A 56,112-nucleotide genomic window follows, 5' to 3' on the forward strand; every position below is an offset into this window, starting at 1 on the left:
CAGAATTCATCCCGTTCGTGCAAGAAGCCGCGCATTCGCGCTTCCCCGTCTACGAGGGCAGCCGCGACAACATCATCGGCATCCTGCTCGCCAAGGACCTGCTGCGCTTCTACACCGACGAACGCTTCGACGTGCGCGACATGCTGCGCCCGGCCGTGTTCATCCCCGAATCCAAGCGACTGAACGTGCTGTTGCGCGACTTCCGCGTCAACCGCAACCACATCGCCATCGTCGTTGACGAATACGGCGGGGTGGCCGGCCTCATCACCATCGAAGATGTGCTCGAACAGATCGTCGGCGACATCGAGGACGAATACGACTTCGACCAGGAAGAAGACAACATCCTGCCGACCGCCGACGGCCACATGCGCGTGCGCGGGCTGACCGAAATCAGCCAGTTCAACGAAGCCTTCGGCACGCATTTTTCCGACGAAGACGTCGATACCGTGGGCGGGCTGCTGTCCAACCACCTGGGCCGCGTGCCGCACCGTGGCGAGAAGATCGTCATGGGCACGCTGCAGTTCGACGTGCTGCGCGCCGATGCGCGCCAGGTGCAGGTGCTGCTCGTGCGCCGCCTCACCACGCCGGCCGGCGGCAATGCCACGGCCGACACTTCTGGTTCCCACCCCGCCTGATCTTTCCGTGCCCGCTCAGTTCTCTTCCCCTGCCGCACCGTCCCGTCGGCAGGACGCCCAAGCTGTGCCGCTCGCGCGGCTGCGCTTTGCAATGCCTGTGGCAGCGCTGCTTGGCGTCATGCATACGCTGTCGTTCGCGCCGAACCACTGGTGGTGGCTGCAGATCCTTTCGTTGACGGGGCTGGCCGCGCTCGTGCAGCGCGCGCCGCGCTTGCGTGATGCGGCATGGGTTGGCTATGCCTTCGGACTCGGCTGGTTCCTCTCGGGCGTCTGGTGGCTCTATATCAGCATGCACGTCTACGGCGACATGCCGGCATGGATGGCGGCGCTGGCCGTGCTGCTGTTCGCCGGCTATCTGGCGCTGCATCCAGCGCTGGCGGTGTGGGCATGGCAGTGGCTAACGCGACGCGGACGGTGGTCCGGTACCGCATCCGCGCTGGTATTTGGCGCGGCATGGGCCGTCACGGAGTGGCTGCGCGGCACGGTCTGGACGGGCTTTCCCTGGATCAACGGCGGCTACGCTCACACCGATGGCCCGCTGGCCGGCTACGCGCCGCTGGTGGGCGTATACGGAATCGTGCTGATCGCAGCCGTGCTGGCTGGTCTGCTGTGCGTCGCGGCCGAGCGACGCCTGCACTGGCTGGCGGGCATCGCCGGTGCGCTCGTGCTGGTGGCCGGCTGGCCGCTGCACGGCATTGCGTGGACGCAACCGGTGGGCAAGCCCATTTCCGTACGCCTCTTGCAGGGCAATGTGCCGCAGGACGTGAAGTTCCAGCAGACCGGCATCGAGCGCTCGCTGGAGCTGTACACCAAGATGGTCACCGAGAAGCCCGCGCAACTCGTGGTCACGCCCGAGACGGCCTTCCCGATCATGATTCAGGAGATGCCGCAGGAGATCGCGCTGGCCATCCGTACCTACGTGGATACCACCGGCTCCAGCGTGCTCTTTGGCGCCGCCAGCGAGGACTCGCGTGTCGACTACACCAACAGCGTGTTCGGCGTCGGCCCGCAACTCCAGGGCGTGTACCGCTACAACAAGCACCACCTCGTGCCCTTCGGCGAGTTCATCCCCTTCGGCTTCCACTGGTTCGTCAACATGATGAACATGCCGCTGGGCGACTTCCGGCGCGGCCTGCCCGTGCAGCCGCCCATGGCGGTGGCCGACCAACGCGTCGCACCCAACATCTGCTACGAGGATTTGTTTGGCGAGGAAATTGCCGCATCGCTGCGACATGCGGATCAGCCCGCCACGATGCTCGCCAACGTGACGAACCTTGCGTGGTTTGGCGACACGATCGCGTTGGACCAGCACCTGCAGATCTCGCGCATGCGCGCACTGGAAACGGGCCGTCCGATGCTGCGCGCCACCAACACGGGAGCGACCGCCGTGGTGCGGCCGGACGGCAGCGTACAGGCCCGCCTGCCCGTCTTCACGCTTGGCACGCTGCAGACTGACGTGCAGGGCATGCAAGGCTTGACGCCATTCGTGCGTGCCGGCAACGCGCCTGCACTGGCCCTGGGCGCGCTGGTTCTGCTGGTGGCATTCGTGCGCCGCCGCCGGGCATCGGCAGATTGATCGTTCAGCGTCCGGAGGGCTTTCGAGCCACTTTCCGGAGTCGCTGACAAAAAACGCTAAAATTCAACGTTTTACGGCGGGCACGGAGCCAGGCGCTTCTCGTGCCCGCCGCTGCATTCCACCGTCGCGCGGCGCAACGCACGTTCCGTGCCGCCGCGGACCAACGGGTACCACCATGCTCACCTTCCAGCAACTCATTCTCAAGCTGCAGTCGTACTGGGACGCCCAGGGCTGCGCCCTGCTGCAGCCGATCGACCTCGAAGTCGGCGCCGGCACGTCGCACGTGCACACCTTCCTGCGCGCGATCGGCCCTGAGCCGTGGCGTGCCGCCTACGTGCAACCGTCGCGCCGCCCCAAGGACGGCCGCTACGGCGAGAATCCGAACCGCCTGCAGCATTACTACCAGTACCAAGTGGTGCTCAAGCCTGCACCGGAAAACATCCTCGATCTGTACCTCGGTTCGCTGGAAGCGCTGGGCCTGGACCTGAAGCAGAACGACGTGCGCTTTGTCGAAGACGACTGGGAAAACCCCACGCTCGGCGCCTGGGGCCTGGGCTGGGAGGTGTGGCTCAACGGCATGGAAGTCACGCAATTCACGTACTTCCAGCAAGTCGGCGGCCTCGACTGCAAGCCTGTGACCGGTGAGATCACCTACGGCATCGAACGTCTGGCGATGTACCTGCAGCAGGTCGAGAACATCTACGACCTGGTCTGGACGGAGTGGGAAGAGCCGGGCCCGAATGGCCCCGTGAAGCGCCGCCTGACCTACGGCGACGTCTATCACCAGAACGAAGTCGAGCAATCGACGTACAACTTCGAGCAGGCCGACACGACTGTGCTGTTCCGCCGCTTTGCCGAGCACGAAGCCGAAGCCAAGCGCCTGATGGGCGTGCGCGCAGAAGGTGACGCCGCCGCCGAGGGCGACGCACCTGTCGTGCAACTGGCCCTGCCCGCCTACGAGCAAGTGCTCAAGGCCGGCCACACCTTCAACCTGCTGGACGCACGCGGCGCGATTTCGGTGACGGAGCGCGCAGCCTACATCGGCCGTATTCGCAACCTGTCGCGTCTGGTCGCGCAGGCCTACTACGACTCGCGCGAGCGCCTGGGCTTCCCGATGTGCGGCACGGCCGCTGCCGCCGCCAAGACCACGGAGGCCGCATGACGGCCAACCGAGCACGGCGTGGCCTGGCGCTGCTGACGGCAGCGTCCATCGCCGCGCTGGCGCTACCGGCGAGCGTCGCGCAAGCGGCGCGGCATCGCACGTCCAAGGCGGCATCGACAGAGAAGGTTTTTGTCGTGCCCAGCACCCTGACGCAGCTTTGCGTGGCCGATTCCAAGCCGCTTCAGCAAGCGCTGAGCACGGCGTGGACGCCGCCGCCGCCGTCGATCGATCAATGGACGAGCTTGGTGCGCACGATGGCCTGCGACCTGTCCGGCGCGCGTGACCTCGGCTGGCATCGCGTGCCGTTGCGCACGTATGCGACGGCCCTGCGCTTCCCGCTCACGTGGGTGGAGTGGCAAGGCACCGGCGCAAAGGCACAGCGCCGTGCGCGCGTGTTCCGTTCGGCGGGGCAACTGCCGAGCCGTCTGGAATTCAACGTGTCCGGCACGCTGCAAGAGGTGCGTTACGACGCGCGACGCGGCTTGCTGTCGGCCCGCTTCCTGCGCCGCGATGCGGCTGCGCCCGGCACCACCCCTGCGCCGATTGCGCCGCCTCCGCCGCCGAGCCAGTGCGCCGGCACGCAATTGCAGTTCCAGCAGCAGAACGGCGTGTGGCTGCTGTCGGGCGTGGAGCCCGTGCCCGGCTCGCCCTGCTGATCACTGAACCGAACAACACAACGTACCGCCGCAACTGATCTGAACACCAAGCGGCGCAGAACAACGACGTCACCGATTCAAACGCTATGTCCACCCTCCTGATCGAACTGCTGACCGAAGAACTGCCGCCCAAGGCGCTGGCCCGCCTGGGCGAGGCGTTTGCGCGCGGCCTGTTTGACGGTCTGTCGGCGCAAGGCCTGCTCGAAGAGGGCGCCGCCGTGGAAGGTTTTGCCACGCCGCGTCGCCTGGCTGCATCGATCACCGGCGTGCGCCGCACCGCGCCCGATCGCGAGCTGCGCGAGAAGGTGCTGCCCGTGACCATCGCCTTCGATGCCGAGGGCAAGCCTGCCGCGCCGCTCGTCAAGAAGCTGGCTGCGCTGGCCAAGACCGTGGGCGTGGGCGCCATCGCGCCCGAATCGCTCGAACGCGCGCCCGACGGCAAGGCCGAAGCGCTGTTCTATCGCTATACCGCGCGCGGCGCCGTGCTGGCCGACGGCCTGCAGACTGCACTGTCGCAGACCATCGCCAACCTTCCGATCCCGAAGGTGATGACGTATCAGCGCCCGAACGGCGAGAACGTTCAGTTCGTGCGCCCCGCACACAAGCTGATCGCACTGTTCGACAGCGAAATCATCCCTGTCAGCGCATTTGGCCTGCAAGCGGGCAACGTGACGCTGGGCCACCGTTTCCTGTCGGCCGGCGAAATCGTCATCAAAGACGCTACATCGTATGCGAGCGCGCTGGAGTCGCAGGGCAAGGTCATCGCCAGCTATGGCAAGCGCAAGGAAGCCATCCGCGCCGAACTGCTCAAGACGGCCGGCGCCGATACGGTGGTCATGCCCGAAGCGCTGCTCGATGAGGTGAACGCGCTGGTCGAATGGCCTGTGGTCTACCCTTGCCATTTCGAGGAAGCCTTCCTCGCCGTGCCGCAGGAGTGCCTGATCCTGACCATGCAGACCAACCAGAAGTACTTTGCACTGACCGATGCACAAGGGCACCTGCGCAACCGCTTCCTGATCGTCTCGAACATCGCCACGGGCACGCCCGAGGCCATCATTCAAGGCAACGAACGCGTGGTCCGCCCGCGCCTGGCCGACGCCCGCTTCTTCTTCGAGCAGGACAAGAAAAAGCCGCTGGCCGATCGTGTGCCGTTGCTTTCGCGCGTGGTCTATCACAACAAGATCGGCACGCAGCTTGAGCGTGTGTCGCGCCTGCAGGCCATCGCCGGCCAACTGGCCGAGAAGCTCGGCGCGGATGTGGCACACGCCTCGCGCGGCGCGTTGCTGGCCAAGGCCGATCTGCTGACCGACATGGTGGGCGAGTTCCCCGAGCTGCAGGGCACGATGGGCACTTACTACGCCCGCCACGATGGCGAGCCCGACGACGTGGCGCTGGCCTGCTCCGAGCATTACCAGCCGCGCTTTGCCGGCGATGCGCTGCCCAGCACCGCCACCGGTACCGTGGTGGCACTGGCCGACAAGCTGGAAACGCTGGTCGGTATCTGGGGCATCGGCCTGCAACCCACGGGGGAGAAAGACCCGTTCGCGCTGCGCCGCCACGCCCTGGGCATCCTGCGCATGCTGATCGAAAAGCCGCTCGCGCTCACGATCGACGATGCCCTGCAGATTGCCGCTGCCAGCTTCGACGGCATCGCCGCTGTCAAACCGGACCTGGCCGCCATCTCCGACTTCCTGTACGACCGCCTGCGCGGCTACCTGAAGGACAAGGGCTACAGCACCAACGAGGTGGAAGCCGTGGTGAGCCAGCGGCCGCAGCGGCTGGACGACATCGTCGCGCGCCTCGAAGCCGTGCGCGCCTTTGCTGCCCTGCCTCAGGCAGAAGCGCTGGCCGCCGCCAACAAGCGCATCACCAACATCCTGAAGAAGACCGACGTGGCCATTGGTGCCGTGCAGCCGCAACTGCTCAAGGAAGACGCCGAGCGTGCGCTGCACCAGGCCGTGGCTTTGTCGGAGCCACAAGTGCACGATGCCTTCGCACGCGGCGATTTCACCACCGCGCTCAAGACGCTGGCTGGTCTGCGCGAAGCGGTCGACACTTTCTTCGACGGCGTGATGGTGATGGCCGACGACACCGCGCTGCGCGACAACCGCCTCGCTCTGCTGGGTGAACTGCACGGCTTGATGAACCGCGTCGCGGACATCTCCAAGCTGGCCGCCTGATCGGCACCCCAAGCACCGTTCGGAGCCCACCATGCCCCATGTTCCCAAACTGGTGATTCTCGACCGCGATGGCGTCATCAACCGCGACAGCGACCAGTTCATCAAGTCGCCAGACGAGTGGATCGCCCTCGACGGCAGCCTGGAAGCCATTGCAGAGCTGAACCAGGCCGGCTACCAGGTGGTGGTGGCAACCAACCAGTCGGGCATCGGACGCGGCCTGTTCGAGGCCGCCGCGCTCAACGCCATGCACGAGAAGATGTACAAGGCGCTGGCCACCTACGGCGGGCGCGTCGATGCCGTCTTCTTCTGCCCGCACACCGCCGCCGATGCGTGCGAGTGCCGCAAGCCCAAGTCCGGCATGCTCCGCGAGATTGCACGCCGCTTCGACATGGACCTGACGGGCGTGCCGGTCGTGGGTGACTCGCTGCGCGACCTGCAAGCCGGCGTCGAAGTCGGCGCCGTTCCGCACCTCGTACTGACCGGCAAGGGCGCCAAGACCCGCGATGCCGGCGACCTGCCCCCAGGCACCCAGATTCATGAGGACCTGCGTGCGTTTGCGCGTGCGCTGCTATCCCCTGCGCCCCAGGGCACGCCCACGCGCGCCCCTTGAATTCGCCCCCAATGACTTTTATCCGTTCGCTGCTGTACCTGGTTTTCTTGATCTTCTGGACACCGATTTATGCGGTGGCCTGCTTCATCGTCTTTCCGTTCATGAACCCGCACCGCCGCTTCTGGATGGTGTCCGGCTGGACGAAGTCTGCCATCTGGATGGCGCGCTGGCTGCTCGGCATCCGCTGGCAATACCAGGGCTGGGAGAACATCGAGGAAGCCGTCGCCACCAACAAGCAGGTGGTGCTGCTTTCCAAGCATCAGTCGGCGTGGGAAACCATGGCCTATGTTGCGACCATGCCGCGCCCGCTGTGCTACGTGTTCAAGCGCGAGCTGCTGTATGTACCGTTCTTCGGATGGGCGCTCGGCATGCTCAAGATGGTGCACATCAACCGCAAGGACGGCGCCAATGCGTTCACCTCGGTCGCGCGCCAGGGCAAAGAGCGCCTTGCAGACGGCGCATGGGTGATCATGTTTCCGGAAGGCACGCGCACGCGCTCGGGCGACCCGAAGCCGCGCTACAAGAGCGGCGGTGCGCGCTTTGCCGTGGATACCGGCGCATGGGTCATTCCCATCGCGCACAACTCCGGCCGGGTGTGGCCGCGCAATTCGTTCCTGAAGCATCCGGGCTTGATCACGCTTTCGGTCGGGCCAGCCATTTCGAGCGCCGGCAAGACCAGCGACGAACTCAACCGCGAAGTCGAAGCGTGGATCGAAGCAGAAATGCGTAGAATCGACGCCGATAGCTACCGCGAGCACGCATGAAACTGCTGCGCCCACCGACTTCACCCACCACCGCCGACAGCGTCCAGCTTGAGCTGCCGCTGCTCGCGCCCGAAGCCCCGTCGCCTTCGCAGCCGCCTGACGCGTCCCTCCTCGCCCCGCCCGCACTCGACTTTTCCACCGCACCGCTCGGCCCCAACCAGCGCCGTCTGACGCTGGGCGAGCGCGCGCTCATCTATAACCTCAAGCGTTCGTCGCGGCGCACCATCGGCTTTGTCATCGACGACCGCGGCCTGTCGATCACGGCACCGCGCTGGGTCACACTCGCCGAGATCGAGCACGCCATCGCCGAAAAGCAGAAGTGGATCTTCGCCAAGCTGGCCGAATGGCGCGCGAACGCCGCACGCCGCATGCTGCCGCCCATGGAGTGGCAGGACGGCGCCGCGCTGCCGTTCCTCGGCAAAACGATCACGCTTAAGCTGGAATCGCCCATCGGCGCGTTGATGTTCGATGCCGACGCCAGCATGCTGCACCTGGGCCTGCCGCCCAGCACCACCGAGCAGCAGATCAAGGACCGCGTACAAGGCTGGCTGCAGACGCAGGCGCGACGCCTCTTCGGCGAACGCCTTGAGGTGTATGCCGAGCGCCTGGGCGTGCGGCACAGCGCGTATGCGCTGTCCTCAGCGGCCACGCGGTGGGGAAGCTGCACCGCCGACGGCAAAATCCGTCTGAACTGGCGCCTCGTGCATTTCCCGCTGAGTCTGATCGACTACGTGGTTGCGCATGAGCTCGCGCATCTCAAGGAAATGAACCACAGCCCGCGTTTTTGGGACACGGTGGAGTCGATCTTTCCGGAGTTTCGTGAGGCGCGCGAACAACTGCGCTCGCATCCGCCGGAATACTTGCCGGCATTCTGATTCGCCTCGCCCCCGCCGCAACGGCGTAAGAGGGATGCGGCTGCAGCAAAAACCCCTCGCCTGCACGCTCCGCCACACCCTCCTACAATATGGCCTTCCGCAGTCCCCCAGGAAGGAAATCCCATGCGAATGCTCCACACCATGCTGCGCGTCGGCGACATGCAGCGATCGATCGACTTCTACACCAAGGTGCTCGGCATGCAGCTGCTGCGCACCAGTGATAACCCGGAATACAAATACTCCCTCGCGTTCGTCGGCTACGGCCCGGAGGCCGGCAACACCGTCATTGAGCTGACCTACAACTACGGCGTGAGCGAATACGACCTCGGCTCAGCGTTCGGCCACCTTGCCATCGAGGTCGACAATGCCGCGCAAGCCTGCGACCAGATTCGCAACGCGGGCGGCAAGGTCACGCGCGAAGCCGGCCCGGTCAAGGGCGGCAGCACCATCATTGCGTTTGTGGAAGATCCGGACGGCTACAAGATCGAGCTGATCCAGGCGCGCTCGATGCCCGATGGCAACCGCCACTGACGCCATCCGCCGGCCGCTGGACGGCACCGCCATCGGCCTGATGGTGGTGCTGTGCATGTGCTGGGGCTTTCAGCAGGTCGCCATCAAGGTGGCCGCGCACGACGTGGGCCCCGTCATGCAGGCTGGCGTGCGTTCGGCAATTGCGTCAGTCCTGGTGTTCGCATTTGCGCTCTGGCGCGGCACGTGCCTCTCGTTGCGCGACGGCACGCTGGCCGGCGGCCTGATAGCCGGCGTGCTGTTCGGCGTCGAGTTCCTGTGCATCTTCATCGGCCTTGGCTACACGACCGCTTCGCGCATGGCGGTGTTCCTCTACACCGCCCCCATCTTCACCGCGCTCGGCCTGCATTTCTTTGTGCCGGGCGAGCACCTGCGCCCGCGCCAGTGGGCGGGCATCGGCATTGCGTTTGCGGGGATCGTGCTGGCGTTTGCCGACGGTGTCCTGCACCCGGCGGCCGGGCCGTCGACCTCGTTGGGCGACGCGCTGGGCGTGGTGGCAGGCGCGCTGTGGGGCGCGACGACCATCGTCGTGCGGGCAAGCAAGCTCTCCGAAGCACCGGCGGCGAAGACGCTGCTGTACCAATTGGCCGTCTCGGCCGTGCTGCTGCTGTTGATGGCCGCCGGCACCGGCCAGGTCTTTACCGCGAACCTCACGCCCACGGCGCTGGCCAGCCTTGCTTACCAATCCGTGCTGATTGCATTCGCCAGTTACCTGACGTGGTTCTGGCTGCTGCGCCGCTACCTGGCGTCGCGGTTGTCGGTGTTCTCGTTCCTGACGCCGCTGTTTGGCGTGGCGTTTGGCGTGCTGCTGTTGCACGAGCCGGTGGGCCTGCGGTTTGCGCTGGCGGCGGTGCTCGTGCTGTCGGGCATCCTGCTGGTCAATCTTCGCTAAGAGCGGAAACGCTGCCGGCGATGCGGTTGGCCGGCAGCGCATTCGCCACCGCCACGAATTCTTCTACCGGCACTTCTTCTGCGCGGCGGCCCAGATCAAAGCCAAGCGCTTCGAAATCGATCACGTCGCGCAGCGCCCCCAGCGTGTTGCGCAGCACCTTGCGCCGCTGCGAAAACGCCATCGTCACCACCGTGCCCAGAGCGCGCATGTCGACCGGCGCATACGGCGATTTATCGGCCGGCCAGGGAATCATCCGCACCACCGCTGAATCCACCTTGGGCGGCGGGTTGAACGAGCCCGGCGGCACCTCCAGCACCAGCTCCATGTAGTAGCGCACCTGCAGCATCACCGACAACCGGCTGAACGCCTTGCTACCCGGCGCGGCCACCATGCGCTCAACCACCTCTTTCTGCAGCATGAAATGCTGATCGCGCACACGATCGGCGAACGTAGCCAGATGGAACAGCAGCGGGCTCGAGATGTTGTATGGCAGGTTGCCGACGATGCGCAGCGGCCGGTCTGCCTCCACCAGCGAACCGAAATCAAACGCGAGTGCATCACCTGCATGCACGATCAGCCGATCGCCGAAACGCTTCTGCAAGCGCGCGACGAGGTCACGGTCCAGCTCGACCACTTGCAGCGTGCGCACGCGCTCCATGAGCGGCACGGTGAGCGCGCCCAGCCCCGGGCCGATCTCGACGAGCACATCGTCGGGCTTCGGATCAATGGCGGCAACAATGGCGTGGATCACGCCGTCATCGACCAGGAAGTTCTGGCCGAAGCGCTTGCGGGCCTGGTGCCCCTGGTGAACGCCGGTCGTGGATCGTGCCATTGCGAACTCGAAATCGAAAAGGTGAAGAAACTCAGGAACGTACCGTGTGCCGCGCCATGGCGATGGCGGTATCGATCGCCTCGATCATGCTGCCGAACTCGGCGCGACCCGTGCCCGCCAGGTCCAGCGCCGTACCGTGGTCCACCGACGTGCGCACGAACGGCAGGCCCAGCGTGATGTTCACGCCATGCCCAAAGGTGCCGTACTTGAGCGGCGCCAAGCCTTGGTCGTGGTACATCGCCAGCACGCAATCGGCGTCTGCCAGAAGGCGCGGCTGGAACAGCGTATCGGCTGGATACGGACCGCGCGCATCGATTCCACGCGCACGCGCACGCGCGATGGCCGGCTCGATCACCTCGAGCTCTTCGCGGCCGAGGTGACCTGATTCACCCGCATGCGGATTCAACCCCGTCACGAGGATGCGCGGTGCGGTCAAGCCGAAGCGTGTGCGCAAATCACGTTGCACGATGTCGAGCGTTTCGTCGAGCACTGCTGGCGTGATGGCGTCCGGCACCTCGCGCAGCGGCAAATGCGTCGTCGCCAGCGCGACGCGCAGCATGGCGTTGTCGTGCGCCGGCTGCGGGCCAGCGAGCATCATCACCACGCGCGGCGTGCGGCTGCGCTCCGCCAGGTATTCGGTGTGGCCGGTAAACGGCACGCCTGCGTCGTTGATCGTGCTCTTCTGCACCGGCGCCGTGACCATCGCGTCGTAACGGACGCCGTCCGCCGTGCCAACCTGGCAGCCGTCGATGGCTGCATCGAGCAGGTCCAGCACATAGGGACCGTTGGCGGCATCAAGCACGCCAGCGCGCACCGGCGCACCCAGCGGGCGCTCCACAATAGTCAGCGCCGTGGAGGCAACGCGCCAGAAATCGCCCTGCCCGATCGCATCAGCGCGCGCCTGCAGCAATGCCGCGTCGCCAATCACGTGCCACTGCACATCGGCGTAGCGCGGCGACGCCTGCCGCGCCAAATGCAGCAACGCGGCCACGGTGATGTCGGGGCCGATACCGGCAGGTTCTCCGGTGGTGATGGCAATGTTCAGCATGCAGCGCTTTCCTGCAATGATTTCCGATCGGTCTAGAAACGCCACGGCCGCCCGCAGGCGGCCGTGAGCGATGCGGATCTCCGTAGCTTACTGCTGACGGTTCACACGGTATTCCACGTGTGCCGAGTCGCGCAGCTCACGCAGCCAATCTTCATAGGCGGCCTGCACCTTCTGCTCGCGAATCACAGAGCGTGCGTAGTCGCGCTGGCGATCTCCCGACACCTCGGCCTCGCGGCGGCCCTCCACTTGGATCAGATGCACTCCGAACTGGCTCTGCACCGGCTGCGATACATCGCCCGGCTTGAGCTGGTTCATCGCCTGCTCGAATTCCGGCACGAGCTGACCCGGGGACACCCAGCCCAGCTCGCCACCCGCACCGGCCGAACCGTCCTGCGAATACCGGCGTGCCGCATCGCCAAAGTCATAGCCGTGGACGATCCGATCACGTAGGCCCACCAACTGGCGGCGCGCGTCGTCCGCGGACATCGTCGGACCGGTCTTGATCAGGATGTGGCGCACTTGCGTCTGCTGCACCTTGGCGGCAATCGCCGTGCTCGGTGCGCGCTTCTCCAACAGCTTGATCACGTGATAGCCGGCCGGGCTTTCTACCACTTGGCTCGCTACTTGGCCGGCCTTCATGTCGACCACGGCGTTGGCAAACACAGCCGGCAAGCGACCGATCGGACGCAGCCCAAGTTCGCCGCCTTGCGAGGCATCCGGCGCGCCAGAATTGTCACGGGCCAGCTTGGCGAAATCCGCACCGCCCTGTGCCTGTTTGAGCAGAGCCTCGGCCTTGCTGCGCGCTGCGGCCTTCTCGGCATCCGTGGCGCCTTCGGCGACCGGCACGAGAATCTGCGCGACGTTGTATTGCTGCTCGCCAGCCGGGGCCGTTCTGCCGCCCTGCTGCGCCAGATAGTTGTCGATCTCGCCGTCGTAGACCTGCACCTTGGAGTCGACCTCACGCTCACGCAGGCGAGCCAGCAGGATTTCCTGACGCAGGTCGTCGCGGTACTTGTCGTACGTCATGCCGGCGTCCTTCAGCTTGCTCTTGAGCTGCGGCACGGACAGGTTGTTGCGCTGGGCCACGCTTTCCACGGCACGATCCACATCGGCGTCGGACACGCGGATGCCGCTTTCCTTGGCGGTCTGCGCCTGCACACGCTCCAGGATCAGTTGCTCAAGCACTTCACCGAGCATATCTGCGCGCGGCGGCAGCGGACGATTCTGCGCGCGGAACGTACGCTCAACCAGATCCGCGCGGTTGAGCAGTTCGCGGCGGGTGATGACGTCGGTGTTGACCACGGCCACCACCTCGTCGACCAACTGGCTGCGCGGCGCACCCGGAGCCGTCGGCTCGGGCAGCGTGCCCTGCAGCAGCGGCTGGCTCGGCGACGAACCCGGGTTGGCGAAGATGCCGCGCACGGGTGCGCTCTTCTTTGCCGATTGCGCCTGCTGCGCGTGGACGGCTGGCGACAGCGTGGTCCCCGCCATCAGCGCGACCAGCACGCCGGTGGCAACACGCAAGCGGCCCAGAGGAGCCACACGCGTGGCGAAAGCGGTTGATTGGAAAGCCATGATGTCGTTATTCATATTGATCCAGCACGGACGGCGTGATCGGCTGTGCGGTCACCGGCTGGTAGCCGGGCACGTTCAGACGAATCACGTCGATCGGATTGTTCCCCACCTTCGACAAACCCTTGAATTCGATCTGGGCAAAGATATGCGTCGTATAGCCCGAAACCGCATTGCTGTAGCGCTGTACCGCCAGTCGGCCGACCCAGCAGTCCGCCACATATTCAAGGCCAAGCAGCATATCCGATGGCTTGCGCGCATCCAGGTCGTAGCCGATGCGGCCCAGACCGTAGAGGCGCCGTGTAATCGGCCACTGCGTTGAGATATCGGCCTGTTCCAGCGGCAGCTGACCGGTATTGGCGTCTTGCCGGTAATAGCGGTAGCCGAGGTTGATCACCTTGTTGGCTTCCGGCTTCCAGCTGAATGCGACGGTCGAGCGCATGATGCGGTCGATGTCCTGATTGTACTGAAGGTTCGTATCGAAAAAGATGCCGCGGAACATCTGGATCGTAGTCGCGCCCAGAAGGTCCGAATAGCGGCGCACCGACGTCGGTGCCGCACCGGCCAGCGTCACGCGCTGGCCTTCGAAATCGATACGCTGCGCGATCGTGGCACGCAAACGCTCAATGCCCGATTCCGCTTCAATAAAGCGCGTAGTCACGCCCGCCGTCAGTTTGTTGTTATCGGCAATGCGGTCGTAACCCGTGTATGGGTTCTCGGTAAAGATCTGGCCGAGGTTGTAGTCCGACTGCGCAGTATCGAACAGCGGGATCTGCGACTGGTCGCGATACGGCGTGTACACGTAGAACACGCGCGGCTCCAGCGTCTGGATGTAGCTCACGCCAAACAACTTGGTGACCAGTGGCGCATCGCGCTCGAAGGTCATGCCCGAATCGAGCGAGAACGTCGGCAGCGTGCGATTGATCTGCGTGTCCTGCGTATCACCTGCAGGACGGTCCAGTCGATACGATGTGGCGTTCAGGATGAACTTCGGTGTCACAAACCAGCCCGGCCGGATGATCGGATAGCTGATCGTCGGCTGCATGAACAGACGTTCGCCCTGGACGGTGTTGGCCGTCGGGATCGAAAACCGCGTGTAGTCGGTTTGGAAGTTAATGTCGAAGCCACCCGCGTCGTATCGCGTGTACGACAGGTTCAACTGTGGTGTCCGCTCGTATGGCGCTGCCAGCGGCGTAGTAGTGGTTGACAGTGTCTGGAACTTCTGCACGCGCGCCTGAGCCACCCAGTCGCCGACGGAATAGGTGACGCCGCCTTCCTGCGTGTACTGGCGCTGCGTCGCCGTGACGATGCTGCGGCCAAGGTCATCCGGATAGGTGTTATCGGAGACCTTGTTGTAGTTGATGTAGCCAGTCAGGCCAGGCGCCAGGCGCTGCGTGTGTACTGCCGAAATCGACCAGCGGTTGCGGCCTGCTTCGCGGTCATCGGGCAGGAATTCGCCGCGCAGGACGCCGCTGTACGACGTATCAAGATAGCGGTATTCGGCACCAAGCTGCAGACCACGCTGACTCAGCAGACGCGGGTACAACGTCAGATCGCGATTCGGCGCGATGTTGAAGTAGTACGGCAGCGTGACGTCCGTCCCGCTGCGGCTGTTGTAGCCGAAGACCGGTGCCAGGAAACCGCTGCGGCGGTCGTCATTGAGCGGAAAATCCATGATCGGCGCGGCAAACACCGGCACGCCGAAGAAATGCAGCACGCCGTTGCGGCCAGTACCGACCTGGCGATCGCTGTCGATGTCGATGCGGCTCGCGCTGAAGTACCAGTCGACATTGTCGGGCGAGCACGTGGTGTACGTACCGCGCGTGATGCGGCTGTTGTCCTTGTCGATGAAGTCGATGCGGTCTGCGGTACCGTGCCCGCCCGTAGTGTGGAACTCGTAGGTCGGCGTGCTGATGGTGCCTTCGTTGGCGGTGACCTTGAGCTTGGCATCCGGGCCGGTGACAAGCGTGCCGCCCTTGAACAGCCGCACGTTGCCGGTGGCGGTCGCAACGTCGGTGTCCTGGTTGTAGTCGAGGGTGTCGCCCTTGAGCACCGACCCATTGCGGCGCAATTCGCCATTGCCGCGCAGATGAATGTCTTCGTTGGTGCGGCCGTCCATCTTGTCGGCCGCGGTAAAGGTGGGGACAGCGTTGTCCGGTCGCTGGACGGGCTCGGCCATCTTGGGCACCAGCGGACTGCCGCCGGGCGTGGTCGGGCCGGACGTGGCCAGCGCTGTCACCGACGAGGCCGGGGTGACAGCAGGCGCCGTCGCTTGCGTGGTGTCCGCGCTCTGCGCCGCGGACGTCGCCGTCCAGACACCGGCCACCGCGAACACCAGCGGGCGCAATGCCAGCGTGCCGCGCCGGATGGCGGGCCGCTGATCGGGCGCGGCAACAGCAGCGCGCTGCCGGTTTTTCCTGGCTCGGTTCGGTTCGGTCATGCAGATCGGGAACAGGGCCGCACGCGCAACGGCACGCACAGGCACAAAATCAGTCAGTACTGCGGTCAATCCCGCCGCCGGACGCGGCCTGGACAGGGCCGGCGCTCGCTCGCGGCGAAACTCGGTCGGGTATTATACGGGGCTTCCTTCCAGCCACATTCCAGCATTCTCTCAGCATGGCTTCGACCCCTGGCGCCGCAGCAGGCGCAACCGACGCACGTCTCAGTCAACTGCGCGACTGGCTCGGCACATTGCCCGCCGCCCACGGCCTGCGCATCGACACGCTGCAGCCCGCTTCGGCCGATGCCAGCTTCCGCCGTTATTTCCGCCTGGACAGCGCCAACGGCACGCTGGTGGTCATGGACGCCCCGCCGCCGCAGGAAGACTGCCGCCCGTTCGTTCATGTGGCGGGCCTGCTGAATGGCGCCGGCGTGCATGCACCTCAGGTGCTGGAGCAGGATCTCGCGCAGGGCTTCCTCCTGCTGACCGACCTGGGCCCGCAAACGTATTTGCAATCGCTGCGCGAACGCGATTTCGACCTCGCCTACGCCGACGCGCTGTTCCGCCCCGCCATCCATACCCTGGTGCGCTGGCAGTTGGCCTCGCGCGAAGGCGAGTTGCCGTCGTACGACGAAGCGCTGCTGCGCCGCGAGCTGTCGCTGTTTCCCGACTGGTATGTCGATCGCCATCTGCAACGCCCGTTGGACACCGCCCAGCGCGAATCGCTCGACAAAGTGTTCAAGCTGCTGGTCGACAGCGCCCTGGCCCAGCCCCGCGTGTACGTCCACCGGGACTACATGCCGCGCAACCTGATGATCAACGCGGCCGACCCATCGCAGCCGGGCGTGCTGGACTTCCAGGATGCTGTCTACGGCCCGATCACCTACGACGCCGCCTCGCTGCTGCGCGATGCATTCCTGTCGTGGGATGAAGAGCAGGAGCTGGATTGGGCCGTGCGCTACTGGGAAGCTGCCCGCGCCGCCAAGCTGCCGGTGGATGAAGACTTCGGCGAGTTCTACCGCGCGCTCGAATGGATGGGCGCACAACGCCATCTGAAGGTGGCCGGCATCTTCGCGCGCCTGCGCTACCGCGACGGCAAGACCGGCTACGTGGAAGACACCCCGCGCTTCATCGCCTACCTGCGCCGTGTGTGCAGCCGCTACAACGCGCTGGCGCCGTTGGCCCGCCTGCTCGATCAACTCGAAGATCGCGCGCAGCAGATCGGCTACACGTTCTGATGGCTTCCCCCCGCGCCGCCGAGTTTCGCGCCGGCATGCTGGCACTCGCGCCCATGCTGCTGGGCGTGGTGCCGTTCGGCATGATCTACGGCGTGCTGGCCACGTCCGCCGGCATGCCCGCGTGGCTTGCCGTGGCGATGAGCGCCATCGTTTTCGGTGGCGCCTCGCAGATGATCCTCGTGCAGTTGTGGGCCGGTGGCGCGCCCGCGCTGGTGATTGCAGCGACGGTATCGATGGTGAATCTGCGGCACGCGCTCTACTCAGCCAGCATTGCACCAACGCTGGCGCACCTGCCGCGCCGCTGGAAATGGCTGATCGCCTATCTGCTGACCGACGAAGCGTTCGCCGCCATGAACCGTCGGGTTGTCACCGCGCAGCCCGGCAGCGAGGAAGCCGCCTACCGCCACTGGCATTTTCTAGGCGCTGGCGTGGCGTTGTGGTCGAGCTGGCAGGCGTCGACGATCGTCGGCGTGGTGCTGGGCGCGCAAGTGCCTGCGACTTGGCCGCTCGACTTCTTCCTCCCGCTCACGTTCATCGCCATCGTGGTGCCGGCGCTGCGTACGCGTGCGCAACTGGCCGCCGCCCTGACCGGCGCCGCGCTGGCCGTGGCGTGGACGGGCTGGCCGCACAAGCTCGGGCTGATGAGCGCGGCGTGTGTCGGCATTGCCGTCGGCGCGCTGATTGAGCGCCTGCTCGCCCGACCGTCCGACAAGGGGGCTACCGCATGAAAGCCCTCATCCTCTTCGGCGTGTTGCTGATTTCCGGCGCGGCCACCTACCTGATCCGCCTATCGTTCATCGCGCTGGAAGGGCGCATGAATCTGCCGATGTGGTTCCGCAGCGCCCTGCCCTACGTGCCGGCCGCGATGCTGACCGCGCTGATCGCGCCCGACCTGCTGATGCGCGACGGCGCGCTCGCGGTGTCGATCGACAACCCGCGCCTGCTTGCCGGCATCGTCGCCATCGTCATCGCACGGGTGACGAAGAGTGCGATGTGGACCATCGTCGGTGGCATGGCTGTGCTGCTGATTCTCATGAAGGTGATGGCTTGAATTCCACGACGCGTGCCATGATTTTTGCGGCGGGCCGCGGCGACCGCATGCGCCCGCTGACCGACCACACGCCCAAGCCCCTGCTCAACGTGGGCGGCAAACCGCTGATCGTCTGGCAGATCGAGCGCCTGGCTGCGGCAGGCGTGCGCGACATTGTCATCAACCACGCGTGGCTCGGCGCGCAGATCGAAGCCACGCTCGGGGATGGCAGCACGTGGGGCGTGCGCCTCGCGTATTCACCGGAAGGGCAAGCGTTGGAAACCGCAGGTGGTGTCGCCCAGGCCATGCCGCTGCTGCATGCCGGCGATGGGCACAGCGTATTCATTGCCGTCAGCGGCGACGTGTTCTGCGATTACGACTACGCCGTACTGCGGGACCGGGCGCCGGCAATGGCCGCGCAAGCGGCGCCCAGCATGCACCTGGTGATGGTGCCCAATCCGCCTTACCACGTGCGCGGCGATTTCGCCCTGGATGACGAAGGCACGCTCCACGCCGACGGCCCCGAGCGCCTCACGTTCGGCAACATCGGCTTGTACGACACGCGCCTGTTTGCCGGCATCGCGCCCGGCACGCGGCTGGCGATGACGCCGCTGTACCACCAGGCGATCGCAGAAGGCCGCGCCACCGGTGAGCGCTTCGACGGCCGCTGGGAAAACGTCGGCACGCCGGCCCAGCTGGCCGCACTCGACGCCGAAGTTGCGGCGCGCTGAGCGCTTACGCCATCGCGGCGCTCAATGATTCCGCCGTCATCGGGCGGCCCAGCAGATAGCCCTGCAGCGAGTGACAGCCGAGTCGCGTCAGGAACGCCTGCTGCTCGGCCGTCTCCACACCTTCCGCGACGATGCGCAGGTTCAGCGTCTGGCCAAGCGCCACGATGGCCGAGACGATGGCCGCGTCTTCCGTGTCGTGCGCGAGATCGCGCACAAAACCGCGGTCGATCTTCAACTCGCTGGCAGGCAAACGCTTGAGGTACAGCAGGCTCGAATAGCCTGTGCCGAAATCGTCGATCGAAATCCGCACGCCCATCGCGTCGAGCTGCTGCAGGATCTGCAGGCTCGCATCGACATCGCGCATGGCGGTCGACTCCGTAATCTCCAGTGTCAGGCTGCGCGGGTCCAGCGCATGGCGCGCAAGCGTGTCGCGCACGGTGTCGATGAGTGCGGCATGGCCAAACTGCAGCGCGGAGAGATTCACAGCGACGGTCCACGCGGTGCGCCCCTCGCGATGCCATTGCGCCATCTGGCGACAGGCTTCGTCCAGCACCCAAGCGCCCAGCGGCACGATGAGGCCGGTCTTCTCGGCCAGCGGGATGAATTCATCGGCGGGCACCAAACCGCGCTGCGGATGCTGCCAGCGCACCAGCGCCTCCACGCCCATGATCGGCCCATTGGGCGCGTTGAACTTGGGCTGGTAGTGCAGCACGAGTTCATGCCGCTCGACCGCGCGGCGCAAGTCCTGCACGAGCTGCAACTGGTGATGCACGTCGGCGTTCATCGAGGGCTCGAAGAAACTGTAGGCGTTCCGGCCCAAACCCTTCGCGTGATACATCGCCGCATCGGCATTGGTGAGCAGATCGTGTTGGTTGTCACCGTTGCCGGGGTAGATCGCGATGCCGATGCTGGTCGACACCCGCAGTTCGTGACCGCCGGCCATGAAGGGCTCGCGCACCACTTCCAGCAGCGCGTCGGCCAGGGTGCCAGCGTCTTCCGGATCGTCCACGTAGGCGAGCACAACAAATTCATCGCCGCCCACACGCGCCACGGTGTCCTGCTGGCGCACCCGCGCGCCGATGCGCTGTGCCACGTCGATCAGCAACAGATCGCCCACATGGTGCCCATAGACATCGTTGACTGCCTTGAAGCCATCCAGGTCCATGAACATGAGCGCGAAGCGGCGCTTCTCGCGTTCAGCCGTGCGGATCGCCTGGGTCAGACGGTCTTCCAGCAGCACGCGGTTGGAAAGCTTGGTCAGGTTGTCGTGCAGCGCAAGGTAGGCCAGCTCCTTGTTGGCCGCGGCCAGTGAGTTCGCCAGCAAGGCGGTGCGCGCTTCCATGCGCAAGTCGAGCACCGAGATGATCAGCGCGATGGCCAGCACCGCCAGCGTCACGATGATGATGACCAACGCCAGCCACTCGGCACTCGCCCCGGTGTGCGCAGCCCCGCACACACTGCCGAATGGAAACGATGCCGCCGACATGCCCATGTAATGCATGCCGACGATGGCCACGCCCATCACCACCGCCGAACCTGCACGCAGTGCGCGAACGCGCCGCGACTGCCGCCGCAGGCGGAACGCGATCCACAGCGCCACGCCGGAGGCCAGCACCGCAATCACGATCGACAGCGCAAACCTCGCGGGGTCGTATTGGATGCCGGGGTTCATGCGCAGCGCGGCCATGCCGGTGTAGTGCATGCCCGCGACGCCCGCACCCATGAGCAGTGCGCCGCCCGCCAGGCGCGGCCACGGCAAATCACGCCGGCTGACCAGCCACAACGCAAACATCGACGCCCCAATACCGATGGCGAGCGACGTAAGCGTGATCCCGACGTCATATCCAACCGGGATCGGCAGGTTCAGCGCCAGCATGCCGACAAAGTGCATCGACCAGATGCCCAGCCCCATGGCCGATGCGCCGCCGATGAGCCACCACAACGCCGCGCGACCTTGTGCGGTGACGACACGTCCTGCCATATCCAGCGCCGTATACGACGCCAGGATGGCCACGAAGAGGGAAAGCAGGACGAGAAGAGGGTTGTAACTGCTGGCGAGCATCGGTTCTCCTGGGCAGGCCGATCCAATGCGGCCAATCCACTGCAGGCGGAGGTCGCAACCGGGATGCAAAACAGATCAGTATTAACGGCGGTAGCCGCCCGAGACTTTAGGAGAGGCCGCCCGCACCGCACAAGTCTCCTTTTGGGTGTGGCAATGCCCCTCCCCCGAATGCCCACCAAGCGCGGCGTTACAATCCACGCATCCTTTCTGCCGCTGGAAAACACGCCATGTCCGCCACCGAACTCGCTTTCCTCCAGACCTATCGCCAGCGCCGCGAGCGCGTCGTGCAGTGGCTGCGCGCGGCGGGTGGCGGGGTCGCCATCGTGCCGACCGCACCGGAAGCGATGCGCAACCGCGACAGCGACTACCCGTATCGGCACGACAGCTACTTCTATTACCTGACCGGCTTTACCGAGCCCGAAGCGGTGCTCGCCATCGTGGTACCCGCGGGCAGCGCACCCGCGCGCAGCGTGCTGTTCTGCCGCCCGAAGCATGAAGAGCGCGAGATCTGGGACGGCTTCCGCTTCGGCCCCGAAGCCGCGAAGGAAGCCTTCGGCCTGGATGAGGCGCACTCGGTGGAAGAGATCGACGCGACGCTGCCCAAGCTGCTCGCCAACGCCGCCGCCGTGGCATATCCGCTGGCAGAAAGCGGCATGTTCGACCGCCGCATGCGCCGCTGGCTCGACGCGGTGCGCATGCAAGGCCGCGCGGGCGTGTCTTCGCCGCACCAGGCGCTGGACGTGCGCGCCATCCTCGATGAGCTGCGCCTGTTCAAAGACCCGAACGAACTCGACATCATGCGCCGCGCCGGGCGCATCTCCGCTGGGGCCCATGTGCGCGCCATGCAGGCCTCGCGGGCCGGCCTGCGTGAATACCATCTCGAAGCCGAGCTGCTGTACGAATTCCGCCGCCACGGGGCGCAAAGCGTCGCCTACAACTCCATCGTTGCCACCGGCCCCAACGCATGCGTGTTGCACTACCGCGCCGGCAACGCCGAACTGCGCGACGGCGATCTGTGCCTGATCGACGCCGGCTGCGAGCTGGACGGCTACGCGTCGGACATCACCCGCACGTTCCCCGTGAACGGCCGCTTCACCGGCCCGCAACGCGAGCTGTATGCGCTTGTGGTTGCCGCGCAGGAAGCCGCCCTTGCCGAAACGCGCCCCGGCGTGCCGTACAACGTACCGCACGATGCTGCCACGCGCGTGCTGGCGCAAGGCATGCTCGACACCGGCCTGCTTGACCGCAACACGGTCGGCACGCTCGACGACGTGATCGCCGGAGGCCAGTACCGCCAGTTCTACATGCACCGCACCGGCCACTGGCTCGGCATGGATGTGCACGACGTGGGCGAATACCGCACGCCCGGCACCGCCGCTCCTGCGGAAGGCGAACGCCCATGGCGCCCGCTGGAGGCCGGCATGGTGCTGACCGTCGAACCCGGCATCTACGTGCGCCCCGCACCCGGCGTGCCGGAAAAATATTGGCACATCGGTATCCGCATTGAAGACGACGCCATCGTCACGCCCGAAGGCTGCGAAATCATCACGCGCGACGTGCCCGTAGCCCCAGACGAAATCGAACTGGTGATGCGGAGCCAGGCATGACCGACAGCATCACAGCAAGCAGTGCTGCTCCGGACTTCGACGTCGCCATCGTCGGCGCGGGGCCTGTCGGGCTGGCGCTGGCCAACTGGTTGCTGCGCGACACCGACTGGCGCGTCGCCCTGTTCGATGCGCGCGATGCCGAAGCCGCCGCGCGAGACCCGCGCTCGCTGGCGCTCTCGCATGGCTCGCGCGTGCTGCTGCAGGAGATTGGCGGCTGGCCCACGCGCGCCACGCCCATCACGCACATTCATGTCTCGCAGCGCGGTCATTTCGGGCAGGCGCATATCCGCCGTGAAGACTACGACGTCCCCGCGCTCGGCCACGTCGTGCAATACGGCGACCTGAGCGCCGCGCTCAACGCCGCACTCGCCACGCAGATGGAGCGTCACCCGAAGCGCCTCACCCGCTACGACCACACACCCGTGGAGCGCGTCGAGCAACTGCCGCGCGCCGACGGCACCGTCGCCCCGGCCCGCGTGCGGGCGCTACGCGAAGGACGTCATCCGCTGGCCATCGAAACCGAAGTCGTCATCCAGGCCGAAGGCGGCTTGTTCGACGACGCACGTAAGCAGGAAGGCGGCATCGCCCATGCGCGGCGCCGCGATTACGGCCAAACCGCCATCGTCGCGCACGTGCGCTGCAGCGCGCCGCTGGAAGGCTGGGCGTGGGAGCGCTTCACACCCGACGGCCCACTCGCTTTGCTACCGCAGGATGACGCGCATGGTCCCGGCTACGCGCTCGTCTGGTGCTGCGCACCCGATGAAGCACGCCGACGCGCAGCGTTGCCCGACGACGCCTTCCTCGCTGAACTGGGCGCGGCCTTTGGCGAGCGCATGGGCCGCTTCACGCACGCCAGCCCGCGCCACACATTCGCGCTCGGGCTGCATGCCCAGCGCATTCCGGTCGACCGCCGTGTCGCCGCGATCGGCAATGCCGCGCAGACGATCCACCCCGTGGCGGGCCAGGGCTTCAACCTCGGCCTGCGCGATGCATTCGAGATGGCGCGCGCGCTTCGGGATGGGGCAACGGCAGCCACCCTCGCCCGTTTCGCCCGCGAACGCGCGTTTGACCGCGCCGTCACCATCGGCCTGACCGATTTGCTGCCGCGTGCGTTTGCCGTGCCGGGCCGGCCGTTTGGGCATCTGCGCGGCGCGGCGCTTACGCTGCTGGAATGCCTGCCACCGCTCAAGCACGGGCTGGCCCGGCAGATGATGTTCGGTCAGCGAGGCTAGCGCGTGGCGACTTCCGAGGCCAGCACTGCGGGCGATCGCCAACAGATCACCGTGGTGGGCGCCGGCATTGTCGGCACAGCATGCGCGCTGCAACTGCAACGTGAAGGCCATCAGGTCACGCTGCTCGATCAGGCCGGCATTGGCGAAGGTTGCTCGTTTGGCAATGCCGGCTGCCTGAGCGTCGCATCGGTCGTGCCGATGGCGCTGCCCGGCATGCTCAAGCAGGTGCCCAAGTGGCTAGCCGATCCGATGGGTCCGCTGACGGTGCGTTGGCCCTATCTGCCGCGCGCGCTGCCCTGGCTGCTGCAATGGGTACTCGCAGGCAATGAGGCGCAGGCCCGTGCGACTGCGCAGCCGCTGGCGAGTCTTTTCAGCGCGACCTTCCCCGGTTATCGCGACCTGCTCGACGCCGCGCAATACGACAGCCTGATCCGCCAGAGTGGCCATTTGTATGTGTGGCGCACACTGGCGCGCTCCTCGGGCGATGTGCTGGCGCAAGCCATTCGCGACGCCACCGGCGTGCGCTCGCAAGCCCTGAGCGCCGGTGAAGCCCGCGAGCTGGAGCCCGCATTGGCCGCCGACATCCAATCCGGTCTGCTGCTGCCTGACAACGGCTTCACGGTCAATCCGGAACGGCTGGTCAAGACGCTGGCGACCAACTTTGCTGCAGCGGGCGGCACCTTCCTGCGCCGCAAGGTGTTGGACGTGGAATTCGGCCGAAGCGACTACGGCGGCCCGACGCGGCTGCATACCGATTGCGGCACGCTGCCCGTGTCGAAGCTCGTGCTCTGCGCGGGCGCTTGGTCGATGCGGCTGGGGGCCAAGCTCACTGGCATCCGCATTCCGCTCGACACCGAGCGCGGCTATCACGCCACGCTGCGCGCGCCCAGCGTGCAGCCCTCGCGGCCGATCATGGATTGCGAGCGCAAGTTCATCGCCACACCCATGGAAGGCGGCTTGCGCATTGCCGGCACCGTGGAAATCGGCGGGTTGGACGCGTCGCCCGATTACCGCCGCGCGCGCATCCTCATGCAGCAGGGCCAGCAGCTCTTCCCCGGCCTCAGCTTCACGGACGACAGCCAGTGGATGGGCCATCGTCCCTCTCTACCCGACAGCCTGCCCGTAATCGACCGCTCGGAGCGCTACCGCAACGTGTTCTTCGCGTTCGGGCACGGCCACCTGGGCATGACGGGCGCGCCGGGCACCGCCCGACTCATCGCCGATCTGGTCAGCGAGCGCAGGCCCTTCATCGACGCCCGCGCCTACGGCCTGCAACGGTTCCGGTAACGCCAGCCACGGCAAGAAGCGCGCCGCCGACCGCACTGCCGCATAGTTTGTGCACAACATTTAGGCAATCCGGCGGTTTGGCGGTAAAATCCCGTCCTCGCATTTTTCACTCCCGTCGCTCCGCCCGGTCGTCATTCGACTCTGGGCGGAAGGGGTGATTTTTCGTTTCTTTCAGCCGCTTCTTCCTCGCAGCCTTGCAGATCGGACCGCATACCCTCCGCAACAACCTGTTCGTCGCCCCCATGGCGGGTGTGACGGACCGCCCGTTCCGTCAGCTGTGCAAACGGCTGGGCGCGGGCTATGCGGTGTCCGAGATGGTCGCATCCAACGCGCAGTTGTGGAAAAGCGAGAAGACGATGCGGCGCGCCAACCACACGGGCGAGGTCGAGCCGATCGCCGTGCAGATTGCCGGCGCTGAGCCGATGATGATGGCCGAGGCCGCGCGCTACAACGTCGATCGCGGCGCGCAAATCATCGACATCAACATGGGCTGCCCGGCCAAGAAAGTGTGCAACGTGGCCGCCGGTTCTGCGCTGCTGCAGAACGAGCCGCTGGTCCAGCGCATTGTCGAGGCCGTGGTGGGCGCAGTGGGCGATCGCGTGCCCGTAACGCTGAAGATCCGCACCGGGTGGGACCGCGAACACCGCAACGCATTGAGCGTGGCGCGCATTGCGCAGGATGCCGGTATCAGCATGCTGACCGTGCACGGTCGCACACGGGCAGATCTGTACCACGGTGATGCTGAATACGACACCATCGCCGCGGTCAAGGCGTCGGTGCGCATTCCAGTGGTGGCCAACGGCGACATCACCACGCCGGCCAAGGCCAAGCACGTGCTGGCCGTGACCGGAGCGGACGCCATCATGATCGGCCGCGCGGCGCAGGGGCGCCCGTGGCTGTTCCGCGAGATTTCCCACTTCCTGCAAACCGGCACGTTGCTGCCCGCGCCGGAAGTGGAAGAGATTCGCGGCATCATGAATGCACATCTGGAAGAGCACTACGCGTTCTATGGCGAATACACCGGCGTGCGCACCGCACGCAAGCACATCGCCTGGTACACGCGCGGGTTGGCGGGGGCCAACCTGTTCCGCCACCGCATGAACACCATCGAGGACACCGCGGCCCAGTTGGCCGCCGTCAATGCGTTCTTCGACGAGCAGCGTGCGCTGTCCGACCGTCTGGTCTACGAAGACCAAGCCAGCGGTGGCGACCACCCCACGACGGGCAACAACGACAATAACAAGGAACTGCTTGCCGCATGAGCCGCAATCCGATCGAACGTTGCATCCGCGACAGCCTGGATGCGTATTACCGCGACCTGGACGGCGAGAACCCGTCCAATGTCTACGACATGGTGCTGCAGGCCATTGAACGGCCGCTCCTGGAAACCGTGATGGGATGGGCTTCCAACAACCAGTCGCAGGCGGCCGACTACCTCGGCATCAACCGAAACACGCTGCGCAAGAAGTTGCAGCAGCACGGCCTCATCTGAGGTCGCAGGCCGGCCTTTGAACCGATTTCCTTTCTGACGGCGCCTCCTGCCAGTTCGGCAAACCCAGCGCCACACCCGCCCACCGGCGTTTCCACCATGATCCAGCAAGCCCTGCTTTCCGTTTCCGACAAGACCGGCATCGTCGACTTTGCCCGTGCCCTGCACGAGCGCGGCGTCAAGCTCCTCTCCACCGGCGGTACCGCCAAGCTGCTCGCCGAGTCCGGCCTGCCCGTGACGGAAGTGGCGGATTACACGGGCTTTCCGGAAATGCTCGACGGCCGCGTCAAGACGCTGCACCCGAAGGTGCACGGCGGCATCCTCGCCCGCCGCGACTTGCCCGAGCACATGGCCGCGCTGGCCGAACACAGCATCCCGACCATCGACCTGCTGGTGGTGAACCTGTACCCGTTCCAGCAGACGGTGGCCAAGGACGAATGCTCGCTGGCCGACGCCATCGAGAACATCGACATTGGCGGCCCGACCATGCTGCGCTCGGCGGCCAAGAACCACCGCGACGTGACCGTCATCGTTGATCCGGCCGACTACGCCACCGTGCTGGCCGAAATGCAGGCCAACAACAACACGGTTGGCTACGAGACCAACTTCATGCTGGCCAAGAAGGTGTTCGCGCACACCGCGCAGTACGACGGCGCCATCACGAATTACCTGACGAGCCTGGGCGCCGACAAGTCGCACAGCACGCGCAGCGCTTATCCGCAAACGCTGAACCTGGCCTTCGACAAGGTGCAGGAAATGCGCTACGGCGAGAACCCGCACCAGTCCGCCGCCTTCTACCGTGACCTCAAGGCAGTGGATGGCGCGCTCGCCAACTACAAGCAACTGCAGGGCAAGGAACTGTCGTACAACAACATCGCCGACGCCGATGCCGCGTGGGAATGCGTGAAGTCGTTCGATCCGGCCAAGGGCGCCGCCTGCGTCATCATCAAGCACGCCAACCCGTGCGGCGTGGCCATCGGCGGTACCGCACAGGAAGCGTATGAGAAGGCCTTCAAGACCGATTCGACCTCGGCTTTCGGCGGCATCATCGCCTTCAACGTGCCGCTGGATGAAGCCGCGGCGCAGATCGTCGCCAAGCAGTTCGTGGAAGTGCTGATCGCCCCGGGCTTCTCGGAAGGTGCGCGTGCCGTATTTGCCGCCAAGCAAAACGTCCGCGTACTGGAAATTCCGCTCGGCAAGGGCGTGAACGCGTACGACTTCAAGCGCGTTGGCGGCGGCCTGCTGGTGCAGAGCCCGGACGCCAAGAACGTGCAGCCGAGCGAGTTGCGCGTCGTCACCAAGCGCCACCCGACCCCGAAGGAAATGGACGACCTGATGTTCGCCTGGCGCGTCGCCAAGTTCGTCAAGTCGAACGCCATCGTGTTCTGCGGCGGCGGCATGACGCTGGGCGTGGGCGCCGGCCAGATGAGCCGCGTGGACTCCGCACGCATCGCCAGCATCAAGGCGCAGAACGCAGGCCTGACGCTGGCCGGTTCGGCCGTGGCGTCCGATGCGTTCTTCCCGTTCCGCGACGGTCTGGACGTGGTGGTCGATGCCGGCGCCTCGTGCGTAATCCAGCCGGGCGGCTCGGTGCGCGACGATGAAGTGATCGCCGCCGCCGACGAGCGCAACGTGGCGATGATCTTCACGGGCACCCGCCACTTCCGCCACTAATCGCTCACCAAACAGCACCGTCCACGCGACGAACAAACGGGGCAAGGCGTAAACTGGCGCCTTGCCCCGTTTCCATTTCTGCCTACCTCCTTCATGCGCATCCTCGGCATCGACCCCGGCCTTCGCACCACGGGTTTCGGCGTGCTCGAACGGCACGGCCACAAGCTCGTCTACGTGGCCTCGGGCACGATCAAGAGCAACGGCAATGCCGACCTGCCCAGCCGCCTGAAGACGCTGTACGACGGCGTCTCTGAACTGGTGAGCACCTACCAGCCGGACTGCGCTTCCATCGAAAAGGTGTTCGTCAACGTCAACCCGCAATCGACGCTGCTGCTGGGCCAGGCCCGCGGCGCGGTGATCTGCGGCCTGATGAGCGGCAACCTGCCGGTGTTCGAATACACCGCGCTGCAACTGAAGCAGGCCGTGGTCGGCTACGGCCGCGCCAACAAGGACCAGGTGCAGGAAATGGTCGTGCGCCTACTCAACCTCGAAGGCAAACCCGGGGCGGATGCATCCGACGCGCTGGGCGTGGCAATCTGTCATGCGCACGGCGGCGAGACGCTGGCTGCCATGGCCGGGCTGGCGCCGCAGCTTGCGCAAAAGGGCTTGCGCGTGCGGCGCGGGCGCCTCGTTGGCTGACAGGATTCTTGAAGACGGCAGGTAGCTGCACGCACACACGGCGACTACCATGCGGGGTATCCGTCTTCAGGAGACCCCGATGCTGCGCCGTCTCATCCTGCTGAGCCCGTTCTTTTTGAGTGCCTCCCTGGCCTTGTCGGCCTGCCGACTGGAATATAACCACGGTGGTGGCAGCGGCGGGGGCAACACCACGCCCATCGCCACCGTCCAGGTAATCGGCCACCGCGGTGCGCCTGCATTGCGGCCCGAACACACGCTGGCCTCCTACCAGAAGGCCATCGACGACGGCGCGGACATCATCGAGCCGGATCTCGTTTCGACCAAAGACGGTGTGCTGGTTGCACGCCACGAGAACGAAATCTCCGGCACAACCAACGTGGCCGACGTGGCGGCGTTTGCCGGCCGCAAGACCACCAAGACGATCGATGGGCAGAGCGTCACGGGCTGGTTCACCGAAGACTTCACGCTGGGTGAATTGAAAACGCTGCGCGCACGCGAACGCGAACGCATCCCGAGCATCCGTCCCGACAACGTCGCGTACAACGATCAGTTCGACATTCCCTCGCTGGACGAGATCATCGCGCTGGCGCGTGACCAATCCGCCAAGCTCGGCCGCAACATTGGCATCTATCCTGAGACGAAGCACCCAACGTATTTCCAGTCGATCGGCCTGCCGCTTGAAGACAGGCTGATCGACAGCCTACGCCGCGATGCCTTCACGGCCAGCCGCACGACGGTCTACATCCAGTCGTTCGAAGTCGCCAATCTCAAGGCCATTCGCAACAAGATCGGCAGCAGCCAGCCCAACTGGAAGCTCGTGCAATTGATGGGCACATCCAGCCGGCAGCCCTACGATTTTGTGGTCGCCAAAGACAGCCGCACGTTCGGCGACATGATGACCAGCCAGGGCATGCGCGACATCGCCGCGTATGCCAACGGTGTCGGCCCTGACAAGAGCAGCATCATGGGCCTGGATGCGAGCGGCCGACTCACCGATCCGACCGACCTGATCCGCAACGCGCACAACGCAGGGCTGGTCGTCCACCCGTACACGTTCCGCCCCGAGAACACCTTCCTGCCGCCGTCGCTGCGCAGCGGTGCCGACAACACGCGCAACGTCAACGGCTCGATCACCGAGATCCAGGCATTCCTGCGTGCGGGCGTCGACGGCTTCTTCACCGACGATCCTGCCGTCGGGCGGCAAGCCGTGTCGACCTTCACGCGCTAGTCTTCGCGCATCGGAACCGTAGCGAGCGGCCGAGCCAGGATCGGGCCGCACAGTAGGTTTGGGCTACACTGCGTCCCGTTTTGGAGGAGGAACCCCACCCATGATCGGACGCATTGCCGGGACGCTGATCGAAAAGAACCCGCCGCACCTGCTGGTCGATTGCCACGGCGTCGGCTACGAGATCGACGTGCCGATGAGCACGTTCTACAACCTGCCCGCGACTGGCGAGAAGGTCGTCCTGCTCACGCAGCAGATCGTGCGCGAGGATGCGCACCTGCTCTACGGTTTCGGCACCGCCGCCGAGCGCGAAACTTTCCGCCAGCTCATCAAGATCTCGGGCATCGGCGCCCGCATTGCGCTGGCGGTGCTGTCGGGCATGTCGGTGGCCGAACTCGCGCAGGCCGTCACGCTGCAGGAAGCCGGGCGGCTGACGCGCATTCCGGGCATCGGCAAGAAGACGGCGGAGCGTCTGCTGCTCGAACTCAAGGGCAAGCTCGGCGCCGACCTGGGTGCGGTGCCCGGCGGCCCTGCCGTCTCGGACGACGCGGTCGACGTGCTCAACGCCCTGCTGGCGCTTGGGTACTCCGACAAGGAAGCGGCCCTCGCCATCAAGCAGGTGCCGGCCGGTACGGGTGTGTCCGAGGGGATCAAGCTGGCGCTCAAGGCGCTGTCCAAAGGCTGACGCCCGGGCGCGGCGAAACGGTAGAATGGCCTGCTCGCGCCTTCCCGGCGCCGTCCGCCCGTCATGATCGAAACCGACAAGCTCGCCGCCAAGGCTGCCTCTGCTGAGCGCATCATCTCAGCCTCCCCCGCCTCCCCCAACGAGGAGGCGTTCGAGCGCGCGCTGCGCCCCAAGCTGCTTGACGAATACGTCGGCCAGGAAAAGGTGCGCGGCCAGCTCGACATCTTCATGACCGCGGCCAAGAACCGCAGCGAAGCACTTGACCACGTGCTGCTGTTCGGCCCGCCGGGCCTGGGCAAGACGACGCTGGCGCACATCATCGCGCGCGAGATGGGCGTCAACCTGCGCCAGACCTCCGGCCCCGTGCTGGAACGCCCGGGCGACCTGGCCGCGTTGCTCACGAACCTCGAAGCCAACGACGTCCTCTTCATCGACGAGATTCATCGGCTCTCGCCCGTGGTGGAGGAAATCCTGTACCCGGCGCTGGAGGACTACCAGATCGACATCATGATCGGCGAGGGCCCGGCGGCGCGCTCGGTCAAGCTCGATCTGCAGCCGTTCACGCTGGTGGGCGCCACGACGCGCGCCGGTATGCTGACCAACCCGCTGCGCGACCGCTTCGGCATCGTTGCGCGGTTGGAGTTCTATACGCCTGCCGAGCTGGCAAAGATCGTCACGCGCTCGTCGGGCCTGCTGAACGCTCATATCGTGGATGAAGGCGCGCTGGAAATTGCCAAGCGCTCGCGCGGCACGCCGCGTATCGCCAACCGCCTGCTCCGCCGCGTGCGTGACTATGCCGAGGTCAAGGCCGATGGCATCATCACCCGCGAAGTGGCCGATGCCGCCCTGGCCATGCTCGATGTGGATGCGGTCGGCTTCGACCTGATGGATCGCAGGCTGCTCGAAGCGATCCTGCACAAGTTCAACGGCGGCCCGGTCGGCATCGACAACCTGGCGGCCGCCATCGGCGAGGAGCGCGACACGATCGAGGACGTACTCGAGCCCTACCTCATCCAGCAAGGCTACCTGCAGCGCACTCCCCGTGGTCGTATCGCCACGGCTTCGGCGTACCAGCACTTCGGGCTGGGCGCCCCCAAGAGCGGCCCCGTACGCGATCTCTGGGACGACAACCAATAAACGCCCACCCGGACCACCCCGACATGTCCGCCGCCCCGCGCCACCCGAACCGCACGTTCCGCTACTACGACTTCGTCATGGCGGCCTTCGTGACGGTACTGCTGTGTTCCAACCTGATCGGCGCGGCCAAGGCGGCGCAGGTCACGCTGCCGATCATCGGGCCGGTCACGTTTGGCGCTGGTGTGCTTTTCTTCCCGATCTCATACATCTTCGGCGACATCCTCACCGAGGTGTACGGCTACGGGCGCGACCGGCGTGTGGTATGGGCGGGTTTTGCCGCACTGATCTTCGCGTCGTTCATGTCGCTGGTCGTGCTGGCGCTGCCAGTAGCGCCATTCATGGCGGACTACCAGAAGAGCCTGAACGACGTGTTCGGCAACACCCCCCGCATCGTCGCCGGGTCGCTCATTGCGTTCTGGTGCGGCAGCTTTGCCAACAGCTACACGCTGGCGAAGATGAAGATCGCTACGGAAGGAAAATGGCTGTGGACGCGCCTTATTGGGTCCACGGTGGTGGGCGAGGCAGTGGATTCTTCGCTGTTCTACGTGATCGCCTTCTACGGGATCTGGCCCCACCAGCAGGTGCTTCGCGTGGCCATCGCGCAATACATCCTCAAGACCGGCTGGGAGGTCGTGGCGACGCCCCTTACCTACCGGGTCGTCGCCTTCCTCAAACGCGTCGAGCACGAAGACTACTACGACCGCGACACCAACTTCACGCCATTCCGGCTGAAGGTTTAGGGAACGCGGCGGTCCACCTCGTCGAGCACCAGCAAATCCAGGTGCGCGACATCCCCCCATTGCAGTACGGTCAGTTGATGGCCATCGGATGAAAGCCGGTTGATGCTCGCGTTGCGCAGTTCATGCTGGCGCGGCTCGGTGAGCGTCATGGCGTTGGCCCGGCGATACAGGCAATCGAGCACGCCGCCGTGGCTAACCAGCGCGATGCGCTCGCCGGGGTGGCGACGGATCAGGCGAAGCGCAGTCTCGACCGCACGTTCGTGGAATTCAGTCAGCGTCTCGCCGCCAGGCGGGGCGAACTCGGGCACGCGGTTTTGCCAGGCATCAAAGTCGGCTGGATGCTGTGCGGCGACTTCAGCATAGGTGAGGCCTTCAAACTCGCCATAGCAGCGCTCGCGCAAACCGGCGTCGTCACGCACCGTCACACCCACTTCATCTGCAAGCGCCTGCGCCGTCTGCCTGGCGCGCGACAGATCGCTCGCATAGACCGCATCGAACCGCTCGCGCGCCAGTGCCTTGCCAAGCTGCGCCGCTTGCTCCAGCCCTTGCATGTTCAGCGGCACGTCGAGCTGGCCTTGCAGGCGGCGCTCACGGTTCCAGTCGGTCTCGCCGTGGCGGATGAGCACGATGTGGGTGATCTGCGGCATCGGCAGAGGGATGGTGGCGGCGCGTGACATCACAGGGTTCCCGAGCGAATCAGACAGATTTGGCCGCTTCCGGCGTGGCCGCTTTTGCGACAGACGGCGCGGCTTGCGGCGCGATCTGCAGCCAGAATGTGACCGGACCATCGTTGACCAGCGACACCTTCATGTCGGCGCCAAACTCGCCGGTCGCCACGATGGGGTGCTGCGCACGGGCGCGCGCCACGAAGTGGTCGTACAGGCGGCGGCCATCTTCCGGCGCAGCCGCGGGTGTGAAGCTCGGCCGCGTGCCAGACTTGGTATCGGCCGCCAGCGTGAACTGCGATACCACCAGCAAGCCACCGGCCTGCCCGTTGCCGTCGATGTTGCGCACGGGCAGGTTCATCTTGCCCTGCGCGTCGGAGAACACGCGGTAGTTGAGCAGCTTCTCCAGCAGACGATCTGCCTCGGCGGCGGTGTCGCCACGTTCGGCACAAACAAGCGCAAGCAGGCCCGGGCCGATCTCGCCGACGACGCGGCCGTCCACCCGGACAGCCGCTTCAGACACACGCTGGATCAGTCCAATCACTTCAGCACCACGCGTGCAAAGCGACGCTTGCCGACCTGCATCACGAAGGTGCCCGCCTCCACCTTCAGGCCCTTGTCGCTGACGACGGTACCGTCGATCTTCACGCCGCCCTGTTCGATGTTGCGGTTGGCATCCGACGTGGACGGGCAGAGCCCAGCCTGCTTGAGCAATTGCGCAATGCCCAGTGGCGCGCCTGCCAGCTCAATCTGCGGGATATCGTCCGGCACACCGCCGCGTGCGCGGTGATTGAAGTCTTCCAGCGCGCGTTCGGCATCGGCCTGGCTGTGGAAGCGCGCGACGATCTCCTGCGCCAGCAGCACCTTGCAATCGCGCGGGTTGCGGCCCAGCGCGATCTCCGCCTTCATCAAATCGATCTCGGCCAGCGGGCGGAACGACAGCAGCGTGTAGTACGTCCACATCAGGTCGTCGGAGATGCTCATCAGCTTGCCGAACATCTCGTTCGGCGCCTCACTGATACCGACGTAGTTGCCCTTGGACTTGGACATCTTCTCTACACCGTCCAGGCCAACCAGCAACGGCATGGTCAAGATGCACTGCGGCTCCTGGCCGTATTCCTTCTGCAGTTCGCGACCGACCAGCAGGTTGAACTTCTGATCGGTGCCGCCGAGTTCCAGGTCGGACTTGAGCGCGACCGAGTCGTAACCCTGCATCAGCGGATAGAGGAATTCGTGCACCGAGATCGGCACGCCAGCCTTGTAGCGCTTGGTAAAGTCGTCACGCTCCATCATGCGGGCGACGGTGTACTTGGCGGCAAGCTGGATGATGCCGCGCGCGCCCAGCGGGTCGCACCATTCGCTGTTGTAGCGAATTTCGGTCTTGCTCGGGTCCAGCACCATGCTGGCCTGACGGTAATAAGTCTGCGCGTTGGTCTCGATTTGCTCGCGCGTGAGCGGCGGGCGCGTGGCATTGCGGCCGGACGGGTCACCGATCGTCGAGGTGAAATCGCCGATCAGGAAGATCACCTGATGCCCCAGGTCTTGCAACTGACGCATCTTGTTGAGCACCACGGTGTGGCCGATGTGGATATCGGGCGCCGTCGGATCCAGGCCCAGCTTGATGCGCAGCGGCACGCCGGTCGCGGCGCTCTTGGCTAGCTTCTGCTCCCATTCGGCAGCAATCAACAGTTCGTCGCAGCCGCGCAGCGACACTTCCATTGCGTGCGCCACCTCCGGGGTCACCGGGTACTTGGGTTTGGCCGGCGTGGCGTTATCGGAGGCGGCGGAAGTGTCAGGTGCAGTCATGGCAAAAAGAAAGGTCACCGCGCCGCACATGGAAAACGGCGCGAACGAATCAACAATCGGGGAAACGGTGCGTGCACGATGGCCGACATCGATTGAAACGTGCCGGCCGCGCAATCCCGGGATTTTACCGTGATGTGTCCGTTTGGCCCGCCATTGCGCTGGTAAGCTGTCGCGCATGAGCCATCCTGACCACACCCCACTCTCCACCGATCGCTACATCGGCTTGATGTCGGGCACCAGCCTGGACGGTGTCGACGGCGTTCTGGCGGACTTTTCCGGCGAACACCCGACCGTCCTCGCCGATGCCTACGTGCCCTTCTCGCCCGAACTGCGCCAGCGCTTTCTGGACCTGCAACACGCCGGCCACGACGAGATCCATCGCGAAGCCCTTGCCGCGAACGCGCTGGCCATGGTCTACGCCGACTGCGTTGCCCAACTGCTCGCTGCCACCGGTCTGGGTGTGCACGACGTGCGGGCCATCGGCGCCCATGGGCAGACGATTCGTCATCAGCCCGGCACACATGATGGCATCGGCTACACGCGCCAAACCCAGCACCCGGCGGTGTTGGCTGAACGCACCGGCATCGACGTCATTGCCGATTTTCGTAGTCGCGACATCGCCGCCGGCGGCCAGGGCGCACCGCTCGTACCAGCGCTGCATCGCGCGCTGTTCGGCCTGCCTGATGCGTGGCGTGTGGTCTGCAACATCGGGGGCATCGCCAACCTCACCGTCGTGCCGCCGCAAGCCCCCGACGCGCGCAACGCCGTACTCGGCTTCGACTGCGGCCCCGGCAACGCGCTGATGGACTACTGGGTTCACAGGCACCGCGATACCCGCTACGACGCCGACGGCGCCTGGGCCCGCACTGGGCGTATCGACGAAACGCTCCTCGCGCGTCTGAAGGTCGAGCCGTTCTTTGCAGCGCCACCGCCCAAGAGCACCGGCCGCGACCTGTTCAACCCGGCGTGGCTGCAACAAACCCTCGGCGATGCGCTGAACGCCGCGCGCCCTGAAGATGTTCAAGCGACGCTGCTCGCCCTCACCGCCGACACCATCACCGATGCCGTACGTGCCCATGCGCCGCAGGCCGCGTCACTGCTGGTCTGCGGTGGCGGCGCCCGCAATGGCGCGCTCATGGCACGTATCGCGCAGCAATTGCCGGGCGTGCGAGTCGCTCCGACAGATGACTTCGGCGTGCCCGCGCATCAGGTGGAGGCCCTCGCTTTCGCATGGCTCGCGCGCCAGTGCGTGCTCCGTGCCCACGGCAATCTGCATACCGCGACCGGCGCATCGGGCGATCGCATCCTCGGCGCAATCTACCCCGCTTGAGCGCACAATTTGCAGGCAACAAAAAAGCGCACCGAAGTGCGCTTTTTCTTTTACAGCGATGCGGCGTCAGACCGAGAACGACGAGCCGCAACCGCACGTGGTCGAAGCATTCGGGTTCTTGATGACGAACTGCGCGCCGTTGATGTCTTCCTTGTAGTCGATCTCGGCGCCCACCAGGTACTGGTAGCTCATCGAGTCGATCAAGAGCGAGACGCCATTCTTGGTCATGGTCGTATCGTCTTCGTTGGTCTCTTCGTCAAAGGTGAAACCGTACTGGAAGCCCGAGCACCCGCCGCCTTGCACGAATACGCGCAACTTCAACTCCGGGTTGCCTTCTTCTTCAATCAGTTGCTTGACCTTGTCCGCAGCGCTGTCGGTAAAGACCAGCGGAGCCGGAACCTCGTTCACATCGGGCGTGGCTGCCTGCGCGACTGCGTTCATGAAAATCTCCTGTGGGAACGTCTGAAACTTGCCTGTATTTTAAGCGCAAGCTGCAAATCGTGCCGAAGCCCCGCGTTTCAAGTGGGCATTGTGCGGTGCGCCAGCAACGGCTGACGCGCGATGTGATCAATCCTGATTGGACGCCAGCTTCAGATTGGGCAGCAACTTCACATCGCCAGGCGCCGCGTGCATCAACGTGCCCATGACGACGGCGCCTTGGTGCATTTCCAACGCCGCATATTGCACGTTGCCCTCAATGCGCGCCTTCGGCTGCAATTCAAGCAGCTCCGCCACATGCACGGGGCCAACCACGGTGCCATTCAGAATCAGGTGCCCGACGTGCACCTCGCCCTCGACGCGTGCGCTATCGGTAATCACCAGCATGCTGGGCTTGTCCGGATCGCCGTAGATGTTGCCGCTGATCTCGCCGTCGATCCGCAGACCGCCCGAGAAGCGCAGATTCCCTTCCAGTTTGGTATGAGCCCCCAGCAGCGTTTCAATCGCCAGCCCTTTCTTTTTGCCAAACAGCATCGTCGACTCCTCTGTGTACGGATCCTCGACAGGACAACGCCCGTCAGATGGAAAAACTCTGGCTCGCTTTGATCTTGCCGTTCTGCAGCACTTTCACCATCACCGATTGCACCGTGGTGCCGGGGGGCACGTCTACCCAGCCCTCAAGGCGCTGGTAGTGCGTGAGCTTGACGCGGGCGCTGGCAATGGGTGATCCGCTGGCCACCGTTCCCGGGAAATCGATCGTAGCAGCTTTGCCACCCTGTACCACGTTCAGCGTGAGCGCCAGTTGCCCCTCGAATTCGGAGACCGGCGCGAACGCCTTTCCGCCGCCTTGCATCAGCAGAACACGGAATCGCATGCGCGTCGGCTGCGCCTCGTCCGGCGCGATGCGGAAGCTGCGCACGTAAATACCAGCGGAATTGGTAGGTGCGGGCAACAGGCTGTCAAAGAAGGCTAAGTCCTCTTTCAACTGCGCGTTTTCGGTTTCCAGCGCCTTGAGTTGCTCAGCCATCTGCGCTTGCGCCCCTTCGGCGATACCCAGCCTGGCATCCACGGTGCCAGCGGACGCGGAAAGCTTGTCTCGCTCGGCTTGCACGGCGGCCAACTTGGTGGTCAGCTCGCGGTTCATAGCGCGCAAATCGGCGTCGTGCGGCCCCGTCAGACGGCGCCCTTCTTCGAAGGCCCACAGCGCCGCAGCCGCCGCAAGCCCAAATACCACGGCAATCAACAAAACCGTTACCGGCCAAGGCAGACGCGAACGCACCGTGACGTTCGGGGCGAGCACGGAAGCGCGACGCAACAAGCGACGCGCCTTCATGCGCGCGCCTCCCGACCCGCCTTGCGGATCAGAATCGGATTAGGAGAAACAGCGGATTGCATCATACGGGCCGAACGCTAACGAAATGTGAATTGTAGTCCCGCGGACATGTCGGAGCTGTTGCAAAGGGTAAGCGAGGCGACGGAAAGATCACCCTGTTTAGTTCGAACGCTCAAAAACAAAAAACCACACCCGAGGGTGTGGTTCTTTGCTGAAGCAGCAGGAAGCGGATTAACGCTTCGAGAACTGCTTGGCGCGGCGGGCCTTGCGCAGACCGACCTTCTTACGCTCGACTTCACGTGCATCGCGCGTCACCAGACCAGCCTTCGACAGGGCGGGCTTGAGCGTTGCATCGTAATCGATCAGGGCGCGGGTGATGCCGTGACGCACAGCACCGGCTTGGCCGGTTTCACCACCGCCGACCACGTTCACCTTGATGTCGAACGTAGCTGCATGGTTGGTCAGTTCCAGCGGCTGACGCACGATCATCAGCGAGGTTTCACGAGCGAAGTACTCGTTGATGGCCTTGCCGTTGACGATGATGTCGCCCTTGCCGGACTTGATGAAGACACGTGCCACAGCGCTCTTGCGGCGGCCGGTGCCATAGTTCCAGTTTCCGATCATGGATTAGGCCCCTTAGATTTCCAGCGCTTTCGGCTGCTGAGCTTCGTGCGGATGCGAGCCTTCGGCGTAAACCTTCAGCTTCTTGATCATCGCGTAGCCCAGCGGACCCTTCGGCAGCATGCCCTTCACAGCCTTCTCCAGGGCGCGGCCCGGGAAACGCTGCTGCATCTTGCCAAACGTCGTTTCGTAGATACCGCCCGGGTAACCCGAGTGGCGATAGTACTTCTTGTCGGTCGTCTTGGCGCCCGTCACACGCAGCTTGGCTGCGTTGATGACGATGATGAAATCGCCGGTATCGACGTGCGGAGTGAATTCGGGCTTGTGCTTGCCGCGCAGTCGGTGTGCCACTTCGCTGGCGACACGCCCGAGGACCTTGTCCGTCGCGTCAATCACGTACCAATCGCGCTTCACCTCATGGGGCTTTGCGGAAAAGGTCTTCATGATTTTTCCAAATATTGAGTCAGTGCCCGAGTGGACCCGTATCGCGCTGAGAACTTGCGTTCAGACTGCTCACGAACGGATCGTCTTGCGGACGCCTGCGCAACCCCATGCGAGGTCATCGCCGGCCCGCCTTCCCGCTTGTTGGTGCGGGCTCTCTAAATTTCTCTTTTCCGCGGGCAATCCGGAAAGGATTTCGATTGTACCCCGCACAGACTTCTTGACACAAGGAAAAAGGTGCGCACGGGTTCTGCAGGCGAAAAAAAACCCAAGCCATCAAGCTTGGGTTTGAATCCACCAAAGGAGGAGGGTGGAGGAGACACCTGCTGATCGTTGACTGGGTGGGTTGCACCGCATCAGCCGATCCAATGGTGCAAATTATACCCATTTCTGGGGCACGCGCAAGGAAATTTGCACTACGAAATCGCATTTCGTAATGCGGAAAGCCAATAAGAAGACAGAAGGCAGTTTAATTTCCCAACAAATCAAACACTTGCATTCATTTCGTGTGAGACAAGCTGCTGCGCACTAGAGCTATTCCTCCAATTTCGGCGCAATTTCGGTGCAAAAAGAACGGGTTGCACCTTTTCGAGCGGGTATCACTGTCAAGCCGCGTTCACCCTAGGGTGCCAACGCGCGCGAGGGCTGGTGGCTACAATGTGGCTTTTCGTCGGCGATGGTCGACCCTCTGCACAAGGATTGGACATGGATTGCACAGTGAGCTGGACCGGCCCGGATGGCATGGCCTTTTTGGCGGAAACCGGCAGCGGCCATCTCGTCACGATGGATGGCGCGCCCGACGGCGGCGGCCGTAACCTTGCACCGCGCCCGATGGAAATGGTCTTGCTGGGCACCGGTGGCTGCACCGCCTATGACGTGGTGCTGATCCTCAAGCGAGGCCGCCAAGACGTGCAAGGTTGCAGCGTCAAGCTGCAGGCCGACCGTGCCGAGACCGACCCGAAGGTCTTCACGCGCATCCACTTCACCTTCACGGTGACTGGGCGCAACCTGAAGCGGGAAACGGTGGAACGGGCTGTGCAGCTTTCGCACGAGAAGTACTGCTCGGCGTCGATCATGCTGGCCAAGACGGCCGAGATCACGCACTCGTTGGAACTGGTGGATCTGGCCACGCAGCCGACGGCATCGGAATAAGAAGCGAAGCGGACCGATAAGCCGGATTCTGTGCGCCGCGTGGCCGAAACCAGCGGCGTGACAACCATTCCTCTAGACCGGCTGTTGCCAGCCGGCTCAAGCTCCCTACCCGCAGACTCAGCGAGCCGCTTCATCGCCTGCTTACTTGGGATTGCTCCGGGTGGAGGTTACCGCGTTTCACCCTTCGCCCTGGCCGAAGCCGGGGCGAAGACTCGTCTCTGTGGCCCTATTCCGCACGTCACCGTGGATGGTCATTAGCCATCACCCTGCTCTATGGAGTCCGGACTTTCCTCCCCTTCCGCTCGCGCGAGGCGGCGGAAGCAGCGGTTGTCTGATCCGCTTCGCGAGGCGCGAGTCTAGCACTGTTCGGGTACCAATCGCCGCCGGCCCAGGCGAAAGACGGTCGTATCCAGATAGAAGCCGGCGTCGTCATTGGCATCGCACCAACCGGGGATGCCCATGACGGGCAACGGACGGAAATTGCTGGGCGCCAGATCGACATGCAAAAGCATCTCTGCCAGCGCGGCATCGAGCGAGGGACGATCCGCTGGTAATGCTGCCACGTGCAGCGGCCAGGCATGTGCAGTGATCGACTTGTACGGCGCAACCAACTTTTCCAGCAGCGCATGCCCGAACGGCAGAACTGCGCAGGTCGCGCCCCACGCTGCTCTGCCCTCGACGAACAAGCCGCGCCAATCGAACCCGGTCAGGCTTCGCTCAGGCGCGTCTTCAGTGTGCAGGAAGATCAGGGCGTTTTCGTCGAACAGCGTGGCGGCATCGCGTACTGTGCCGCGTGCCGCGCCAATCCCGTCCCGCGTAATCGCCCGCGCCTGGCGCGCGTTCAGCGCCGCCTTGGCAAGCGGCCAATGCAGCCAGATCAGTGCGTTGAAGAAATCGTGGAGATTGTCCCGCGTCGGCACCCGGCCGGTGGCGGCGACGTGTGCTTCATAGGCCGTGCCGGCCGGCAGCGCATCTTGCGGGATGAAGCGCAGCGTATGGCCGCCGGAGGTGCGAATTGCCTGCGCGGCCGGATGCGCGTTCAGTGCGTCTCGAAGATCGGCGCCGCCCTCAATCGCGCGTGCAATTGGGGCGCCGACCGCTGCCAGCGGTGCGAACGCCGGATGGCTCCAGTCGATCGCACGCAAACATTCAATCGCCAAGTCAGACGGATTTCCAGCGCAGCATCTCGCCGCCGCGCAGTGGCACCAGCGTCTGCTCACCGAACGGGACTTCGGCGGGAAGCTGCCATTGCGAGCGCGTGAGCGTGAGCGTGCCGGCGTTGCGCGGCAGGCCATAGAAGTCCGGCCCGTGCAGGCTCGCAAAGCCTTCGAGCTTGTCGAGCGCGTTGGCGTCTTCAAAGGCCTCGGCGTACAGCTCCATGGCGTGCAGCGCGGTGTAGCAGCCGGCGCAACCGCAGGCGTGTTCCTTCACACCCTTGGCGTGCGGCGCACTGTCGGTACCAAGGAAGAACCGCGGGTGGCCCGAGGTGGCGGCGGCCACCAGCGCCAGGCGGTGCGTTTCACGCTTGAGCACCGGCAGGCAGTAGTAATGCGGGCGGATGCCGCCGACAAACAGAGCGTTACGGTTGTACAGCAGGTGGTGCGCGGTGATGGTCGCGCCAACCGGGCCCTCGGCATCGCGCACGTATTCGGCAGCGTGCTTGGTCGTGATGTGCTCGAACACGACCTTCAGCGCCGGGAAGTCTCGACGTAGCGGCAACATCACCGTGTCGATGAAGACGGCCTCGCGGTCAAAGATGTCGACGGTCGGATCGGTCACCTCGCCGTGCACAAGCAGCGGCATGCCGACTTCCTGCATGGCTTCAAGCGTCTTGGCGCACCGGCGCAGGTCGGTCACGCCAGCATCGCTGTTGGTGGTGGCGCCAGCCGGGTACAGCTTCACGCCGTGGATGAAACCGCTGGCGCGGGCCTCGCGAATGACGTCGGGCGAGGTGTTGTCTGTCAGGTACAGCGTCATCAGCGGCTCGAACCGCGTGCCGGCTGGCAACGCGGCGAGAATGCGCTCGCGGTAGGCACGCGCCTGCGCAGTGGTGGTCACCGGCGGCTTGAGGTTGGGCATGATGATCGCGCGGCCGAACTGGCGTGCGGTGTCGCCCACCACATCGGCGAGGGCATCGCCATCGCGCAGGTGCAGGTGCCAGTCATCGGGGCGGACGATCGTAAGAGTATCGGTCATGGTGCGTGCAGAAGCGGTCAGCAAAAACGTGAATCAGAGAATGAGGATGACGCGGTAGTCGTTGACGTTGGTGCGCGTCGGGCCGGTGACGATCAGGTCATCGGCAGCGGCAAAGAAACCGTAGGCGTCGTGTGCGTCGAGCGCGGCGCGGGCGGCGATGCCCTTGGCGGCGGCGCGGGCGATGGAGTCGGGGTCAAGCAGCGCACCCGCATTGTCCTCCGATCCGTCAATGCCGTCTGTATCGGCGGCGAGCGCATAGACATCATCCATGTCTTCGAGCGTGACGCCGAGCGAGAGCAGGAACTCCGCGCAGCGCCCGCCGCGGCCGCCGGTCAGGCCCGGCGGAATCGTCACCGTGCACTCGCCGCCGGAGATGAGTGCGACCGGCGCCACAAACGGGGCGCCATGCTGGCGCACCTGCCTCGCCAGCGCCCCATATACCTGGGCGACCTCTCGCGCTTCGCCGGTCACCGTGTCGCCGAGGATGGCCGTGTGGATACCGCGCGCCGCAAACACCTGCGCGCCGGCCTGGAGACTCTGTTGCGCGGTGGCGATGACGTGATTGGTCACGCGTGCAAAGCAGGCGTCGCCCGGCTTGGGCGTTTCGGCAATCTCGCCGCGTGCTCCGCATTCCAGGTGTGCGCGCACGGTATCGGGCATGTGAGCGCCCCAGCGTTTCAGAATGGCAAGCGCATCGGCATAAGTGCTCGCATCCGGCACGGTCGGGCCGCTGGCAATGGCGCTCGGATCATCGCCGGCCACGTCGGAAACAATCAACGTCGTGACCGGCGCGCGTGATGCGGCGGCAAGCCGCCCACCCTGAATACGCGACAGATGCTTGCGCACGATATTCATGTCGGTGATCGGCGCACCGCAGCGCAGCAGCTCGCGCGTCACGGCTTTCAGATCGGACATCGGGATGCCCTCGGCGGGCAGCGACAGCAGGCTGGAACCGCCGCCCGAGACCAGCACGATAAGGCGGTCGTTCTCGGTGAGCGCGCAGACGCGATCCAGGATTTCCTGCGCGGCTTGTTCGCCCGCCTCGTCCGGCACCGGGTGCCCCGCTTCAATGACGCGGATGTGCTCGGTCGGCAACCCATGCGCATAGCGCGTGACGACCAGTCCTTCGACCTGCGCGCGGCCGGCATAGGCCTGCTCGACAGCCAGCGCCATCGACGCAGCCGCCTTGCCGGCGCCGACCACCAGTGTTTTGCCGCCGGCATACGGCGGCGGAAGGAAGTTTGCGACGATTTTTAGCGGATCGGCCGCGCCCACGGCGGCGGCGTAGCTCTCCAGCAGGAGGGCGCGGGCGGCGGTGCGGTCGAGCTTCATGGGAATGGCTTCTCCGGTTAAGGCAATCTGGAGGCGGTGGCGTGCGGCATGTGCGCAACGCCCGGCCCCCAGGCGCGGCGCCGTGAAGACGAAGGCGCTTGGCACCCCCGGCGGCCGGCAGGATAATGATCATTTTATTGCATCCGACTTTTCCCCCACCATGTGCCAGCTGCTGGGCATGAACTGCGCTGAACCGACCGATGTGACGTTCTCGTTCACGGGGTTCGCCGCGCGCGGTGGCGTGACCGACCACCATGCCGACGGCTTCGGCGTCGCCTTCTTCGAAGACAAGGCATGCCGCCTGTTCATCGACAACCAGTCTGCCGGTACCTCGCCGGTAGCGGAGTTGGTCAAGCGCTACCCGATCAAGTCCAAGAACGTCATCTCGCACATCCGCAAGGCGACGCAGGGCACGGTGCGGCTGGAAAACTGCCACCCCTTCATGCGCGAGCTGTGGGGCAGGCACTGGATCTTTGCCCACAACGGCGACCTGAAGAACTTCTCGCCGTTCCTCTCGGGCGTCTACCAGCCCGTGGGCGATACCGACAGCGAACTCGCCTTCTGTTTCATCATGCAGGCGCTTCGCAAGCGCTTTCCGGGTTCGCAGCCGCCGCTCAACGAGCTGTTCTACGCGCTGTCTGACATCACCAAGGAAATCACCCGCTACGGCGTGTTCAATTTCCTGTTGTGCAATGGGCAGGCGCAGTTCGCGCATTGCTCGACGCGGCTGTATTACATCGTGCGGCAGTGGCCGTTCTCGACGGCGCATTTGATCGACGCCGACATGACGATCGACTTCGCCAAATACACGACGCCTGCCGATCGCGTGGCTGTCATCGCCACCGCGCCGCTCACCGACAACGAAGTCTGGACGCAATTCGTGCCAGGCGAGCTGCTGATGTTCGAATCGGGCCAGGCCACGATGGCCACCAAGGTGCCGATTCCGGAAGCCGTGCAGATCGCCAACGCTGCCAACACCGCCTGCACCTGACGCCGCGTCGCCCACAAAAAAAAGCCGCTCTCGAAAGAGCGGCTTTTTGTTGCCGGGAACCGTCGATCAATGCGACAGGATCTTCGACAGGAACTGCTTGGCACGATCGGAACGAGCGTCGATGTTGCCGAAAAACTCTTCCTTCTCGCAGTCTTCAACGATGCGGCCCTGGTCCATGAAGATCACGCGGTTGGCAACCTTCCGCGCGAAGCCCATTTCGTGGGTCACGCACATCATGGTCATGCCTTCCTTGGCCAGTTCCACCATCACGTCGAGCACTTCGTTGACCATTTCAGGGTCCAGCGCGGAGGTCGGCTCGTCGAACAGCATGCAGATCGGGTCCATCGACAGCGCGCGCGCGATTGCCACGCGCTGCTGCTGACCGCCCGACAGTTGGCCCGGGTACTTGGCAGCGTGCGCCTTCAGGCCCACGCGGTCCAGATACTTCAGGCCCTTGGCCATGGCTTCTTCTTTCGAGCGGCCCAGCACCTTTTGCTGTGCGATCGTCAGATTCTCGGTAATCGACAAGTGCGGGAACAGCTCGAAGTTCTGGAACACCATGCCCACGCGCGAACGCAGCTTCGGCAAGTTGGTACCCTTCGCGCCCACCGAAGTGCCGTCAACGAAGATCTCGCCCTTCTGGAACGGTTCCAGCGCATTGACGGTCTTGATGAGCGTGGACTTGCCCGAACCCGACGGGCCGCACACCACCACCACTTCGCTCTTCTTCACGCTGGTGGTGCAGTCGGTCAGCACCTGGAAGCTGCCGTACCACTTGGAAACGTTCTTGATCTCGATCATTGGGTCACCTTCTTCTGAAGTCGCTTCACCAGCACGGAGGCGCCGAAGCAGATCACGAAATAGCACAAGCCGGCAAACAGCAGCAGTTCGACGATACGGCCGTCGCGCTCACCGATGTTGTATGCCTGCGTAAAGAAGTCCGACAGCGCGCTCACATACACCAGCGACGTATCCTGGAACAGGACGATGGCCTGGGTGAGCAGCAGCGGAATCATGTTGCGGAATGCCTGCGGCAGGATCACCAGGCGCATGGCCTGGCCGTACGTCATGCCCATCGCATAGGCCGCGAACATCTGCCCGCGCGACACGCTCTGGATACCGGCGCGGATGATCTCCGAGTAATACGCCGCTTCAAACAGCGCGAAGGCGACCAGCGCAGACATCATGCGCATGTCGGTCGCCGGCGACAGATCGAAGATCCTCTGCAACACCTGCGGCACGATCAGGAAGAACCACAGCAGCACCATCACCAGCGGGATGGACCGGAAGAGGTTCACGTACGCCTGCCCGAACCACTGCAGCAGCTTGATGCCGGAGAGGCGCATCATCGCGAGCAGCGTGCCCCACACGATGCCGACCAGGATGGCCGTGCCCGTGATCTGGAGCGAGAGGACCATCCCCTCGCCGAGCACACGCATGTTGTCGACGTTGATGGACGAGAAATCGAATTGATAAGCCATGAAGAGTCCTCGCCCGATTACTTGCCACCGATGAAGCCAGGCAGCCGGGAACGTGCTTCCACCCAGCGCATCAGGCCCATTACGGTCAGGTTGATCAGCATGTACATCAGCGTCACGGCGATGAACGATTCGTACGGCTGCGCAGTGTAGTCAACCAGCTGGCGGCCCTGTGCGGCAAGCTCCAGCAAACCGATGGTCGATGCCACAGCCGAGTTCTTGAAGATGTTCAGAAACTCCGACGTGAGCGGCGGCACGATGATGCGGAACGACATCGGCAGCATCACGTAGCGATACGTCTGCGCCAGCGTGAAGCCCATGGCCAGTCCGGCGTTGCGCTGCCCGCGCGGCAGCGAATTGATACCTGAGCGCACCTGCTCGCAGACACGCGCGGCGGTAAACGTGCCAAGACACAGCATCGCAGACAGGAACATCGCCGTGTTGGGGTTCATCTGCTTGATGTAGTCGCCACCCGGCACGAGCTCGGGCATGACGAAGTACCAGATGAAGAGCTGCACGATCAGCGGAATGTTGCGGAACAGCTCCACGTACGCTGCGGCCAGGCCCGACAGCCACTTGTTCGGCACCGTACGCAGCACGCCCAGCAAGGAGCCGATGACGAGCGCGATGATCCAGGAAGACAGGCCGAGTACGACGGTGGTCTTCAACCCCGCCAGCAGCCAGTCCAGATAGGTCTGATTCTGGGCGGCTTCCGTAAAGAAGACGCCCCAGTTCCAGTGGTAATTCATGATGGTTCCCTCAAAAAGAAACGGAAGGGAGAAGACCTGTTAACCGGCCTTTGCCTTCCGTTTCGGTGACGCTTGTATCAGGCCCGTTGAGGGAGCCGATCAGTCAAGAGCCTTGTCGTTCGGGTTCTTGATCAGCGCCTTCATGTCGTCCGACAGCGGGAACTCCATGTTCACACCCTTGGGCGGAACCGGCTGTTCGAACCATTTCTTGTATTCGGCTGCAATCGAGCCGTCCTTCATCATGCCGGCGATGGTCTTGTCGGCCAGTGCCTTGAACGGCTTGTCGTCCTTGCGAACCATACAGCCGTAGGCTTCGCGCGATTGCGGCTTGGCCACGACCACCCAGTCAGTCGGGCTCTTGGCCTTGGCGCGCTCGCCGTACAGCAGGGCGTCGTCCATCATGAACGCAACAGCGCGGCCCGATTCCAGCGTCAGGAACGACTGGCCGTGGTCCTTCGTGCTGATGATGTTCATGCCCATCTGCTTGTCATCGTTCATCTTGCGCAGCAGGCGTTCCGACGTCGTGCCGGCGGTGGTCACGACGTTCTTGCCCTTGAGCTGCGCCCAGTCGGTGATGCCCGAATCCTTCTTCACCATGATGCGCGTGCCGATGATGAAGATCGTGTTCGTGAACGATGCTTGCTTCTGGCGCTCAAGGTTGTTCGTGGTCGAACCGCACTCCAGATCGATGGTGCCGTTCTGCAGCAGCGTGATGCGGTTTTGCGAAGTGACCGGGATCTCGTTGATCTTCAGATCCTTCAGGCCGAGCTGCTTCTTCACGTCCTCGGCAATCTTGGTGGCGACGTCGTACGAATAACCGATCGTGCGGACACCGCCGACGTTGTAGCTGAACGGAATCGACGAATCGCGCACGCCCAGCGTGATGGTGCCGGTGTCTTTGATCTTCTTGAGCGTACCAGTCAGCTCTTCTGCGTGGGCAGCGCTGCCGAATGTACCAACGGCGACACCAACGGCTGCAACCACGGTTGCCAGCTTGGCGAGGTTCATGAAAGTCTCCTTTTGACCATGAAAGAGAAAGACGGGACTGTACCAAAAAACGTTTGGCGACAGTATTGGTGTTGCCACTAAATCGTTGAATCCAACGGAGTTTTTCCTCTGGCGCGGACCCTGCCGCAACCGCGTTTTCCATGCAACCGGATACCTTACGTTGTGCTTTTCCGAAAATCCGGAAAAGACGCGCAGCGCCCGACACGGCAACGCTCTGCAACATCGGCACGCGGGCCCGATTGCTTGAGCGGATAACCGCCAATTGCTAAGGAAAACAAGGGGAAATAAAGCCCGCCCGATGTGCGCTCTCTGTCGCTTAACGAACCCGACTTGAGGATGGGAAGGACGACGATGATGCCATCGCCCTTCTCATGGTGCGGTGCTCCGGAACGTTATGGTTCGTCCCATGAGCACCGGCTTTCTTCAACCGTCGCGCATGGCCGCCTGATCGGCAGCAACGCGATAGACCAGTGCAGTGCCCTGTTGGGGCACCGCACTGGTATTGATCAGCGCGTTGCCGATCAGGGGTACAGACCGCGCTCTTGGCGGGCCTGCAGAATCCGCGTACAGGCGATGATGAATGCCGCCGTACGCAGAGTAACCTTGTTGTCCTGCGCCACTTGCCAGACGCCACGGAAGGCGTCTTGCATGATCCGTACCAGGCGCTGGTTGATCTCGTCTTCGGTCCAGAAGAAGCTCGAGAAATCCTGCACCCACTCGAAATAGCTGACCGTCACGCCGCCGGCGTTGGCAATCACGTCCGGGCAGACCAGGATGCCGCGGTCGCGCAGGATGTCGTCCGCTTCGGGCGTTGTGGGGCCGTTTGCACCTTCCACGACAATCTTTGCCTTGATGTGGGGCGCGTTCTTCGCAGTGATCTGGCCTTCCAGCGCGGCCGGGATCAGGAATTCGCACTCCAGCCCCCAGAAGTCGTCTTGCGAGACGGTCTCTGCAACAAAGCCGGCCACGCTGCCATTGTGGTCAACGTGCTTGATGAGCGCGTCGACATCCAGGCCGCTGCCATTGAACACGATGCCCTTGTGGTCTTGCACGGCAATGACCTTGGCACCAGCGTCGTGGAACAGCTTGGCGGCCACGCTGCCCACATTGCCGAAGCCTTGCACCACCACACGCGCGCCCTTGACGTCGATGCCAAGGTTGCGCGCGGCTTCGCTGCCGACCACGAACACGCCACGGCCAGTGGCTTCGCGACGGCCCAGACTGCCGCCCAGTGCGATCGGCTTGCCGGTCACCACGCCGGTGGCGGTGGAGCCTTCGTTCATGGAGTACGTGTCCATCATCCACGCCATGATCTGCGCGTTGGTGTTCACGTCCGGGGCCGGAATGTCCTTGTTCGGGCCGATGATGATGCCGATCTCGCTGGTGTAGCGGCGGGTCAGGCGTTCGAGTTCACCGGAAGACAGCTTGCGCGGGTCGACGCGGATACCCCCCTTGGCACCACCGTACGGCACGTTCACGGCCGCGTTCTTCACCGACATCCACGCAGACAGCGCCATCACTTCCGACAGCGTCACGTCCTGGTGGAAACGCACGCCGCCCTTGCCCGGGCCGCGCGACGTGTTGTGCTGCACGCGGTAGCCCTCGAAGTGGGCGATGCGGCCGTCGTCCATCTGGATGGGCACGTCAACGATCAGCGCGCGCTTGGGGCGCTTGAGCGTTTCAACCCAACGTGCCAGCGAGCCGAGATAGGGGGTGACCCGATCGACCTGCTGCAGATAGATGCCCCACGGGCCGAGGTTGTCGGCCGGCAGATAGGACGGGATGGCGTGCTGGAGTGTCGACGGAGATGCGACATTGGACATGGCTGTCTTCCTTTTTTGGGCCTCGGTAAGGCCCTTCAAGTCCCACAAAATGCCCGCCAGCTTAGGGACCGCCCAGAACGAAATCCAATGCCGTTTTTACATCGGGTTATGCATTGGACGCATAACCTCATAGTCGAACCCGATCGCCCGTTCAGCCCGCCAGCGCGCTCCATAACGTGTCGATCAGCTCGCGCTTGCGCTTGGACTGCGGGTGCCGACGGTCGTGCGCGCCGCTTTGCGGGTGCTCACGATAGAGCCGGATTTCCATCTCGATCGACAAGGTACCGCCGCCCTTGCCTTCCGCGCGCACGAGGCGTCCGGCTGCCACATCCTCCCGCACCGCACTCTCGGGCAGGAAGGCTACGCCGTGGCCCGCCAATGCCATCACCTTGAGCGCTTCGGCCATGTCGGTTTCGTAGCACTTGTCGAGCAGCGGTGCCACGGGCGAGTTTTCCAGCAGCACATCCACCATGCGGCCCAGAAAGGCGTTGGGCGTGTAGCTGAGGTAGGCGATCGGCTTGCGTGCGGTGGGAACAAGCCGATAAATCGGCCGCCCGCTTGCATCGGGCTTGGAGAACGGCGAAAGCCGCTCGGTGCCCAGCACCAGCATGTCGTAGCGCGTGGGGTCGAGCTGGATCATCTGCCGCGCGTGGTGATAGACCATCACGAGATCGCAGCCGCCCTCCACCAGCGTCATCACCGCATCGTGCACGTTGAGCGCGCGCAGCCTGCATTGCAGCTTGCCGATCTTCTCTTCCACCTGCGCGAGCCAGCCGGGGAAGAACGTCAGCGATAGCGTATGCGGCACGGCAAAGTCGATCGTCGACGCACTGGCCGGGCGCTGGCCGCGCATCAGGGCGCGCGTCTCACTCACCTGGGCGAGCATCGCCAAAGCCTGTTCGTAGAAGACCTCTCCGGCGGGAGTCAGGCGTGTTGGGTAGCTTGATCGGTCGATCAGCTCATTGCCGAGCCACGCCTCGAGGGATTGAATGCGCCGCGAAAACGCCGGCTGCGTCACGTGTCGCAATTCGGCCGAGCGCGAAAAGCTGCGCGTCTCCGCCAGGCTGATGAAGTCTTCCAGCCATTTGAGTTCCATCGCGTTGTCTCTCCCTCAACCTGCTCGGGTGTCTTCTGTTTCTTCGGCCACGCGTTCGGGCTCGCGTGCCTGCATGCGCCACATCTGCGCGTAACGGCCTTCCGCACGCAACAACGATTCATGTGTTCCGCGCTCGATGATGTGGCCGTGTTCCATCACCAGAATCTGGTGCGCACGCACGATGGTCGACAACCGATGTGCAACGACCAGCGTGGTGTGGTTCTGCGCCAGCCGCATCAGCTCTTCTTGAATGGCGTGCTCGGTACGCGAGTCGAGTGCGGACGTTGCTTCATCAAACACGAGAATCGGCGGGCGCTTGAGCAAGGTACGTGCAATCGCCACACGCTGCTTCTCGCCGCCGGAGAGCTTCAGGCCGCGCTCGCCGACTTGCGTCTCGTAGCCATCAGGCAGCGATTCGACAAAGTGGTGGATCTGCGCCGCGCGGGCGGCTTCGATCACCTCTTCGCGGCTCGCATCGGGGCGGCCGTAGGCGATGTTGTAGTAGATGCTGTCGTTGAAGAGCACCGTGTCTTGCGGAACGATGCCGATGGCGGCGCGCACGCTGGATTGCGTGACGTCACGCAGGTCCTGGCCGTCGATCTGGATAGCGCCGGACTTCACGTCATAGAAGCGGAACAGCAAGCGCGCCAGCGTCGATTTGCCCGAGCCGCTTTGCCCCACGACCGCCGTGGTCGTGCCGGCAGGAATAGTGAAGTCCACATCGAACAGGATCTGGCGCTTGGCCTCGTAGCTGAAGTCGACATGCGCGAAGCGGACTTCGCCCGCGTGCACCGCCAGCGGTTTGGCGTCGGGCTTGTCGGCTACCTCGCGATTGGTCTGCAGCAGGTGGAACATGCGGTCCATGTCGGTCACGGCTTGCTTCAGCTCACGATAGATCACGCCCAGGAAGTTGAGCGGAATGTAGATCTGCAGCATCAGCGTGTTGACGAGCACGAGGTCCCCCAGCGTCATGTGCCCCGCCGCCACCCCCTGCGTGGCGCGATACAGAATCAGGATGAGCGCGGTGGCGACAATGACCTGCTGGCCGAAGTTCAGCACCGACAACGAGTTCTGCGAGCGGATCGCAGCCGCGCGGTAGTGCTTCAGGTTCTCGTCGTAACGACGTGCTTCGTAGTCTTCGTTGCCAAAATACTTGACCGTCTCGAAATTGAGCAGCGAATCGATTGCCTTCTGGTTGGCGCGCGAATCCAGCTCGTTCATCCTGCGGCGGAAGTGCGTGCGCCAGTTCGTCACCGTCACCGTAAAGACGATGTAGCTGACCAGCGCGCAGAACGTGATGAGCGCGAACCACACGTCGTACTTCACGAAGAAATACGTGATGACGAGGCCGACTTCCACCAGCGTCGGCAGGATGCTGTACAGCGAATACGAAATGAGCGACTGGATGCCGCGCGTGCCGCGCTCGATGTCGCGGCTCATGCCGCCAGTTTGGCGCTCAAGGTGAAAGCGCAGTGACAGCGCATGCAGATGCCGGAACACCTGCAGGGCGAGCGTGCGCACCGAACTCTCCGTCACCTTCGCGAACAGGATTTCGCGCAGCTCCGAGAACAGCGACGTCGACAACCGCAGCAGCCCGTAGCCGATGATGACGCCCACCGGCACAACCAGCAGCGCGCGGGGGTCGGACGGCGACACGTTCATCGAATCAATCAGCCGCTTCATGACCATCGGCACACCAAGGTTTGCCACCTTGGCCGCGATCAGGAACGACAGCGCCAGCGCCACACGCCATTTATAGGCCAGCAGATAAGGCAGCAGGCTCTTGATGGTGCGCCAGTCACCGCGGGCAGCCCCCGGCGGAGGCGGTTCGGAAGAAGCGGGAAAGCGGCGCATGTGCGGTGCAATAAAATGGCGGATTGTGTATTCTCCCACCGATCACCTGCGCGCGCCCTGGGCTCGCTGGTGGGCCCTCCCTCCGCTTCAATGCTGCCCTGCATCATCATGTCCGATACCCAAGCCACCACTGAAACCGTCACGCTGCCCGCCGACAAGCAGCCCGCCGTGCGCGTGATGCCGATGCCCTCCGACGCCAACGTCCACGGCGATGTTTTTGGGGGCTGGATCATGTCGCAGGTGGACATCGCCGGGTCGATCCCCGCGGTGGTGCGCGCCAACGGCCGTGTCGCCACGATCGCGGTCAACTCGTTCGTCTTCAAGCAGCCCGTGTACGTGGGCGATCTGGTGAGCTTCTACGCCAACGTGGTCAAAACGGGGCGCACGTCGATCACCGTGGATGTGGAGGTCTATGCGCAGCGCATGCACGCCAGCGGCCGCCACGCCACCGTCAAGGTCACGGAAGCCACCCTCACCTACGTGGCCACCGACGAGACTCGCAAGCCGCGCGTGCTGCCGCCGCTCTGAACCGGCAACGCTCAACAAAAAACCCGGCGTCGCGCCGGGTTTTCTTTTGCGTATGAACGCCTCGCTCAGTTGAACTTGGAAAAATCTGGGCGGCGTTTCTCGAAGAATGCCGTGAACGCCTCGCGCGCTTCCGGCGCGCGCAGCATCTCGCCAAACTGCTTGCCTTCCACCGACATGCGCTCCGCGATCTGCGGCGTGGCGCCTTCCTTCATCAGCCGCTTGGTGGCGCGCAGCGATGCGGGCGGCAGCAGCGTCAGCTTACGCGCCTGCGTGCGCACGAAGGCATCCAGCTCCCCGGCCGGCAGCACGCGGTTGACCAGGCCGAGTTCACGCGCTTCGTTCGCGTCAAAAGGCTCGCCGAAGAGCAGCTTGTCCGCTGCGCGGTGATAACCGGCCAGTTGCGGCAGCAGCAGGCTGGATGCGGCTTCCGGACAGAGCCCCAGTTGCGCGAACGGCATCGACAACTTGGCCGTCTCGGATGCGTAGACCAAGTCGCAATGCAGCAGCATGGTCGTGCCCACGCCGACGGCCGCGCCACTCACCGAAGCGATCAGCGGCTTGGTCGCCGTGCTGATCGCCTTCAGGAACTGGTGCACGGGGGCGCTCTCGTCCTTGGGCGGATTCTTCATGAAGTCTTCGAGATCGTTGCCCGCCGTGAACACGCTCTCGTGGCCGGCCAGCACGATCACGCGGATGGCAGGATCGGTTTCGGCGGCCACCAGCGCGTCGGCCAGCGTTTGATACATCGCAGCCGTGATGGCGTTCTTGCGGTCCGGGCGGTCAAAGGTGAGCGTCAGGACGCCGTCTACGGTCTCGGTACGAATCGACATGAAAACTCCAGGTGAAACCTGCGCCGCTAGATCGGCACAGGAGAGTCAGATAGATAACCGACGGAGAACGCGTTGGCCCCCACGTTCAACGCCACGGTCAGGCTCATCGGCGCGAGCAACACTTCTACGCCGTGGTCCTGTGCGGTTCGCATCAACGCTTGCACCGGCTCCATGCGGCGCACGGTGTCGAGCGAACCGGAATACGTGATCGCCACCACGGGCGTGGCCAGACGCTCCTCGGCGATCATGGTTTCGGTATGCGCCATCAGACGGCGGATGCCTTCATCGGAACCGCGCACCTTGGCGATGGCTTCTGTCTCGCCCCGGTGCATATGGATGAGCGGACGCACGTTGAACGCCGTGCCCATCATGTAGCGGCTCCAGGTGATGCTCTTCTCGCCCTTCTGCTTGGCGCGCGTGTACATGTACAGCAGCTCATCGGGAACAAGGTAGACGTGCGAGGCGTCACGCAGGCGGTTCTCGATCACGTGCACGACGTCACGCACCTCCGCGCCTTCGCGCAGCATGCGTGCGGCTTCGTGCACCATCAGCGCCTGACCGGGGCCGATGGCGCCGGTATCCACCACTGTCAACTCAAACAGCCCCGAGCGGCCGGCGTCCTTGCGTGGCTTGAAGCTCTTGGCAGTTGTGCCCACCACCGCGCCGGTTGCGTGGCTGTAGAAATGGCTGCGCGAGCTGGCAATCGTCAGCAGCAAGGCCCGGTCGTGCTGCGTGACCACGTGCTTGAGCAGGTAGTCTTCGATCTCGCGTTCAAGCAGCGGAATCGATTCGGCGTAGTGATCTTGCTTGTCGACGAGGTACTTGCGATAGAGCTGCGGCAGCGCCGCCTCGTCGCGGCGGTCTTCTACAAACAATTCGCCCGCACGAATGCGGAACGGCACCACGCCCAACCCCAGCTGATCGATCATCGAGCGCGGCATATCGCATGCCGCATCGGTCAATACGATTGTGTCGCCGACAGTGTTGCCCATCGCGCGCCCTCCTCTTGGTGCACCGCCGGTGACCCGGTGGTGTGTCTCCTCTGTTGCGGAATCGTGGCTCCGCTTCTATTGCGATACCGGCTGGGTGCCGGCCGCATTCTTCGGCGCGCTTGTTCGAAACGACTGCGCGCCTGCGCAACTATGCGTGGTGAGACGGGCGATTAGCAAGCAGGGGAAGGCCCTAAAAAGCTACCTGAGCCTTCCCCCTTGCGTGGGGTCACATGCGTTCGAAAATGCCTGCAGCGCCCATGCCGGTGCCGACGCACATCGTCACCATGCCGTACTTCTGGTTGCGACGACGCAGGCCGTGCACAACCGTGGCCGCACGGATGGCACCGGTCGCGCCCAACGGGTGGCCCAACGCGATCGCGCCGCCCAGCGGGTTGATTTTGCTGGTGTCCAGACCCAGGTCCTGAATCACGGCCAGCGACTGCGCGGCAAACGCTTCGTTCAGCTCGATCCAGTCGATCTGATCCTGCGTCAGACCGCCAGCCTTCAGCGCGGCAGGAATGGCTTCCTTCGGGCCGATACCCATGATTTCCGGCGGCACGCCGCGCACCGCAAACGATACGAAGCGCGCCAGCGGCACCAGGTTGAACTGCTTCAGGATCTTCTCCGACACCAGGATCAGCGCGCCCGAACCATCCGAGGTCTGCGAGCTGTTGCCGGCGGTCACGCTGCCCTTGTTGGCGAACACGGCGCGCAGCTTGCCAAGGCCTTCAACCGACGTATCGGCACGCGGGCCCTCATCCAGCGACATCGTGCGCGTCTTGATGTCGATGGCGCCAGTGCCCAGGTTCGGGAACTTCTCGATGATCTCGATCGGCGTGATCTCGTCCTTGAACTCGCCGGTTTGCTGCGCGGCAAGTGCCTTCTGGTGCGAAGCCAGCGAGA

General features: G+C 64.4%; 55 protein-coding genes and 1 other RNA gene (2 of these 56 running past the window's edge). 29 read left to right on the forward strand and 27 right to left on the reverse strand.

Annotated features, from left to right (window positions below):
- The 10 genes from DOD19_RS12665 to DOD19_RS12710 all read left to right on the forward strand — a co-directional run.
- On the forward strand, positions 1 to 635 hold the 3' portion of the coding sequence (locus DOD19_RS12665) for an HlyC/CorC family transporter (protein WP_024976604.1). Its footprint begins 259 nt before the window's first position; 635 of the gene's 894 nt are visible here — the last part of the coding sequence; the start codon falls outside the window, past its left edge; its stop codon occupies positions 633 to 635.
- Between the two features lie 64 nt (positions 636 to 699).
- Positions 700 to 2,211 carry an apolipoprotein N-acyltransferase gene (gene lnt / locus DOD19_RS12670; protein ID WP_024976605.1) on the forward strand — a complete coding sequence of 504 codons (1,512 nt, stop codon included), beginning with the start codon at positions 700 to 702 and terminating at the stop codon, positions 2,209 to 2,211.
- A 175-nt stretch (positions 2,212 to 2,386) separates the two neighbouring features.
- The gene (gene glyQ / locus DOD19_RS12675; protein ID WP_024976606.1) at positions 2,387 to 3,373 is read left to right on the forward strand and encodes a glycine--tRNA ligase subunit alpha; all 987 of its coding nucleotides are present in this window, start codon (positions 2,387 to 2,389) and stop codon (positions 3,371 to 3,373) included.
- Positions 3,370 to 4,029, forward strand: a complete 660-nt coding sequence (locus tag DOD19_RS12680; protein ID WP_112185830.1) for a hypothetical protein — start codon at positions 3,370 to 3,372, stop codon at positions 4,027 to 4,029. Before glyQ ends, DOD19_RS12680 begins: the two co-directional genes overlap by 4 nt.
- A gap of 86 nt (positions 4,030 to 4,115) precedes the next feature.
- Complete coding sequence (gene glyS / locus DOD19_RS12685; RefSeq protein ID WP_112185832.1) at positions 4,116 to 6,209, forward strand: glycine--tRNA ligase subunit beta; 2,094 nt, start codon at positions 4,116 to 4,118, stop codon at positions 6,207 to 6,209.
- Between the two features lie 31 nt (positions 6,210 to 6,240).
- Positions 6,241 to 6,819, forward strand: coding sequence for a D-glycero-beta-D-manno-heptose 1,7-bisphosphate 7-phosphatase (gene gmhB / locus DOD19_RS12690; protein ID WP_024976609.1), 579 nt, complete (start codon positions 6,241 to 6,243; stop codon positions 6,817 to 6,819).
- Positions 6,820 to 6,830: 11 nt separating this feature from the next.
- Positions 6,831 to 7,583, forward strand: a complete 753-nt coding sequence (locus DOD19_RS12695; RefSeq protein ID WP_112185833.1) for a lysophospholipid acyltransferase family protein — start codon at positions 6,831 to 6,833, stop codon at positions 7,581 to 7,583.
- Positions 7,580 to 8,458 carry a SprT family zinc-dependent metalloprotease gene (locus DOD19_RS12700; RefSeq protein ID WP_024976611.1) on the forward strand — a complete coding sequence of 293 codons (879 nt, stop codon included), beginning with the start codon at positions 7,580 to 7,582 and terminating at the stop codon, positions 8,456 to 8,458. Before DOD19_RS12695 ends, DOD19_RS12700 begins: the two co-directional genes overlap by 4 nt.
- Before the next feature lie 123 nt (positions 8,459 to 8,581).
- Positions 8,582 to 8,989, forward strand: coding sequence for a lactoylglutathione lyase (gloA, locus tag DOD19_RS12705; protein ID WP_024976612.1), 408 nt, complete (start codon positions 8,582 to 8,584; stop codon positions 8,987 to 8,989).
- A complete protein-coding gene (locus DOD19_RS12710; protein ID WP_112185835.1) occupies positions 8,973 to 9,878 on the forward strand; it encodes a DMT family transporter in 906 nt (301 codons plus the stop codon). Before gloA ends, DOD19_RS12710 begins: the two co-directional genes overlap by 17 nt.
- Here DOD19_RS12710 and rsmA read toward each other — a convergent pair.
- The 4 genes from rsmA to DOD19_RS12730 form a co-directional block, all read right to left on the reverse strand.
- Complete coding sequence (gene rsmA, locus DOD19_RS12715; RefSeq protein WP_112185837.1) at positions 9,865 to 10,710, reverse strand: 16S rRNA (adenine(1518)-N(6)/adenine(1519)-N(6))-dimethyltransferase RsmA; 846 nt, start codon at positions 10,708 to 10,710, stop codon at positions 9,865 to 9,867. The two genes, DOD19_RS12710 and rsmA, sit on opposite strands and share 14 nt — an antisense overlap.
- Before the next feature lie 31 nt (positions 10,711 to 10,741).
- Positions 10,742 to 11,758 (reverse strand): 4-hydroxythreonine-4-phosphate dehydrogenase PdxA, encoded by a 1,017-nt coding sequence (gene pdxA, locus DOD19_RS12720; RefSeq protein WP_112185839.1) that lies wholly within the window; start codon positions 11,756 to 11,758, stop codon positions 10,742 to 10,744.
- 87 nt (positions 11,759 to 11,845) lie between these two features.
- Positions 11,846 to 13,333, reverse strand: a complete 1,488-nt coding sequence (locus tag DOD19_RS12725; protein WP_204360053.1) for a peptidylprolyl isomerase — start codon at positions 13,331 to 13,333, stop codon at positions 11,846 to 11,848.
- 7 nt (positions 13,334 to 13,340) lie between these two features.
- Positions 13,341 to 15,770, reverse strand: coding sequence for an LPS-assembly protein LptD (locus tag DOD19_RS12730; RefSeq protein ID WP_112186045.1), 2,430 nt, complete (start codon positions 15,768 to 15,770; stop codon positions 13,341 to 13,343).
- A 176-nt stretch (positions 15,771 to 15,946) separates the two neighbouring features.
- Between DOD19_RS12730 and DOD19_RS12735 the strand changes: the two genes are divergently transcribed.
- From DOD19_RS12735 to murU, 4 genes are read left to right on the forward strand one after another with little or no spacing between them, the layout of a single operon-like run.
- Positions 15,947 to 17,008: an aminoglycoside phosphotransferase family protein gene (locus DOD19_RS12735; RefSeq protein ID WP_112185843.1), complete on the forward strand. Its 1,062-nt coding sequence runs from the start codon at positions 15,947 to 15,949 to the stop codon at positions 17,006 to 17,008.
- On the forward strand, positions 17,008 to 17,736 hold the full coding sequence (locus DOD19_RS12740; RefSeq protein WP_112185844.1) for an AzlC family ABC transporter permease: 729 nt from the start codon (positions 17,008 to 17,010) through the stop codon (positions 17,734 to 17,736). Before DOD19_RS12735 ends, DOD19_RS12740 begins: the two co-directional genes overlap by 1 nt.
- The gene (locus tag DOD19_RS12745) at positions 17,733 to 18,059 is read left to right on the forward strand and encodes an AzlD domain-containing protein (RefSeq protein WP_112185846.1); all 327 of its coding nucleotides are present in this window, start codon (positions 17,733 to 17,735) and stop codon (positions 18,057 to 18,059) included. The genes DOD19_RS12740 and DOD19_RS12745 overlap by 4 nt, the downstream gene beginning before the upstream one ends.
- Before the next feature lie 17 nt (positions 18,060 to 18,076).
- Positions 18,077 to 18,769 (forward strand): N-acetylmuramate alpha-1-phosphate uridylyltransferase MurU, encoded by a 693-nt coding sequence (murU, locus tag DOD19_RS12750; protein ID WP_112185848.1) that lies wholly within the window; start codon positions 18,077 to 18,079, stop codon positions 18,767 to 18,769.
- Between the two features lie 4 nt (positions 18,770 to 18,773).
- Here murU and DOD19_RS12755 read toward each other — a convergent pair whose 3' ends face one another.
- Positions 18,774 to 20,831, reverse strand: a complete 2,058-nt coding sequence (locus DOD19_RS12755) for a bifunctional diguanylate cyclase/phosphodiesterase (protein ID WP_112185850.1) — start codon at positions 20,829 to 20,831, stop codon at positions 18,774 to 18,776.
- Between the two features lie 227 nt (positions 20,832 to 21,058).
- Here DOD19_RS12755 and DOD19_RS12760 point away from each other — a divergent pair, with 227 nt between their 5' ends.
- From DOD19_RS12760 to DOD19_RS12810, 11 genes are all read left to right on the forward strand, one after another.
- Complete coding sequence (locus tag DOD19_RS12760; RefSeq protein ID WP_024976623.1) at positions 21,059 to 22,438, forward strand: aminopeptidase P N-terminal domain-containing protein; 1,380 nt, start codon at positions 21,059 to 21,061, stop codon at positions 22,436 to 22,438.
- The gene (locus DOD19_RS12765; protein ID WP_112185852.1) at positions 22,435 to 23,670 is read left to right on the forward strand and encodes a UbiH/UbiF/VisC/COQ6 family ubiquinone biosynthesis hydroxylase; all 1,236 of its coding nucleotides are present in this window, start codon (positions 22,435 to 22,437) and stop codon (positions 23,668 to 23,670) included. The genes DOD19_RS12760 and DOD19_RS12765 overlap by 4 nt, the downstream gene beginning before the upstream one ends.
- A 3-nt stretch (positions 23,671 to 23,673) precedes the next feature.
- Positions 23,674 to 24,957, forward strand: coding sequence for an FAD-dependent oxidoreductase (locus DOD19_RS12770; protein WP_112185854.1), 1,284 nt, complete (start codon positions 23,674 to 23,676; stop codon positions 24,955 to 24,957).
- A gap of 194 nt (positions 24,958 to 25,151) precedes the next feature.
- A complete protein-coding gene (gene dusB / locus DOD19_RS12775) occupies positions 25,152 to 26,219 on the forward strand; it encodes a tRNA dihydrouridine synthase DusB (RefSeq protein ID WP_024976626.1) in 1,068 nt (355 codons plus the stop codon).
- Entirely contained in the window at positions 26,216 to 26,449 is a 234-nt protein-coding gene (locus DOD19_RS12780) for a Fis family transcriptional regulator (RefSeq protein WP_024976627.1), read from the forward strand. Before dusB ends, DOD19_RS12780 begins: the two co-directional genes overlap by 4 nt.
- A gap of 96 nt (positions 26,450 to 26,545) precedes the next feature.
- Positions 26,546 to 28,120, forward strand: a complete 1,575-nt coding sequence (purH, locus tag DOD19_RS12785) for a bifunctional phosphoribosylaminoimidazolecarboxamide formyltransferase/IMP cyclohydrolase (RefSeq protein ID WP_024976628.1) — start codon at positions 26,546 to 26,548, stop codon at positions 28,118 to 28,120.
- Between the two features lie 93 nt (positions 28,121 to 28,213).
- Complete coding sequence (ruvC, locus tag DOD19_RS12790) at positions 28,214 to 28,759, forward strand: crossover junction endodeoxyribonuclease RuvC (protein ID WP_024976629.1); 546 nt, start codon at positions 28,214 to 28,216, stop codon at positions 28,757 to 28,759.
- A gap of 79 nt (positions 28,760 to 28,838) precedes the next feature.
- Positions 28,839 to 29,987, forward strand: a complete 1,149-nt coding sequence (locus DOD19_RS12795) for a glycerophosphodiester phosphodiesterase (protein WP_112185856.1) — start codon at positions 28,839 to 28,841, stop codon at positions 29,985 to 29,987.
- 100 nt (positions 29,988 to 30,087) lie between these two features.
- A complete protein-coding gene (ruvA, locus tag DOD19_RS12800) occupies positions 30,088 to 30,669 on the forward strand; it encodes a Holliday junction branch migration protein RuvA (protein WP_012761185.1) in 582 nt (193 codons plus the stop codon).
- Between the two features lie 63 nt (positions 30,670 to 30,732).
- Entirely contained in the window at positions 30,733 to 31,806 is a 1,074-nt protein-coding gene (gene ruvB / locus DOD19_RS12805) for a Holliday junction branch migration DNA helicase RuvB (RefSeq protein WP_112185858.1), read from the forward strand.
- A gap of 23 nt (positions 31,807 to 31,829) precedes the next feature.
- A complete protein-coding gene (locus tag DOD19_RS12810; RefSeq protein ID WP_024976632.1) occupies positions 31,830 to 32,546 on the forward strand; it encodes a queuosine precursor transporter in 717 nt (238 codons plus the stop codon).
- Here DOD19_RS12810 and DOD19_RS12815 read toward each other — a convergent pair.
- Genes DOD19_RS12815 through tyrS form a run of 3 tightly spaced genes read right to left on the reverse strand, consistent with a single transcriptional unit; the run spans position 32,543 to position 35,017 of the window.
- Complete coding sequence (locus tag DOD19_RS12815) at positions 32,543 to 33,223, reverse strand: histidine phosphatase family protein (RefSeq protein ID WP_024976633.1); 681 nt, start codon at positions 33,221 to 33,223, stop codon at positions 32,543 to 32,545. The two genes, DOD19_RS12810 and DOD19_RS12815, sit on opposite strands and share 4 nt — an antisense overlap.
- Positions 33,224 to 33,242: 19 nt before the next feature.
- Positions 33,243 to 33,755: a D-aminoacyl-tRNA deacylase gene (gene dtd, locus DOD19_RS12820; protein ID WP_024976634.1), complete on the reverse strand. Its 513-nt coding sequence runs from the start codon at positions 33,753 to 33,755 to the stop codon at positions 33,243 to 33,245.
- A complete protein-coding gene (gene tyrS, locus DOD19_RS12825) occupies positions 33,752 to 35,017 on the reverse strand; it encodes a tyrosine--tRNA ligase (RefSeq protein WP_024976635.1) in 1,266 nt (421 codons plus the stop codon). Before tyrS ends, dtd begins: the two co-directional genes overlap by 4 nt.
- Before the next feature lie 175 nt (positions 35,018 to 35,192).
- On the opposite strand from tyrS, the gene DOD19_RS12830 reads away from it, so the two are divergent.
- Positions 35,193 to 36,347, forward strand: coding sequence for an anhydro-N-acetylmuramic acid kinase (locus tag DOD19_RS12830; protein WP_112185860.1), 1,155 nt, complete (start codon positions 35,193 to 35,195; stop codon positions 36,345 to 36,347).
- 66 nt (positions 36,348 to 36,413) lie between these two features.
- Here the strand turns inward: DOD19_RS12830 and erpA are convergent, their stop codons facing one another.
- From erpA to rplM, 5 genes are all read right to left on the reverse strand, one after another.
- A complete protein-coding gene (erpA, locus tag DOD19_RS12835) occupies positions 36,414 to 36,788 on the reverse strand; it encodes an iron-sulfur cluster insertion protein ErpA (RefSeq protein WP_004633183.1) in 375 nt (124 codons plus the stop codon).
- 126 nt (positions 36,789 to 36,914) lie between these two features.
- The gene (locus tag DOD19_RS12840) at positions 36,915 to 37,319 is read right to left on the reverse strand and encodes a polymer-forming cytoskeletal protein (protein WP_024976637.1); all 405 of its coding nucleotides are present in this window, start codon (positions 37,317 to 37,319) and stop codon (positions 36,915 to 36,917) included.
- Between the two features lie 43 nt (positions 37,320 to 37,362).
- A complete protein-coding gene (locus DOD19_RS12845; protein WP_112185862.1) occupies positions 37,363 to 38,118 on the reverse strand; it encodes a DUF6776 family protein in 756 nt (251 codons plus the stop codon).
- 231 nt (positions 38,119 to 38,349) lie between these two features.
- Positions 38,350 to 38,742, reverse strand: a complete 393-nt coding sequence (gene rpsI, locus DOD19_RS12850; RefSeq protein ID WP_004633190.1) for a 30S ribosomal protein S9 — start codon at positions 38,740 to 38,742, stop codon at positions 38,350 to 38,352.
- A gap of 12 nt (positions 38,743 to 38,754) precedes the next feature.
- Entirely contained in the window at positions 38,755 to 39,183 is a 429-nt protein-coding gene (rplM, locus tag DOD19_RS12855) for a 50S ribosomal protein L13 (RefSeq protein WP_009239122.1), read from the reverse strand.
- A gap of 702 nt (positions 39,184 to 39,885) precedes the next feature.
- Here rplM and DOD19_RS12860 point away from each other — a divergent pair.
- Complete coding sequence (locus DOD19_RS12860; RefSeq protein WP_024976639.1) at positions 39,886 to 40,332, forward strand: OsmC family protein; 447 nt, start codon at positions 39,886 to 39,888, stop codon at positions 40,330 to 40,332.
- Between the two features lies 1 nt (position 40,333).
- Here the strand turns inward: DOD19_RS12860 and rnpB are convergent.
- The 4 genes from rnpB to DOD19_RS12880 all read right to left on the reverse strand — a co-directional run bounded on the left by rnpB (position 40,334) and on the right by DOD19_RS12880 (position 43,860).
- Positions 40,334 to 40,675: RNase P RNA component class A (rnpB, locus tag DOD19_RS12865), an RNA gene on the reverse strand.
- A gap of 13 nt (positions 40,676 to 40,688) precedes the next feature.
- The gene (locus tag DOD19_RS12870; RefSeq protein WP_112185864.1) at positions 40,689 to 41,492 is read right to left on the reverse strand and encodes a DUF3025 domain-containing protein; all 804 of its coding nucleotides are present in this window, start codon (positions 41,490 to 41,492) and stop codon (positions 40,689 to 40,691) included.
- A gap of 1 nt (position 41,493) precedes the next feature.
- Positions 41,494 to 42,528, reverse strand: a complete 1,035-nt coding sequence (gene pyrC, locus DOD19_RS12875) for a dihydroorotase (protein WP_112185866.1) — start codon at positions 42,526 to 42,528, stop codon at positions 41,494 to 41,496.
- 33 nt (positions 42,529 to 42,561) lie between these two features.
- Positions 42,562 to 43,860, reverse strand: a complete 1,299-nt coding sequence (locus DOD19_RS12880) for a glycerate kinase (protein WP_112185868.1) — start codon at positions 43,858 to 43,860, stop codon at positions 42,562 to 42,564.
- A 160-nt stretch (positions 43,861 to 44,020) separates the two neighbouring features.
- On the opposite strand from DOD19_RS12880, the gene DOD19_RS12885 reads away from it, so the two are divergent.
- Positions 44,021 to 44,851, forward strand: a complete 831-nt coding sequence (locus DOD19_RS12885; RefSeq protein WP_024976643.1) for a class II glutamine amidotransferase — start codon at positions 44,021 to 44,023, stop codon at positions 44,849 to 44,851.
- Between the two features lie 66 nt (positions 44,852 to 44,917).
- On the opposite strand, the gene DOD19_RS12890 is transcribed toward DOD19_RS12885, so the two are convergent.
- The 7 genes from DOD19_RS12890 to DOD19_RS12920 form a co-directional block, all read right to left on the reverse strand.
- Positions 44,918 to 45,652, reverse strand: coding sequence for an amino acid ABC transporter ATP-binding protein (locus DOD19_RS12890; protein WP_004633206.1), 735 nt, complete (start codon positions 45,650 to 45,652; stop codon positions 44,918 to 44,920).
- The gene (gene gltK / locus DOD19_RS12895) at positions 45,649 to 46,332 is read right to left on the reverse strand and encodes a glutamate/aspartate ABC transporter permease GltK (RefSeq protein ID WP_024976644.1); all 684 of its coding nucleotides are present in this window, start codon (positions 46,330 to 46,332) and stop codon (positions 45,649 to 45,651) included. Before gltK ends, DOD19_RS12890 begins: the two co-directional genes overlap by 4 nt.
- Before the next feature lie 17 nt (positions 46,333 to 46,349).
- The gene (locus DOD19_RS12900) at positions 46,350 to 47,078 is read right to left on the reverse strand and encodes an amino acid ABC transporter permease (RefSeq protein WP_024976645.1); all 729 of its coding nucleotides are present in this window, start codon (positions 47,076 to 47,078) and stop codon (positions 46,350 to 46,352) included.
- Between the two features lie 99 nt (positions 47,079 to 47,177).
- Positions 47,178 to 48,086, reverse strand: a complete 909-nt coding sequence (locus tag DOD19_RS12905; protein ID WP_024976646.1) for a glutamate/aspartate ABC transporter substrate-binding protein — start codon at positions 48,084 to 48,086, stop codon at positions 47,178 to 47,180.
- Positions 48,087 to 48,607: 521 nt separating this feature from the next.
- Positions 48,608 to 49,909, reverse strand: a complete 1,302-nt coding sequence (locus DOD19_RS12910) for a Glu/Leu/Phe/Val dehydrogenase (RefSeq protein WP_024976647.1) — start codon at positions 49,907 to 49,909, stop codon at positions 48,608 to 48,610.
- Positions 49,910 to 50,060: 151 nt separating this feature from the next.
- Entirely contained in the window at positions 50,061 to 51,005 is a 945-nt protein-coding gene (locus DOD19_RS12915) for a LysR family transcriptional regulator (protein WP_004633215.1), read from the reverse strand.
- A 15-nt stretch (positions 51,006 to 51,020) separates the two neighbouring features.
- Entirely contained in the window at positions 51,021 to 52,859 is a 1,839-nt protein-coding gene (locus tag DOD19_RS12920) for an ABC transporter ATP-binding protein/permease (RefSeq protein ID WP_024976648.1), read from the reverse strand.
- A gap of 90 nt (positions 52,860 to 52,949) precedes the next feature.
- Between DOD19_RS12920 and DOD19_RS12925 the strand changes: the two genes are divergently transcribed.
- Complete coding sequence (locus tag DOD19_RS12925; RefSeq protein WP_024976649.1) at positions 52,950 to 53,387, forward strand: acyl-CoA thioesterase; 438 nt, start codon at positions 52,950 to 52,952, stop codon at positions 53,385 to 53,387.
- Between the two features lie 65 nt (positions 53,388 to 53,452).
- On the opposite strand, the gene DOD19_RS12930 is transcribed toward DOD19_RS12925, so the two are convergent.
- The 3 genes from DOD19_RS12930 to DOD19_RS12940 form a co-directional block, all read right to left on the reverse strand.
- Entirely contained in the window at positions 53,453 to 54,217 is a 765-nt protein-coding gene (locus tag DOD19_RS12930; RefSeq protein WP_112185869.1) for an enoyl-CoA hydratase, read from the reverse strand.
- A 26-nt stretch (positions 54,218 to 54,243) separates the two neighbouring features.
- Positions 54,244 to 55,209, reverse strand: a complete 966-nt coding sequence (locus DOD19_RS12935) for a DegV family protein (RefSeq protein WP_024976651.1) — start codon at positions 55,207 to 55,209, stop codon at positions 54,244 to 54,246.
- A 226-nt stretch (positions 55,210 to 55,435) separates the two neighbouring features.
- On the reverse strand, positions 55,436 to 56,112 hold the 3' portion of the coding sequence (locus tag DOD19_RS12940) for an acetyl-CoA C-acyltransferase (protein ID WP_112185872.1). The gene runs 523 nt beyond the window's last position; only the last 677 of its 1,200 coding nucleotides appear in the window; its start codon lies off the right edge, out of view — the gene reads right to left on this strand; it ends in the stop codon at positions 55,436 to 55,438.

The organism is Ralstonia sp. GX3-BWBA (genome assembly GCF_003290055.1).
In the GTDB taxonomy this organism is placed as follows: domain Bacteria; phylum Pseudomonadota; class Gammaproteobacteria; order Burkholderiales; family Burkholderiaceae; genus Ralstonia; species Ralstonia holmesii.

Bases quoted from the DNA above. Each gene is read 5' to 3' on its own strand.
- ruvB (WP_112185858.1), top strand. From the start codon at position 30,733: ATGATCGAAACCGACAAGCTCGCCGCCAAGGCTGCCTCTGCTGAGCGC.
- DOD19_RS12745 (WP_112185846.1), top strand. From the start codon at position 17,733: ATGAAAGCCCTCATCCTCTTCGGCGTGTTGCTGATTTCCGGCGCGGCC.
- DOD19_RS12930 (WP_112185869.1), bottom strand. From the start codon at position 54,217: ATGTCGATTCGTACCGAGACCGTAGACGGCGTCCTGACGCTCACCTTT.
- rsmA (WP_112185837.1), bottom strand. From the start codon at position 10,710: ATGGCACGATCCACGACCGGCGTTCACCAGGGGCACCAGGCCCGCAAG.
- DOD19_RS12765 (WP_112185852.1), top strand. From the start codon at position 22,435: ATGACCGACAGCATCACAGCAAGCAGTGCTGCTCCGGACTTCGACGTC.
- DOD19_RS12910 (WP_024976647.1), bottom strand. From the start codon at position 49,909: ATGTCCAATGTCGCATCTCCGTCGACACTCCAGCACGCCATCCCGTCC.
- DOD19_RS12860 (WP_024976639.1), top strand. From the start codon at position 39,886: ATGGATTGCACAGTGAGCTGGACCGGCCCGGATGGCATGGCCTTTTTG.
- DOD19_RS12680 (WP_112185830.1), top strand. From the start codon at position 3,370: ATGACGGCCAACCGAGCACGGCGTGGCCTGGCGCTGCTGACGGCAGCG.
- pyrC (WP_112185866.1), bottom strand. From the start codon at position 42,528: ATGACCGATACTCTTACGATCGTCCGCCCCGATGACTGGCACCTGCAC.
- DOD19_RS12935 (WP_024976651.1), bottom strand. From the start codon at position 55,209: ATGGGCAACACTGTCGGCGACACAATCGTATTGACCGATGCGGCATGC.
- purH (WP_024976628.1), top strand. From the start codon at position 26,546: ATGATCCAGCAAGCCCTGCTTTCCGTTTCCGACAAGACCGGCATCGTC.
- glyQ (WP_024976606.1), top strand. From the start codon at position 2,387: ATGCTCACCTTCCAGCAACTCATTCTCAAGCTGCAGTCGTACTGGGAC.
- DOD19_RS12845 (WP_112185862.1), bottom strand. From the start codon at position 38,118: ATGAAGGCGCGTCGCTTGTTGCGTCGCGCTTCCGTGCTCGCCCCGAAC.
- DOD19_RS12815 (WP_024976633.1), bottom strand. From the start codon at position 33,223: ATGTCACGCGCCGCCACCATCCCTCTGCCGATGCCGCAGATCACCCAC.
- DOD19_RS12830 (WP_112185860.1), top strand. From the start codon at position 35,193: ATGAGCCATCCTGACCACACCCCACTCTCCACCGATCGCTACATCGGC.
- ruvC (WP_024976629.1), top strand. From the start codon at position 28,214: ATGCGCATCCTCGGCATCGACCCCGGCCTTCGCACCACGGGTTTCGGC.
- DOD19_RS12885 (WP_024976643.1), top strand. From the start codon at position 44,021: ATGTGCCAGCTGCTGGGCATGAACTGCGCTGAACCGACCGATGTGACG.
- DOD19_RS12710 (WP_112185835.1), top strand. From the start codon at position 8,973: ATGGCAACCGCCACTGACGCCATCCGCCGGCCGCTGGACGGCACCGCC.
- DOD19_RS12725 (WP_204360053.1), bottom strand. From the start codon at position 13,333: ATGGCTTTCCAATCAACCGCTTTCGCCACGCGTGTGGCTCCTCTGGGC.
- gltK (WP_024976644.1), bottom strand. From the start codon at position 46,332: ATGGCTTATCAATTCGATTTCTCGTCCATCAACGTCGACAACATGCGT.
- erpA (WP_004633183.1), bottom strand. From the start codon at position 36,788: ATGAACGCAGTCGCGCAGGCAGCCACGCCCGATGTGAACGAGGTTCCG.
- DOD19_RS12735 (WP_112185843.1), top strand. From the start codon at position 15,947: ATGGCTTCGACCCCTGGCGCCGCAGCAGGCGCAACCGACGCACGTCTC.
- murU (WP_112185848.1), top strand. From the start codon at position 18,077: ATGATTTTTGCGGCGGGCCGCGGCGACCGCATGCGCCCGCTGACCGAC.
- glyS (WP_112185832.1), top strand. From the start codon at position 4,116: ATGTCCACCCTCCTGATCGAACTGCTGACCGAAGAACTGCCGCCCAAG.
- ruvA (WP_012761185.1), top strand. From the start codon at position 30,088: ATGATCGGACGCATTGCCGGGACGCTGATCGAAAAGAACCCGCCGCAC.
- DOD19_RS12780 (WP_024976627.1), top strand. From the start codon at position 26,216: ATGAGCCGCAATCCGATCGAACGTTGCATCCGCGACAGCCTGGATGCG.
- gloA (WP_024976612.1), top strand. From the start codon at position 8,582: ATGCGAATGCTCCACACCATGCTGCGCGTCGGCGACATGCAGCGATCG.
- rplM (WP_009239122.1), bottom strand. From the start codon at position 39,183: ATGAAGACCTTTTCCGCAAAGCCCCATGAGGTGAAGCGCGATTGGTAC.
- pdxA (WP_112185839.1), bottom strand. From the start codon at position 11,758: ATGCTGAACATTGCCATCACCACCGGAGAACCTGCCGGTATCGGCCCC.
- DOD19_RS12915 (WP_004633215.1), bottom strand. From the start codon at position 51,005: ATGGAACTCAAATGGCTGGAAGACTTCATCAGCCTGGCGGAGACGCGC.
- gmhB (WP_024976609.1), top strand. From the start codon at position 6,241: ATGCCCCATGTTCCCAAACTGGTGATTCTCGACCGCGATGGCGTCATC.
- DOD19_RS12810 (WP_024976632.1), top strand. From the start codon at position 31,830: ATGTCCGCCGCCCCGCGCCACCCGAACCGCACGTTCCGCTACTACGAC.
- rpsI (WP_004633190.1), bottom strand. From the start codon at position 38,742: ATGATCGGAAACTGGAACTATGGCACCGGCCGCCGCAAGAGCGCTGTG.
- DOD19_RS12700 (WP_024976611.1), top strand. From the start codon at position 7,580: ATGAAACTGCTGCGCCCACCGACTTCACCCACCACCGCCGACAGCGTC.
- DOD19_RS12755 (WP_112185850.1), bottom strand. From the start codon at position 20,831: ATGCTCGCCAGCAGTTACAACCCTCTTCTCGTCCTGCTTTCCCTCTTC.
- DOD19_RS12760 (WP_024976623.1), top strand. From the start codon at position 21,059: ATGTCCGCCACCGAACTCGCTTTCCTCCAGACCTATCGCCAGCGCCGC.
- DOD19_RS12925 (WP_024976649.1), top strand. From the start codon at position 52,950: ATGCTGCCCTGCATCATCATGTCCGATACCCAAGCCACCACTGAAACC.
- DOD19_RS12840 (WP_024976637.1), bottom strand. From the start codon at position 37,319: ATGCTGTTTGGCAAAAAGAAAGGGCTGGCGATTGAAACGCTGCTGGGG.
- DOD19_RS12740 (WP_112185844.1), top strand. From the start codon at position 17,008: ATGGCTTCCCCCCGCGCCGCCGAGTTTCGCGCCGGCATGCTGGCACTC.
- tyrS (WP_024976635.1), bottom strand. From the start codon at position 35,017: ATGACTGCACCTGACACTTCCGCCGCCTCCGATAACGCCACGCCGGCC.
- DOD19_RS12795 (WP_112185856.1), top strand. From the start codon at position 28,839: ATGCTGCGCCGTCTCATCCTGCTGAGCCCGTTCTTTTTGAGTGCCTCC.
- DOD19_RS12730 (WP_112186045.1), bottom strand. From the start codon at position 15,770: ATGACCGAACCGAACCGAGCCAGGAAAAACCGGCAGCGCGCTGCTGTT.
- DOD19_RS12890 (WP_004633206.1), bottom strand. From the start codon at position 45,652: ATGATCGAGATCAAGAACGTTTCCAAGTGGTACGGCAGCTTCCAGGTG.
- DOD19_RS12880 (WP_112185868.1), bottom strand. From the start codon at position 43,860: ATGAAGCTCGACCGCACCGCCGCCCGCGCCCTCCTGCTGGAGAGCTAC.
- DOD19_RS12900 (WP_024976645.1), bottom strand. From the start codon at position 47,078: ATGAATTACCACTGGAACTGGGGCGTCTTCTTTACGGAAGCCGCCCAG.
- DOD19_RS12905 (WP_024976646.1), bottom strand. From the start codon at position 48,086: ATGAACCTCGCCAAGCTGGCAACCGTGGTTGCAGCCGTTGGTGTCGCC.
- DOD19_RS12695 (WP_112185833.1), top strand. From the start codon at position 6,831: ATGACTTTTATCCGTTCGCTGCTGTACCTGGTTTTCTTGATCTTCTGG.
- DOD19_RS12920 (WP_024976648.1), bottom strand. From the start codon at position 52,859: ATGCGCCGCTTTCCCGCTTCTTCCGAACCGCCTCCGCCGGGGGCTGCC.